57 protein-coding genes (1 of these 57 running past the window's edge) are annotated in these 57,671 nt (G+C 46.4%); 54 read left to right on the top strand and 3 right to left on the bottom strand.

Translation table 11 applies throughout. The features are described 5' to 3' along the window. The 34 genes from G598_RS0108790 to G598_RS0108625 form a co-directional block, all read left to right on the top strand. Window positions 1–316, top strand: the 3' portion of a protein-coding gene (locus G598_RS0108790) for a D-glycero-alpha-D-manno-heptose-1,7-bisphosphate 7-phosphatase (protein WP_051180126.1). 212 nt of this gene lie to the left of the window's left edge; only the last 316 of its 528 coding nucleotides appear in the window; its start codon lies off the left edge, out of view; it ends in the stop codon at window positions 314–316. Window positions 317–372: 56 nt separating this feature from the next. Then, window positions 373–1,911, top strand: a complete 1,539-nt coding sequence (locus G598_RS0108785; protein WP_026766652.1) for an L-lactate permease — start codon at window positions 373–375, stop codon at window positions 1,909–1,911. A 153-nt stretch (window positions 1,912–2,064) separates the two neighbouring features. Beyond that, window positions 2,065–2,970 (top strand): VirK/YbjX family protein, encoded by a 906-nt coding sequence (locus G598_RS0108780; RefSeq protein ID WP_026766651.1) that lies wholly within the window; start codon window positions 2,065–2,067, stop codon window positions 2,968–2,970. Window positions 2,971–2,982: 12 nt separating this feature from the next. Then, window positions 2,983–3,885: a glycosyltransferase family 17 protein gene (locus G598_RS0108775; RefSeq protein ID WP_026766650.1), complete on the top strand. Its 903-nt coding sequence runs from the start codon at window positions 2,983–2,985 to the stop codon at window positions 3,883–3,885. Window positions 3,886–3,930: 45 nt separating this feature from the next. Beyond that, complete coding sequence (locus tag G598_RS0108770) at window positions 3,931–5,073, top strand: glycosyltransferase (RefSeq protein WP_245582782.1); 1,143 nt, start codon at window positions 3,931–3,933, stop codon at window positions 5,071–5,073. Further along, the gene (locus G598_RS0108765) at window positions 5,067–6,074 is read left to right on the top strand and encodes a glycosyltransferase family 9 protein (RefSeq protein ID WP_026766648.1); all 1,008 of its coding nucleotides are present in this window, start codon (window positions 5,067–5,069) and stop codon (window positions 6,072–6,074) included. The genes G598_RS0108770 and G598_RS0108765 overlap by 7 nt, the downstream gene beginning before the upstream one ends. 18 nt (window positions 6,075–6,092) lie before the next feature. Then, window positions 6,093–6,365, top strand: a complete 273-nt coding sequence (locus G598_RS20435) for an AAA family ATPase (protein WP_080656995.1) — start codon at window positions 6,093–6,095, stop codon at window positions 6,363–6,365. Then, on the top strand, window positions 6,304–6,591 hold the full coding sequence (locus G598_RS19950) for a hypothetical protein (protein WP_211221540.1): 288 nt from the start codon (window positions 6,304–6,306) through the stop codon (window positions 6,589–6,591). The genes G598_RS20435 and G598_RS19950 overlap by 62 nt, the downstream gene beginning before the upstream one ends. A 72-nt stretch (window positions 6,592–6,663) precedes the next feature. Continuing rightward, complete coding sequence (locus G598_RS19330) at window positions 6,664–6,969, top strand: hypothetical protein (RefSeq protein WP_211221538.1); 306 nt, start codon at window positions 6,664–6,666, stop codon at window positions 6,967–6,969. A 2-nt stretch (window positions 6,970–6,971) separates the two neighbouring features. After that, window positions 6,972–7,376 carry an AAA family ATPase gene (locus G598_RS19325; RefSeq protein ID WP_026766645.1) on the top strand — a complete coding sequence of 135 codons (405 nt, stop codon included), beginning with the start codon at window positions 6,972–6,974 and terminating at the stop codon, window positions 7,374–7,376. Window positions 7,377–7,534: 158 nt separating this feature from the next. Next, window positions 7,535–8,020: a hypothetical protein gene (locus G598_RS19740; protein ID WP_157833307.1), complete on the top strand. Its 486-nt coding sequence runs from the start codon at window positions 7,535–7,537 to the stop codon at window positions 8,018–8,020. 58 nt (window positions 8,021–8,078) lie between these two features. Continuing rightward, a complete protein-coding gene (locus tag G598_RS0108740; RefSeq protein WP_026766644.1) occupies window positions 8,079–8,948 on the top strand; it encodes a glycosyltransferase family 2 protein in 870 nt (289 codons plus the stop codon). Window positions 8,949–9,460: 512 nt separating this feature from the next. After that, complete coding sequence (locus G598_RS0108730) at window positions 9,461–10,324, top strand: glycosyltransferase family 2 protein (protein WP_026766642.1); 864 nt, start codon at window positions 9,461–9,463, stop codon at window positions 10,322–10,324. Between the two features lie 23 nt (window positions 10,325–10,347). After that, entirely contained in the window at window positions 10,348–11,130 is a 783-nt protein-coding gene (rfbF, locus tag G598_RS0108725) for a glucose-1-phosphate cytidylyltransferase (RefSeq protein WP_026766641.1), read from the top strand. Beyond that, a complete protein-coding gene (rfbG, locus tag G598_RS0108720) occupies window positions 11,127–12,191 on the top strand; it encodes a CDP-glucose 4,6-dehydratase (protein WP_026766640.1) in 1,065 nt (354 codons plus the stop codon). The genes rfbF and rfbG overlap by 4 nt, the downstream gene beginning before the upstream one ends. Further along, a complete protein-coding gene (gene rfbH, locus G598_RS0108715; protein WP_026766639.1) occupies window positions 12,191–13,519 on the top strand; it encodes a lipopolysaccharide biosynthesis protein RfbH in 1,329 nt (442 codons plus the stop codon). Before rfbG ends, rfbH begins: the two co-directional genes overlap by 1 nt. After that, a complete protein-coding gene (locus G598_RS0108710) occupies window positions 13,512–14,381 on the top strand; it encodes an NAD-dependent epimerase/dehydratase family protein (protein WP_037363707.1) in 870 nt (289 codons plus the stop codon). The genes rfbH and G598_RS0108710 overlap by 8 nt, the downstream gene beginning before the upstream one ends. Further along, window positions 14,378–15,406 carry an NAD-dependent epimerase/dehydratase family protein gene (locus tag G598_RS0108705; RefSeq protein ID WP_037363705.1) on the top strand — a complete coding sequence of 343 codons (1,029 nt, stop codon included), beginning with the start codon at window positions 14,378–14,380 and terminating at the stop codon, window positions 15,404–15,406. Before G598_RS0108710 ends, G598_RS0108705 begins: the two co-directional genes overlap by 4 nt. Beyond that, complete coding sequence (locus G598_RS17525; protein WP_157833306.1) at window positions 15,403–16,395, top strand: glycosyltransferase family 2 protein; 993 nt, start codon at window positions 15,403–15,405, stop codon at window positions 16,393–16,395. Before G598_RS0108705 ends, G598_RS17525 begins: the two co-directional genes overlap by 4 nt. 118 nt (window positions 16,396–16,513) lie before the next feature. Further along, the gene (locus G598_RS17520) at window positions 16,514–17,320 is read left to right on the top strand and encodes a glycosyltransferase family 2 protein (RefSeq protein ID WP_051180115.1); all 807 of its coding nucleotides are present in this window, start codon (window positions 16,514–16,516) and stop codon (window positions 17,318–17,320) included. A gap of 9 nt (window positions 17,321–17,329) precedes the next feature. Then, window positions 17,330–18,382 carry a glycosyltransferase family 9 protein gene (locus tag G598_RS0108690; RefSeq protein ID WP_026766636.1) on the top strand — a complete coding sequence of 351 codons (1,053 nt, stop codon included), beginning with the start codon at window positions 17,330–17,332 and terminating at the stop codon, window positions 18,380–18,382. A gap of 41 nt (window positions 18,383–18,423) precedes the next feature. Continuing rightward, entirely contained in the window at window positions 18,424–19,407 is a 984-nt protein-coding gene (locus G598_RS0108685; RefSeq protein ID WP_026766635.1) for a glycosyltransferase family 2 protein, read from the top strand. A gap of 12 nt (window positions 19,408–19,419) precedes the next feature. Beyond that, window positions 19,420–20,358, top strand: coding sequence for a glycosyltransferase family 10 domain-containing protein (locus G598_RS17515; RefSeq protein WP_157833305.1), 939 nt, complete (start codon window positions 19,420–19,422; stop codon window positions 20,356–20,358). Window positions 20,359–20,375: 17 nt separating this feature from the next. Further along, on the top strand, window positions 20,376–21,458 hold the full coding sequence (gene gmd, locus G598_RS17510; RefSeq protein ID WP_051180111.1) for a GDP-mannose 4,6-dehydratase: 1,083 nt from the start codon (window positions 20,376–20,378) through the stop codon (window positions 21,456–21,458). After that, window positions 21,455–22,774, top strand: coding sequence for a sugar phosphate nucleotidyltransferase (locus tag G598_RS0108670; protein WP_080656994.1), 1,320 nt, complete (start codon window positions 21,455–21,457; stop codon window positions 22,772–22,774). Before gmd ends, G598_RS0108670 begins: the two co-directional genes overlap by 4 nt. 16 nt (window positions 22,775–22,790) lie before the next feature. After that, the gene (locus G598_RS0108665) at window positions 22,791–23,735 is read left to right on the top strand and encodes a GDP-L-fucose synthase family protein (RefSeq protein ID WP_026766633.1); all 945 of its coding nucleotides are present in this window, start codon (window positions 22,791–22,793) and stop codon (window positions 23,733–23,735) included. A gap of 14 nt (window positions 23,736–23,749) precedes the next feature. After that, complete coding sequence (locus G598_RS0108660) at window positions 23,750–25,105, top strand: phosphohexomutase domain-containing protein (RefSeq protein ID WP_026766632.1); 1,356 nt, start codon at window positions 23,750–23,752, stop codon at window positions 25,103–25,105. 129 nt (window positions 25,106–25,234) lie between these two features. After that, window positions 25,235–26,056, top strand: a complete 822-nt coding sequence (locus G598_RS0108655) for an HAD-IIB family hydrolase (protein WP_026766631.1) — start codon at window positions 25,235–25,237, stop codon at window positions 26,054–26,056. 144 nt (window positions 26,057–26,200) lie between these two features. Continuing rightward, the gene (gene mobB, locus G598_RS0108650) at window positions 26,201–27,283 is read left to right on the top strand and encodes a molybdopterin-guanine dinucleotide biosynthesis protein B (protein WP_026766630.1); all 1,083 of its coding nucleotides are present in this window, start codon (window positions 26,201–26,203) and stop codon (window positions 27,281–27,283) included. A gap of 77 nt (window positions 27,284–27,360) precedes the next feature. Then, window positions 27,361–28,026, top strand: coding sequence for a 3'-5' exonuclease (locus tag G598_RS0108645; protein ID WP_026766629.1), 666 nt, complete (start codon window positions 27,361–27,363; stop codon window positions 28,024–28,026). A 360-nt stretch (window positions 28,027–28,386) separates the two neighbouring features. After that, a complete protein-coding gene (gene pheA / locus G598_RS0108640; RefSeq protein ID WP_026766628.1) occupies window positions 28,387–29,223 on the top strand; it encodes a prephenate dehydratase in 837 nt (278 codons plus the stop codon). A 26-nt stretch (window positions 29,224–29,249) separates the two neighbouring features. Beyond that, window positions 29,250–30,281 carry a 3-deoxy-7-phosphoheptulonate synthase gene (gene aroF, locus G598_RS0108635; protein ID WP_026766627.1) on the top strand — a complete coding sequence of 344 codons (1,032 nt, stop codon included), beginning with the start codon at window positions 29,250–29,252 and terminating at the stop codon, window positions 30,279–30,281. A gap of 105 nt (window positions 30,282–30,386) precedes the next feature. Then, entirely contained in the window at window positions 30,387–30,605 is a 219-nt protein-coding gene (locus tag G598_RS0108630; RefSeq protein ID WP_026766626.1) for a hypothetical protein, read from the top strand. A 141-nt stretch (window positions 30,606–30,746) separates the two neighbouring features. Then, window positions 30,747–31,907, top strand: coding sequence for an MFS transporter (locus G598_RS0108625; protein WP_026766625.1), 1,161 nt, complete (start codon window positions 30,747–30,749; stop codon window positions 31,905–31,907). Window positions 31,908–31,914: 7 nt separating this feature from the next. Here G598_RS0108625 and clpX read toward each other — a convergent pair whose 3' ends face one another. After that, window positions 31,915–33,192 carry an ATP-dependent Clp protease ATP-binding subunit ClpX gene (gene clpX, locus G598_RS0108620; protein ID WP_026766624.1) on the bottom strand — a complete coding sequence of 426 codons (1,278 nt, stop codon included), beginning with the start codon at window positions 33,190–33,192 and terminating at the stop codon, window positions 31,915–31,917. A gap of 278 nt (window positions 33,193–33,470) precedes the next feature. Here clpX and rpmE point away from each other — a divergent pair, with 278 nt between their 5' ends. The 7 genes from rpmE (at window position 33,471) to rbr (ending at window position 40,991) form a co-directional block, all read left to right on the top strand. Further along, the gene (gene rpmE / locus G598_RS0108615) at window positions 33,471–33,671 is read left to right on the top strand and encodes a 50S ribosomal protein L31 (protein WP_014423491.1); all 201 of its coding nucleotides are present in this window, start codon (window positions 33,471–33,473) and stop codon (window positions 33,669–33,671) included. Window positions 33,672–33,868: 197 nt separating this feature from the next. Next, window positions 33,869–34,825 carry a DUF1385 domain-containing protein gene (locus G598_RS0108610; RefSeq protein ID WP_026766623.1) on the top strand — a complete coding sequence of 319 codons (957 nt, stop codon included), beginning with the start codon at window positions 33,869–33,871 and terminating at the stop codon, window positions 34,823–34,825. Between the two features lie 16 nt (window positions 34,826–34,841). Next, window positions 34,842–35,909: a peptide chain release factor 1 gene (gene prfA / locus G598_RS0108605; RefSeq protein WP_026766622.1), complete on the top strand. Its 1,068-nt coding sequence runs from the start codon at window positions 34,842–34,844 to the stop codon at window positions 35,907–35,909. Further along, window positions 35,909–36,787 (top strand): peptide chain release factor N(5)-glutamine methyltransferase, encoded by an 879-nt coding sequence (prmC, locus tag G598_RS0108600; protein ID WP_026766621.1) that lies wholly within the window; start codon window positions 35,909–35,911, stop codon window positions 36,785–36,787. Before prfA ends, prmC begins: the two co-directional genes overlap by 1 nt. Window positions 36,788–36,795: 8 nt before the next feature. Then, on the top strand, window positions 36,796–37,857 hold the full coding sequence (locus G598_RS0108595; protein ID WP_026766620.1) for an L-threonylcarbamoyladenylate synthase: 1,062 nt from the start codon (window positions 36,796–36,798) through the stop codon (window positions 37,855–37,857). A gap of 697 nt (window positions 37,858–38,554) precedes the next feature. Further along, a complete protein-coding gene (locus G598_RS17505; RefSeq protein WP_051180108.1) occupies window positions 38,555–40,348 on the top strand; it encodes a methyl-accepting chemotaxis protein in 1,794 nt (597 codons plus the stop codon). A gap of 100 nt (window positions 40,349–40,448) precedes the next feature. Beyond that, the gene (rbr, locus tag G598_RS0108585) at window positions 40,449–40,991 is read left to right on the top strand and encodes a rubrerythrin (protein ID WP_026766619.1); all 543 of its coding nucleotides are present in this window, start codon (window positions 40,449–40,451) and stop codon (window positions 40,989–40,991) included. Between the two features lie 382 nt (window positions 40,992–41,373). On the opposite strand, the gene G598_RS0108580 is transcribed toward rbr, so the two are convergent. After that, window positions 41,374–42,438 carry a tartrate dehydrogenase gene (locus tag G598_RS0108580; protein WP_026766618.1) on the bottom strand — a complete coding sequence of 355 codons (1,065 nt, stop codon included), beginning with the start codon at window positions 42,436–42,438 and terminating at the stop codon, window positions 41,374–41,376. A 632-nt stretch (window positions 42,439–43,070) separates the two neighbouring features. Between G598_RS0108580 and G598_RS0108570 the strand changes: the two genes are divergently transcribed. From G598_RS0108570 to G598_RS0108525, 10 genes are all read left to right on the top strand, one after another. Next, window positions 43,071–43,511, top strand: a complete 441-nt coding sequence (locus tag G598_RS0108570; protein WP_026766617.1) for a PaaI family thioesterase — start codon at window positions 43,071–43,073, stop codon at window positions 43,509–43,511. Beyond that, on the top strand, window positions 43,508–44,788 hold the full coding sequence (locus tag G598_RS0108565; RefSeq protein WP_026766616.1) for a M18 family aminopeptidase: 1,281 nt from the start codon (window positions 43,508–43,510) through the stop codon (window positions 44,786–44,788). The genes G598_RS0108570 and G598_RS0108565 overlap by 4 nt, the downstream gene beginning before the upstream one ends. 141 nt (window positions 44,789–44,929) lie before the next feature. Beyond that, the gene (locus G598_RS17500; RefSeq protein WP_051180105.1) at window positions 44,930–45,589 is read left to right on the top strand and encodes a hypothetical protein; all 660 of its coding nucleotides are present in this window, start codon (window positions 44,930–44,932) and stop codon (window positions 45,587–45,589) included. Between the two features lie 155 nt (window positions 45,590–45,744). Continuing rightward, window positions 45,745–46,731 (top strand): diaminopimelate dehydrogenase, encoded by a 987-nt coding sequence (locus G598_RS0108555; RefSeq protein ID WP_026766615.1) that lies wholly within the window; start codon window positions 45,745–45,747, stop codon window positions 46,729–46,731. A 686-nt stretch (window positions 46,732–47,417) separates the two neighbouring features. After that, the gene (locus G598_RS0108550; protein WP_026766614.1) at window positions 47,418–48,338 is read left to right on the top strand and encodes a hypothetical protein; all 921 of its coding nucleotides are present in this window, start codon (window positions 47,418–47,420) and stop codon (window positions 48,336–48,338) included. Continuing rightward, the gene (locus G598_RS0108545; protein ID WP_026766613.1) at window positions 48,335–48,520 is read left to right on the top strand and encodes a ferredoxin; all 186 of its coding nucleotides are present in this window, start codon (window positions 48,335–48,337) and stop codon (window positions 48,518–48,520) included. The genes G598_RS0108550 and G598_RS0108545 overlap by 4 nt, the downstream gene beginning before the upstream one ends. A gap of 119 nt (window positions 48,521–48,639) precedes the next feature. Continuing rightward, window positions 48,640–48,879 (top strand): hypothetical protein, encoded by a 240-nt coding sequence (locus G598_RS0108540; protein ID WP_026759913.1) that lies wholly within the window; start codon window positions 48,640–48,642, stop codon window positions 48,877–48,879. Window positions 48,880–49,015: 136 nt separating this feature from the next. Beyond that, complete coding sequence (locus G598_RS17495; RefSeq protein WP_051180103.1) at window positions 49,016–49,945, top strand: metallophosphoesterase; 930 nt, start codon at window positions 49,016–49,018, stop codon at window positions 49,943–49,945. 20 nt (window positions 49,946–49,965) lie between these two features. Next, window positions 49,966–51,414 (top strand): O-linked N-acetylglucosamine transferase, SPINDLY family protein, encoded by a 1,449-nt coding sequence (locus G598_RS17490; protein WP_037363700.1) that lies wholly within the window; start codon window positions 49,966–49,968, stop codon window positions 51,412–51,414. Continuing rightward, window positions 51,411–52,220 (top strand): class I SAM-dependent methyltransferase, encoded by an 810-nt coding sequence (locus tag G598_RS0108525; protein WP_026766612.1) that lies wholly within the window; start codon window positions 51,411–51,413, stop codon window positions 52,218–52,220. Before G598_RS17490 ends, G598_RS0108525 begins: the two co-directional genes overlap by 4 nt. A 684-nt stretch (window positions 52,221–52,904) precedes the next feature. On the opposite strand, the gene G598_RS0108520 is transcribed toward G598_RS0108525, so the two are convergent. Beyond that, window positions 52,905–53,696, bottom strand: coding sequence for a sulfite exporter TauE/SafE family protein (locus G598_RS0108520; protein ID WP_026766611.1), 792 nt, complete (start codon window positions 53,694–53,696; stop codon window positions 52,905–52,907). A gap of 184 nt (window positions 53,697–53,880) precedes the next feature. Here G598_RS0108520 and G598_RS0108515 point away from each other — a divergent pair, with 184 nt between their 5' ends. Genes G598_RS0108515 through G598_RS0108505 form a run of 3 tightly spaced genes read left to right on the top strand, consistent with a single transcriptional unit; the run spans window position 53,881 to window position 57,218 of the window. Beyond that, entirely contained in the window at window positions 53,881–55,302 is a 1,422-nt protein-coding gene (locus G598_RS0108515) for a carbon starvation CstA family protein (protein ID WP_026766610.1), read from the top strand. 28 nt (window positions 55,303–55,330) lie between these two features. Continuing rightward, complete coding sequence (gene uxaC / locus G598_RS0108510) at window positions 55,331–56,743, top strand: glucuronate isomerase (RefSeq protein ID WP_026766609.1); 1,413 nt, start codon at window positions 55,331–55,333, stop codon at window positions 56,741–56,743. Window positions 56,744–56,756: 13 nt separating this feature from the next. Then, window positions 56,757–57,218 carry a YbjN domain-containing protein gene (locus G598_RS0108505; RefSeq protein WP_026766608.1) on the top strand — a complete coding sequence of 154 codons (462 nt, stop codon included), beginning with the start codon at window positions 56,757–56,759 and terminating at the stop codon, window positions 57,216–57,218. The last annotated feature ends 453 nt before the right edge of the window (window positions 57,219–57,671 follow it).

The raw sequence follows: 57,671 nt of genomic DNA, 5'->3' as shown, positions 1-57,671 counted from the left end.
TCCTGAAGAAGATATAAAAGAAGTCTACGATTGGATGAACAAAGAACTGGCTAAAATCGGAGCGCATTTGGATGCGCTCTTTTACTGCCCGCATCATCCAACAGGTAAAATCCCTGCCTATACCAAGATATGCAGTTGTCGTAAGCCGGATACGGGCATGGTGGATGAAGCCTGCCTGCGGTTTAATATCGACCGCTCAAAGTCCTATCTAGTGGGAGATAGCGGCCGGGATTTGGAATGTGCGCAAAAAGCAGGCGTGCAGGGGATAAAATATGTTTCGGGCAGTTTGTTGTCCTGCATAAAGGATTTTATTTAACGCATGTCGAATCATCCCATAAACAAACTATTCAGAAAAAAAGGAGGTGGTTCCTCGTGTCGCTGTTATTCATTGCTGTCCTTCCTATTCTCTGGTTGATTGTAGCTCTTTCCGGGCTGAAAATGGCGGCTTGGAAAGCCTGTCCTGTGGCACTTTTGCTGTCCTTGCTGGCTAGCGTGCTGTATTTCGGTATGCCTGCTGACTATATGGCCAGCGCGGTGTTGGAAGGGACTGCACTGGCCTGTTGGCCGATATTGTTGATTATTACGGCTACGATTTATACCTACCATCTGTCGGTTCATACTGGTGGAATGGAGATTATCAAAGCCATGCTGACCTCCGTCAGCAGCGATTATCGGGTGCTCATCCTTCTGATTGCTTTCGGCTTTGGCGGCTTTTTGGAAGGCATGGCAGGCTTTGGGACTGCTGTGGCCATACCGGCCAGTATGCTGGCAGGGATGGGCATCAATCCCGTCAGTGCGGTGGCGGTATGTCTTGTGGCAAACTTCGTGCCTTCGGCGTATGGTTCTATCGGCATTCCGCTTGTCACCTTATCGGGCATTATGGGCACGGATTCTGCCCAGCTGGCTACCTATGTGGCTTTGCAAATCAGTATTTTGGGGCTGTTTTGCCCATTCCTGATGGTGGCCATTGCGGGCAGCGGCTGGCTGGCAGTCAAGGACATGGTGCCGGTGTGTATGGCTGCAGGACTTAGCTATGTACTGGCGCAGTTGGGGGTATCGTATTTCCTGGGCCCTGAGCTTGCCGGCGTGGCCGGAGCACTTTGTACGATGGGGGCGATTATCGGTGCGGTGAAGTATTTTCCGCCGCAGAATTCCGCCTATGTACTGCAGAAGGAGAATGCTCCGCAAGTGACACAGCACCAGGCTTTTATGGCTTGGCTGCCATTTGTGCTGATTTTTATTTTATTGCTGATGACTAGCAAACTGGTGCCGACGATTTACGATTCGATTTCGCAGATTCGTACGTCGATATTGATTTATAAAGGTGAGGGGGGCGCGCCTTATACCTTCCATTGGATAGCGACACCTGGCATGGTGATTTTCTTTGCCACCTTTGTCAGCGGTTTTATCAAAAGAACGCCTTTGGGGGATATGCTGACGGTATTGCGTAAGACACTGGCCAGTCTGCGGCCGACGTTTATCACCATTATCAGCATCATTGCTACGGCAAAAGTCATGGGCTACAGCGGCATGACCACGACCATCGCCGACAATACTGTAGCCGCTACAGGATTGATGTATCCGGCTATTGCCGCCTTTATTGGTTCGGTGGGCGGCTTTATCACGGGGTCCGCGACCAGTACCTGCATTTTGCTGGGCAAGCTGCAGATGGATGCGGCTATTGCTATCGGTGCGCCGCTCAATACACAGATTTGGATTGCTGCGGCTAATGCTACTGGTGCCTGTGCAGGTAAGCTGATTGCTCCCCAAAGCATCGCCATTGGCGTTGCGGCTATCGGTGTGGCTGGCAGGGGAAGTGAAAGCCAACTGCTTGGGCTGACGATGAAGATATATTTGCCATTCATTATTTTGCTTGGCTTGTTGGTTTATTTTGGGACAAGTGTGCTATAAGCAAATAAAATACCTAATCCGCACGGAAAGTGCGGATTTTTTTTTGAGTATGTAGTATAATTAAATGTTAGTAGGCATGGGGAGCTAAAATGATAGCCAGTATGCAATGTATTAGATGTGATTAATTTTAGTGAAAAAGGTGTACTATATATAATGATAAATTTTATAGATATCGGTAAATCTATATATGATTTAAGCAATTGGCGGGAACAACGTCGTATGGTAGTGTTTGTGTTAAGAGCATATATTCATTATGCGTCGATGAAACCGCTTTACGATTTTTTTATGCATAATCAGACAAATAGACGGTTTATAAGTAATAATAAATATCCATTAGAGCAGGTTACAAGAGCATTTTTTTACAACAAATCTACCATGCAGGAACGCATAACGATTGTAAAAGAGCATGTATCCTTTATAATGGAAAAATTTAAGGAAGAATGTGCCTTGAAGATGGCGGCACATGAATTCTTCCTTTTATGGGAGGATTTGCGTGGAGAGGAACCGCTGAGGCTCTATATGGCTTTTGAGTCTGGGCAGCGCAAGGAGGGGATGCTCTCGCTTATCTTTCGCTGGGGGCATAACTACGCTAACCTTTATCAGATGATATTTTGGATAGCACGCGATAAAAATGCTGAGTGGTCTTTGTGGATTGGGGCAATGCAAGGTCCTAATATGGAAAATGCTAAAGATGTTGTCAAGAAGGTAACTAAACAGTGTCATGCATATCGCACCAAAAATTTAACACTTTATGTGACACGGATTTTTGCAGAGGTATTAGGGCTGAAGCATATTTATGCGGTATCGAATTATGGATATTATGCGAATAACCATGTGCGGAGTGACCGCAAACTAAAAACTAATTTCGGCGATTTTTGGGAAGAATCCGGTGGACATGTGACGGAAGATGCCCGCTTTTATGAATTGCCATTGCAAGAGGAGCGTAAAAGCGAAGATGAAATTCCTACCCGTAAGCGGTCTGTGTATCGCAAGCGTTTTGCCCTAATGGATGAAATAAAAATGACCATGACACAGAACTTAGCAAAATTGCTAAAGTAAGGGAGTTATAATATGGCAATTTATGATTGCTTTACCTTCTATAATGAAATAGAGTTGCTAGAATGGCGTTTGCATATGTTGGCTGATGTAGTGGATTGTTTTGTCATTGTCGAGGCGAACCGCACCTTCCAAAATAAGGAAAAGCCGTTTAATCTGGAAAAGTACAGAGACAGATTGTCTCCATACTGGGATAAGATTCGATACTTGAAGATAACAGACGGACTTCCCTACACAGATGATTGGTCAATTGAGATATATCAGCGCAATTATATCGCTAACGGCTTGGGGGATTGCCAACCGGATGATGTAATCATCATAGGCGATGTGGATGAATTTCCAGACCCGCGGATTTTGGAGCAAATGCAGCAAGGGCGGGTTCCTGTGCATATTTTCCGCAGCTTTGGTTATGTAGGTGAGCGAAGCGGACTTAGGGGGCTTTCCCGCAACAGTCGGTGTTTTTTGCGGGCTTTGCCTTATATGTATGTTAAGCATAATTTAGATAAATTTCTGGAAAAAAGTGCCGTGGTTTTTGAGCAGCGCATGTATGAGTTCTTTGTCAATTATGAATGCCCTTTTCATTGGTGCGGTACAATTTTGTGTCGATATAAAAACTTAACGACGCCACAGGATTTACGAAATCAACGCAATCGCTTGCCTATGGTCAATGGAGGATGGCATTTTTCATCATTAGGAGGCGTGCAGGCCATAAAACGCAAGCTTAATGCAACGTCTGACGGAATGAAGAATCCTGTATTGCGTTTGCCGGATAATGAACAGGATGCATTTATCGCTGCAGAATTGGAACGTGGGCGTATTTGGTGGACGAATAAGAATTTAATCAAGCATGGTAAAGATGATTCGGATATACCGGAATACGAATGGTTTGTCAATAAGTATCCTGCTATGCAACGTTGAATAGGAATAATACAGATGAAAATATTACTAGCTAATTTTACGAAAATGATAAACGATACCGGCGGCGTAGCCAAAGTGCTGACTGCTTTTGCTAATGAAATGACGAATCGCGGTCATCAAGTTGCGGTGGCATACAGTGATGATCGACAAGGCGATTTTTTTTATCCTATCAGTGATAAAGTGAAATCGTATAATTTGCGTCATTATAATGGCAAGGATGTGTTGTTTCCCCTGTCCATGAAGATAAAGCGTGAACTCTTGAAGGCTGTGGATATTCGCAAGGGGAGAAGTGTCAATGACGAATTTCATACGAAATATCTATTAGGGGCAGTGCAGGATATACTGCAGAAATTTTCTCCAGATATCATTGTCGCGTTTCATCCTACAGCCAGTAAAATTCTTATCTGTGATATGAAAACAAAAATTCCTGTGATAACCATGTCTCATGGCAGTCCTGAGGATTATTTCCATACCTATCCTGTAGATGAATTGCCGGCTATCGAGCACAGCACAGCACATCAAGTACTGGTTCCTTCCTTTATAAAGCCTCTTATCAATCGTTATCCTCATTTACGGGTGAAAGTGATTGGCAATGTAGTGCCACAGTATGAAACTCCTGTGGATTTATCGGTATTGAAAGAGCGATATAAAATTATATTTATCGGACGCATGGTGAAAAATCATAAGCGCCCGCATTTGTTAATTGATGCGTTTATTGAACTGGCTGCAGAATTTCCTCAATGGGATGTAGAATTATGGGGAGGCGGCGGAAAAAAATCGTATATGAAAACGATGCAGGCGAAGATAGATAAAGCGAACCTGCATGACCGGATAAGATTTATGGGAACAACGCATGATGTAGAATCGGTATTGCGTACAGGTGATATATTTGTTTTCCCCAGTGCTTATGAAGGGTGGGGAATGTCACTTACCGAAGCGATGAGTATGGGACTGCCTGTTATGGGCTATAAGAATTGTGTAGCGGTTAATGAGCTGATACGGGATAATGTTACAGGCATCCTTTGTGAGGATGGGGATAAGCCTTTAGCAGATGCGCTGCGTAAGCTTATGCAAAATAAGGCGCTGCGTGTGCAGTATGGCAAGGCTGCTCGTGAATCAATGAAAGCTTATGATGCAAATAGTATTTGGAATCAGTGGGAAAACTTGTTGAGGGAGACAATATGCTGAATGGAAAATATATATTGATTGAAAACTGCCCAGGGATGGGCGACCTGATTATGTGCACGCCGGCCTTTAAGCGTTTGAAGGAACTTTATCCAGATTGCGTATTGAGCGTGGTTTCGTATGCACATAATTTGGATATTATTGCTGGTTTGCCCTATATTGACCATGTTTATGGTATTGCCAAAGGCAAGTTCCTTGGTCACTTTCGTCCTGCTTTGCATTTTCGCAAGCAGGATTATGTGATTTTTACATCCTGGCAGCCACAATTAGCCAGAATGGCGCAGCTCCTGCGCGTGCCGCATCGGGCTGGTGTATGTAAAGAAAAATATCGAGGAACAGGCTTGTTCCATCAGGAACTGCCTATGCACGATTTTCGGGATACAAAGTATCGTGCTGACTTTATTACGGAACAGATTTCACTGGCTTTAGGAGTAGATTTAAGTAATGATGGTGTCTGTGAAGTAGCTCAGCCTGATGAAGAAAGCAGGAGAAATATAGAACAGTTGTTATCTGTAAAAGGGGTAGACTTAGGAAAAAAATATATAGTTATTGCTCCTTTTGGGAAAACTGAAAAAAATATTCCGTTATCGTTGATAAAGGAAGCGGTAGAATTTTTAGAAGACAAATGTGATATTTATTTTACAGATTCCAAAATAGAAGAGTGTTTACAGATATTTAATAGGTATAGTAATATACATAATTTATGTGGTCGAACTAGCTTAAGTGAGATGATGGTGCTTTTTCAGAATGCGCAATTCGTTATAACAACTAATAGTGCTCCACTGCATATAGCGTGTGCGTTGAAGAAAGAAACAGTTTGTTTATTTACTAGAGGCAGTTATTATACATGGGCGCCTAAGAAATATTGCCGAGTAGTAACGCTAGCTAAGGAATGTGCACCTTGTGATTCGGATACGGAAAAGAAATGTTTACATCAAGAGTGCGTTAATGGTATTACATTTGATATGTTGAAACAGCATATAGAAAAAATCATGCATAACTAAAGGAGGTATGTAGAAAATGTGGCTAAAATCCCTACAATTAAAAAATTTCGTTGCTTTGAAAATGTTTTAATAAATTTTGAGCCCAATTATACAGTATTGATAGGGGTAAATGGTGCAGGTAAATCGTCAATACTGGATGCAATTTCTATAGCGTTGGGAAGTTTTTTGGCGGGGATGGATGGTATAAGGTCAAATGCAATACATACAGATGATGTCCGATATCGTATGTTTGAAGAAGGTACAATCACAATATCCTGCAAGTGTTATAGCAACAGCAGAAACCGCTCGTGATAATGCATTGACATGGCAAAGGAACTTAAATAGTGAAAACGGGCGGACAACGATTAAAGAATCAAAAATGATAATAGATTATGCGAAGAATATACAAAATAAGGTACGACGCGGAGAACGCGATGTGATTTTGCCATTGCTTGCCTATTATGGAACAGGTAGATTATGGGCAAGAAAACAAAATAGATTGATGCGGAGACAAGGAAATTCTAATGCGCTAGGTTAAAGGCTGCGTGGGTATCGGGATTGCTTAGATATCAATACGAATGAAAAAATGATGTTACAGTGGTTTTCCAAGATGACTTATGTTCGTTTACAAGATGGTCTGCAGATACCAGAGTTAGAAGCTGTAGAACAGGCTGTGGCGGATTGTTATCTAGGATTAGATAATAGAGCTCAAACAGTACAGTTTCGTTTTAGTGTGAAAAAAGACGAGTTGGAATTAAAAATACATTATTATGATGGTTATATAAAATATCTGCCTGTAAGATTGTTGAGTGATGGTATAAAAACGGTTATCAATATGGTGGCTGATATAGCTTATAGAATGGCGATATTAAATCCACATTTATTAGGAGATGTCGTAAAAAAACAGATGGCATAGTCATGATTGATGAAGTGGATATGCATTTACATCCTTCATGGCAAAAAAGAATCATTCAAGACTTAACACGTATTTTCCCAAATGTACAATTTATCGTTACGACCAATGCACCAAGTGTGTTAGTCAATGTGTATAAGGAAAATATACGATTGATAAAGAATAATACTGTTGATGTGCCGCAAAATTACTCCTATGGAAGAAATATAACAGCAGTGATTCATGAACTTATGGAAACTGAAATTCGTCCACAAGATATATTGAATAAACTAAAAGAATTTAATAATGTGTTGGATGAAGGAAATGTCTCCAAGGCTAAGGAGATTGTAACAGAAATAGAAAAACAACTGGGAAGTAATGACCAAGATGTAGTTGATGCCAAAATCGCTATTGCCTTAGAGTCGGTGTAGGTGCAGATATGATTTTGATAAAAAAGCAACACCAGCCAGAAAAATTCATGGAATATGTAAATTCCGATAAAGCACACTTTGACGATATGCCAACCGATATAAAGAGCTTGTTGAGAAAAGCATTGCTTCAAGAGTAAGGATTTTTATGTGCTTATTGCATGACGAAAATTTCAGATTTGCAAAATGTAAAGATAGAGCATTACGTTCCACGAAATACCGAAAATGAATTAGATTATAACAATTTGTTAGCTGTATGTAAGGGCGGGGAAGGACGGCCTTATAGTAGACAAACTTGTGATTCTCATAAGAAAGATACATTAATAAAAGTAAATCCTCAGAGTGCAAGTGATATTGAAACGATATCATATACTAGAAATGGACATATAAAATCGTCAATACCAGCCTATCAAAGAGATTTAGATGAAACACTTAATTTAAATGATGAAAGAGAATATTTAATAGATAATAGACGTGAGGCATTAAAAAGCTTTCAGCGGCAGCTTTATCATAAATTAGGCAAAACGAATGCAAGCAGGGAACTTCTTATTAAATGCTTGAGGCAATGTAGCTCATTGGATAAAAATGGTGAATATATACCTTATGTAGGGATTATAATTTATTACTTGCAAAGAAGGATAGGTTGAGACGGCACTTTTTGATGTATAATTTTATGATTTAATAAAAAGAAGGAGATAAGAAAAGATGAAAATAACAGTAATAACTGCTACATATAATTCAGCATCTACGTTGGAACAAACAATATCGAGCGTAGTTAACCAATCGTATACTGATATAGAATATATCCTTGTGGATGGTGCATCTACTGATAATACGATAGATATAATAAAAAAATACAAAGCATTGTATAATGATACAATTCGTTATATAAGTGAACCAGATAATGGAATTTATGATGCTTTCAACAAAGGGATATCTATGGCGACAGGAGACTATATATACTTTTTAGGTTCAGATGATAGTCTATATGATTATACCGTAATTTCCCGTGTGGTGGATATTTTATCGCATGAAGATATAGATCTGTTATGTGCAGGAGTATGGTGCGTTGATGAAAACAAAAAAACAGAAGGATATTTCGGACCTATGGGCGCTGCGGCTGATAATTTTGATGGAAGAAATTTAATTCATCATCAAGGAGAGTTCGCAAAACGTGATATAATCGCAACTCGTTTATTTGATACTTCGTTTAAGGTGGCAGCAGACTATAATTTTTTCCTCAGTTGTTATTATGATGAAAATATAAAGGTACGATTCAAGGATATTCCAATTGCTTTCTTTAGTACACAGGGGGCTAGCAATGATGAAGAGTTGCGCTGGCAAGAGCAAAATCGTGTTTGGGAGAGGTATGGATTGAATGAGGTCATTCTTCGAGAGAATAAAAAAAGAAATAAATTTCACAATCGATTTAAGCGGTTTCTGAGAAGGCACGGTCTTTACGATATTTTTAATTTTCATTTGCATCATGGAAAGAGAGAAGTTGATAGAAAACATACTTGTAGCAATAAAGTATGCCGATGGTGCGGAAGAAATGAAGGAGTGATGTCTATATGAAACCTGTATTAAGTATTTGTATTCCAACATATAACCTCAAAATAGGCTGTTATAATTACTGAAAATAATAAAAATTAAACTGTGGTAATATCTGTATATTAGTGATTAATAATATTTATAAGATAATGCGATGGAGAAATGAAAAGCTTTCTAGAAAGGTGGTGTTCGAATAAGCGAGTAATCACAATTTAAGTAGAAATCGATGATTGATATTGTTGGTAGGCCGATTCTTTGGTACATCATGAAGGAATATCTGCACTATGGATTTGACGATTTTATCATTTGTGCCAGTTACAATTGGGAATACATTGCCGTATGCTTGAATGGTGTGGGAATTTTTCAGTTGCAAATGTATTTGAGTATTGCTTTTCTACTAACCGTTTTTTCGTTGGTTTAGTGCCTGAGGTCTATACTTGATGTGTCTGATATGCTTTTTTCTATGGTGATTTGCATGTTAGTAGGAATTGTTCTGTTGGGCTGGCAGATATGACGAAATTTTGCAGGGAGGAAATATGAAGAAACTGACAATTTTTGTGCCTACTTATAAAAGAGCTCGAGGATTGGATAAGTTATTATTCAGTATATTTGAGAATAATAGTGAAGAGGCTAGTAACGTTGAGGTTGTGATATCTTCCAATTCGCCAGAAGATGTGGAAAGTAGAATTGTGGTAGAGCGATGGAGAAATAAGTATGATAATATACATTGCTTCTATAATGAAAGCGACATTGGTATAGATAGAAATCATGATTTAGTTTATCAATATTGCACAACACCATATGCTTTGTTATTAGCAGATGATGATTATTTACAAGCAGATAGTTTAGGTACAATAATTAATGGATGTGTAGATGATTTCGACTTTGGAATAATTAATGCTTTCCCTGCTCCTTCACGAGAGGATATTCAAACAATTATTAGGTACAAAATAAAAAAATATATAAGGAAAATAAAACCGGTATATTTTATTGATGAAGGAATTATAAATGCTGACGAGTGTTTCAAATTATTTTCTGATGAAAGTAAAACTATAGGAATATTGCCATTGTTGCTATATTACAGTGGTATATTAGTAAATATGACAAGAGTGAAGAATTCAATTTCTTTTTCATCAAGAAATGATTTTTGTGGAACAATGCATCAATATATAGGTACTTTATGGAATGAAATTTTTGAAAATGATGGTCATGTAAAATTATTTGCAAAGCCAATGATTTATATTTCATTTGCAGAGCATAAGACTTGGACAAATACGATGCATGAACTTATTACAAGAGGATTGCCACAATTTTATTATGCGCTATCATTACCGGAAAATATTCGATATGATTTGTTATTAAATATGGAGAAGAGAACTAGTAAGTGGAAGGAAAATTAAGTTCTAAGGGGAATTCGATAAATATGAAAGTAGTGTTGTTAGCCGGCGGGTTTGGTACAAGAATAAGCGAGGAATCACAGTTTAAGCCGAAACCAATGATTGATATTGGTGGCAAGCCAATTCTTTGGCATATTATGAAGGAATATCTGCACTATGGTTTTGATGATTTTATTATCTGTGCAGGATATAAACAGGAATATATCAAAAATTATTTTGCGCATTACTTCCTGCAGGCCAGCAATATATCGTTTGATTTTCGTGTGGATGGCAAGAGGGAGCATCGGGGGATTATTTCTACGGATTTTGAGCCGTGGAAAGTGACAGTAGTGGATACAGGACTGGATTCTTTGACTGGATGGCGTATTAAGCAAATTCAGGATTATATTGGTGATGAAACTTTCCTGATGACCTATGGTGATGGTGTCTGTGATGTGGATTTGAAAGCTTTGGTAGAGTTCCACAAATCCCATGGCAAGGCCTGCACATTGACGGCGGTGAAACCGGAAGGACGTTTTGGCATCTTGGATTTGAATGGGAATAATGTCCGGTCATTTCGGGAAAAGAGCCGGGACGATGTGGGCTATATCAATGGCGGGTATATGGTACTAGAGCCAAAGATTTTCGATTATATTAAGTCTAACGTGATGTTTGAGCGTGACCCCATGGAGCACCTCGCTGATGATGGTGAAATCATGGCTTATAAACACAAAGGTTTCTGGCAGTGTATGGACACTCTGCGGGATAAGCAAAAGTTGGAAGAAATGTGGCTGGCAGGCAAGGCGCCTTGGAAAGTGTGGGATAAATGAAATTAAATCCAAATTTTTATCAAGGGAAAAAGGTACTGGTTACCGGACATACAGGTTTCAAGGGAATGTGGCTGTGCAAGATGCTGACCATGTTTGGTGCGCAGGTTACTGGTTATGCACTGGAGTCCCCTACAGCAGAAGGCGGAAAAGTATTTGTCGAATCCGGAGTGGAAGCAGGTATTCACTCCAGAATCGGCGATATCCGTGATCAGGAAAAATTGTTGCAGGTATTTCGGGATGTTCAGCCGGAAATTGTGTTGCATTTAGCCGCACAGCCGCTGGTTATTGAAAGCTATAAAGAGCCAGTATTGACTTACGAAACCAATGTAATGGGAACAGTTAATATCTTGGAGTGTGTGCGTCAGACGCAAAGTGTTAAATCTTTCCTTAATGTTACGACAGATAAAGTCTATGAGAATAAGGAATGGTCTTGGGGCTACCGGGAAAATGAACCTTTGGATGGCTACGATCCGTATTCCAATAGCAAGAGTTGTTCAGAGCTCGTAACCCATAGTTACAAGAAGAGTTTCTTTGCTAATGGACGCTGTGCAATTTCTACGGCTAGAGCAGGTAATGTGATTGGTGGCGGTGATTTTTCCGTGAACCGCATTGTGCCGGATTGCATACGGGCAGCTTTTGCCGGACAGGATATTGAAGTGCGTAATCCTTATTCCACTCGTCCATACCAACATGTACTGGAACCGCTTTATGCGTATCTGTTAATTACACAGGCACAGTATGAAGATAGCAAGTATGCAGATTGGTATAATGTAGGCCCGGATGAGTGTGACTGCGTAACTACTGGTAAACTGGTGGATATCTTCTGCCACCAGTGGGGGGATGATATCAGCTGGAAAAACGTCAGCGTGGAAGGCCCGCATGAGGCCAATTTCCTCAAGCTGGATTGTTCCAATATAAAGAGCCGCCTGCAGTGGCAGCCGCGCTGGCACATCGAAGATGCCTTGCGGGAAACGGTTGTGTGGGCAAAAGCATATCAGAAAGGCGAGAATATCGCTAAAGTGATGGAAGAGCAAATTCGTGAGTTTTTAAGGAGAGCGTAATGAATAAACAGGAAATGCATAACAAGATTTTAGAGATGGTGCGGGAGTATTGTGATACCTACCACAATCAGGACGAAACGTACAAGGAAGGTGACCGCATTCCGTATGCATCTCGTGTTTATGACCATGAGGAAATGGAACTGTTGGTGGATAGTGCTTTGGAGTTTTGGCTGACTTCCGGACGCTATGTGAAGGAATTTGAAAAAGGGTTGGCGGAATATCTAGGTACGAAGTTTGTGTCCGTGGTTAACTCTGGTTCTTCGGCAAACCTCCTGGCCTTTATGACGCTGACCTCTCCGCTACTGAAAGATCGTCGTATTCGCCGTGGGGATGAAGTAATCACGGTAGCCGCAGGTTTTCCAACCACGGTTTCACCGATTATCAACTATGGTGCAGTACCGGTGTTTGTGGATGTGACGATTCCCCAGTACAACATTGATGTGACGAAATTGGAGGCAGCACTTTCTGAAAAGACCAAGGCAGTTATGATTGCGCACACTCTTGGCAATCCTTTTGACCTAAAAGCCGTTAAGGACTTCTGCGATAAGCACAATCTGTGGCTGGTTGAAGATAACTGCGATGCTTTAGGTTCCATCTATACCATTGATGGCGAGGAAAAATTCACGGGCAGTATCGGCGATATCGGTACGTCTAGTTTCTATCCGCCACATCACATGACAATGGGGCAGGGCGGTGCTGTTTATACGAAAAATCCGTTGCTCCACAAAATTATCCGTTCTATGCGCGACTGGGGACGCGATTGCGTTTGCGCATCCGGACAGGATAACTTCTGCGGTCATCGCTTTGACGGCCAGTACGGTGAACTGCCGAAGGGGTATGACCATAAATATGTTTACAGCCATTTCGGCCTGAACCTCAACATTACGGATATGCAGGCTGCTGTAGGTGTAGCTCAGCTGAAGAAGTTCCCTAAATTTGTGGAGCGCCGCCGTTACAACTTTGACCGCCTGTATAAAGGCCTGCAGGAAGTCAGCGATAGACTCATCCTGCCGGAACCGGTAGCAAACAGCAAGCCAAGCTGGTTCGGATTTATGATGACTTGCAATGGTGTAGACCGCAAAAAGGTTGTACCCTACATCGAAAGCAAAGGTGTACAGACGAGAATGCTCTTTGCCGGCAACCTCATCAAGCATCCCTGTTTTGACGAAATGCGGGCCAGCGGCGAAGGCTACCGTGTGGTAGGCAGTCTTGAAAACACTGACCGTATTATGAATGATACATTCTGGGTTGGCGTATATCCGGGGATGAGCGATGAAAAGCTGGATTATATGATTAAGGTCATTAAAGAAGCGGTGCATAATGGCTAAGAAGCGGATTTTAATCAGCGGGGCTACGGGATTTTTGGGCAGTTACTTGGTTCATGCATTTATTGCTCGTGGTGATGAAGTAACCATATTAAAGCGTAGCACATCAAATATTAACCGCATTGCAGATATATTGGATATGGTACATTGTGTTGATATTGATGTGCAGTCGATAGAAACTGCTTTTGCTGATTGTACAGCCTATGATGTTGTCATCAATACAGTAGGAATCTATGGGCGTAAGGGAGAATCTGCAGCTGATATATTGGCGAGTAATTTATGTTTTGCTGTGGAGCTTTTACAACTATGTTCCCGCTATAAGGCAAAGAAATTTATTAATACTAATACCAGTGCTGATTCTATGTTGAATGCTTACGCTTTGGCTAAGCGTCAGTTTTCAGATTGGGGGCGCTTATACGCCCGCCAATCTGAAATAGCTGTTTATGATATCTTATTGGAACATATGTATGGCCCTGGTGATGATACGAAAAAATTTATCGAATTTGTTATAGAAAAGTGTCGGAGCAATATAGATTCTTTGCCCCTGACTAAGGGGGAACAAAAAAGGGACTTTGTTTACATCGATGAAGTAGTAAGTGCCTATTTGTTACTGGCTGATGCAGAAATGACGGGCTATCAGCAGATTGGTCTGGGCAGTGGTACGAATATAAGCATTCGGGAAGTAGTAGAGATTATCCATCGACTGACTAAATCCAAAACAAAATTAGCGTTTGGAGCACTGCCGTACAGAGGTCGCGAGGTTATGGAGTCAAAACCTGATTTGACCATATTAAATCTGCTGGGGTGGAAGACGCAGATGGATATGGAAACAGGTATTAAAAAGATATTGGGGGCAGAAAAATGAAATTGAAGAAACTATTGATAAATGGTGGATGTGGATTTTTAGGCAGTAATTTAGCACAACATGCTTTGCAGTCGGGAATAGAATTGGTCGTGTTTGATAATCTGAGCCGTTTGGGCGCTGCAGATAATCTCAAATGGCTGCAGGCGCAGGGAGATTTCAATTTTATCAATGGTGATGTACGTAATGCTAATGATGTAGAAACGCTGATTCGCAATGAAAAACCGGATGCAGTTTTTCATGTAGCTGGACAGGTGGCAATGACTACATCTATTGCCAATCCGCGTAAAGATTTTGAAATCAATGCGCTGGGTACCTTCAATGTGTTGGATAGCATCCGAAAATATTCACCGGATACCTGCATGCTGTTTTCCTCTACGAATAAGGTTTATGGCGATTTGGAACAGTATCATTATACGGAAACGGAAACTCGTTATACCTGTGATGAGTTCCCAAATGGTTATGACGAAAGTGTGCCGTTAGAATTTCATTCCCCCTATGGGTGTTCAAAAGGCACAGCAGATCAGTATATGCAGGATTTTGCCCGTATTTTCGGCCTGAAAACACTGGTCTTCCGTCATTCATCTATGTATGGTGGTCGTCAGTTTGCGACTTATGATCAGGGATGGATTGGCTGGTTTTGTCAAAAAGCCATTGAAACCAAACGTGGTGAATTGAAAGAACCGTTTACCATCTCTGGTGATGGTAAGCAGGTACGTGACGTACTTCATGCAGAAGATATGGTACGTCTGTATTTTGCTGGTGTGGAACATATGGAAGAAGCTGCTGGTAAAGTTTGTAACATTGGTGGTGGAATGGATAATAGCCTTTCGTTGTTGGAACTCTTTGCTATGTTGGAAAAGGAGTTGGATGTGAAACTCATCTATAAGAAACTTCCTTGGCGGGAAAGTGACCAAAAAGTTTTTGTGGCAGATACTACTAGGGCGCAGTCGTTACTAGATTGGAAAACTCAGGTGTCCAAGGAAGAGGGCATTCGTAAAATGCTGGCATGGGTGAAAACGTTATGAGTGACAAGCAACCGCTGGTAAGCATATTGATTCCTGTTTACAATAGGGAAGCTTTATTAAGGCCGTGTATAGAATCAGCGTTGGCACAAACCTATGAAAATACGGAAATAATTGTAGTAGACAATCAAAGTACAGATGGGACATGGGATTTATGCAAGGAATATGCGGCTAAATATCCAAAGGTTAAAGTTTATCGAAATGAGAAAAATCTTGGCCCAGTAGGGAATTGGCTAAGTTGCATGAATCATGCCAACGGTGAATTGGGAAAGATTCTGTTTTCTGATGATCTTATGTATGAGACGTATTTGGAAAAAACAGTTCCATGTTTGAAAGAGAAGGTGGGGCTTGTTTTTTCTAGCGTGGAAATCGGAACGGAACCTGGAAGAGGAATGGTCAATTATCGATATAAAGAAGAAACAAATTTATATAAAAGTGAATGCTTTATAAAAGAATTGCTCCTTGGAAATTTTGGACTGGTATCACCAGGGGCGGCATTGTTTAGATTGCGAGACATGAAAATCAATTTATGTTATGGGACGGAAATAATTCCATCCCCAAGTATTCATGATTTTGATAAGCATGGTGCAGGACCAGATTTATGGTTGTATCTATCAATAGCAGGGAAATATCCTCAAATAGCGTATTTTGATGAGCCACTATGTTTTTTTAGAGTACATGACGGTTCCATTACAATGACAGATTCTAAGACTAGATATTTAGATAAATGCTATTTTCAAACAAGAATTGCTTATTGTGAATCTTGTTTCGATAAAATTAGAGGACAAATGTTAGCAGAGTGGATGTTAAAAAATGAATGGCGAAAATATCTACGAGAATCGCACAGATGGATGGGTTTTTACGAATTTGCTTCGCAATATACGCTTGATATACACAGATATAATATTTCGTATTTTTATGTTAAAGGAAGGAGAATAAGTTATTTGTATAGGAGAATAAAAGAATATATGTTTGCTGATAAAAGAAAATAATTTCGAATGCTTACGGTTTTTAGATAAAATTTTAGATAAGTAGTTTGTAAAAAGTCGATAATTTGAGGTTGATTTGGCATATGAATTTTTGCAAGTTATAGAAAGCAAGGGGGAGAATATGATTGAACCGAAAATATCAATAATAACAGTGGTTTATAATTCGGTAAATACAATTGAGCAGACAATATTGAGTGTATTGAATCAAAGTTATAGTAATATAGAGTATGTTATTATAGATGGTGGTTCTACTGATGGGACTATAGACGTAATAAAAAAATATGAAGATAAGCTTTCGTATTGGGAGACTGATAAAGATAATGGAATGTATGATGCTTTGGTAAAAGGCTTTACGCATATTACTGGTGAGATATGTGCATATATTAACGCAGATGATTTCTATCAGCAGGGCGCTTTTGAAACTGTAAAAGAAATCTTTGCAGATAAATCAATAAAGTGGTTGACAGGGATTAGTACTCATTATAATGATCGTGGACAAATTGTTTGGGCTGCGACACCTTATTTATATAGACGGGAACTTATTCGGCGTGGGGTGTATGGGAAAAAACTTCCTTTTATTCAGCAGGAATCTACCTTTTGGAGGTCAGATTTACTAAAATATGTTGATATGAATAAATTGAGACAATATAAACTTGCTGGTGACTTTTATTTGTGGTATTGTTTTAGTAAATATGCAGATTTGAACATTGTAAGTTGTATATTAGCTGGTTTTCGTCTTAGAGTTGGACAGTTATCATCAAATTTGACCGATTATTATAAAGAGATGGACGAAATTTGTATGTGCAAACTTGGAATTATGGATAGGATAAAAATAAGGATAGATAAAAAACGTTGGGTGAGACCATATAGATTTAATGAAAATATTATAAAGTATGATAAAGAAAGCAACTCGTGGAAGATGGGGTGATGTGGAAGTTTGCTCGACAAAAATGATAATTTGTTGGAAGGAAAATTATTTATGAAATTCAATAAAATACTGGTCATTCAGTATAATATGTTAGGTGATGTAGTTTTATCTACCGGTATTGTCAGAGCATTGCGTGCACAGTTTCCCCATAGTAAGATAGCCTTTTTAGTTTCGCCAGAAACAGCAGATTTAGTGCGGCTGCCTTTTGTGGATGAAGTGATTGCATATGATAAAGGGATGCCTATGTTGCCGGTGATTCGCAAAGTTTGGCGTTATGATGTGGCGTTGTTGCTGGATTTTAAGTATAGAAGTGCGGTAATTCCCTTTTTGGCATGTATTCCTGTTAGAGCAGGCTTAGCGCATAAACGAAAATTATTTATGACGCATGCTATTCCTTTGCCCAAATACGATAATGAAATGTATATCACTGAATATATGCGTAACATTATCAAAGATTCTATAGGCTTAAATATTACACATGATGTTACCCAGCTTTGCGTGGCAGAGGCAACGCAAAACGATAAGCGGGCTGTGGATAATCTGCTGATGGATAAGTGGAACTTGGATTCGACAACTGTAAAAATAGCAATAGCACCATTCTCATCTACGCATGTAAAGGATTGGCCAGTAGATTATTATAGTCGATTTATACAGAGACTAAAGGAAAAAATGAAATGTTCTTTTGTCATTTTAGGCGGTCCGTCAGATGTGGAAAAAACCTTTTGTCCAATGGAAGATAATATGCTGGATTTGCGTGGTAAGACATCTTTGACGGAGACTGCTGAGGTATTGAGACGTGCAGATTATTTCATTGGCGGATGTAGTGCAAATGTACATATTTCTTATGCGGTAGGAACGCCTACTATGGTGTTTTATGGCCCATCTTTGCCGGTGAAATGGGCTCCGCCTAAACGTTGCGTAGCTTTGCGTCATGAGCATCCATGTATGCCTTGCGATAAAGCTTATGGTTATGCTTGTGGTGGGGATAATATCTGTATGAAATCCATAACTGTTGAAGAGGCGTTGGCTGCTTTTGAAAAACTAATGGAAAGCGATGTATAAAAATACGTTATATTTAAGATAGGTAAGGAGAATCTATAATAATGCGATTGCTGTCAGTAATTATTCCTGTTTATAATTCGATACAATATCTTTCCCAATGTATAGAATCTTTGCAAGCGCAGACATATACGAATATGGAAATCATGCTTGTGGATGATGGCTCTACTGATGGCAGTGGAGAGCTTTGTGATAAGTATGCAAAAAAAGATAAGCGTATATGGGTAATACATCAGCAGAACGGTGGGCCAGGTCTGGCTCGTAATGTTGCATTAGATATGTGTCATGGTGATTATATTACGATGGTGGATGCAGATGATTGTGTTCTGCCGGAAACTTTTGCAACAAGTATTGAAATTTTGGAAAAGCACAATCTCGATACAGTTCATTTTAATTTTTTTCAGTCTGGTGCTGGTGGCGAGGGTACTGGTGAAGTAACGCTTAGCTTGGAAGCTGAACATGACAAAAGATTAGCGGAGTATTTTATCCATGAGGTTGCGATTGTAGGATGCGGATTTGTTTTCCGCCGTGCGGTTTGGGATGGAATACGTTTTCCTGTTGGTCGTGCTTATGAAGATGTGGCGGTTGCCTATTTGTTAATCGACCGTATTTATAGATTTGGGCATATTGATAAGGCGTTTTATTATTATCGTGAAGTACCACAAAGCCGGAGTAAAACTTCTCCGAAGGATTTGCAGTCGCGTTATGATTTTATTCTTGCTAGTGCAGAGCGCTTATCATTTGCCCAAGAGAGAAATTTTTATGTGCCGGAATGCAGGTCGCTGCTTCTAAAGGCGATATTGTCCTATCTGACACTATTCTATGGAATCGGTGCAGAGTGTGATGAACAATATATGCATGCTTGTGAGTTGTTGCGTATAAATAGGGAATTGGATTATGTGCCATCGCTAATGAATGGAAAATATCGTACATTCCTATGGTGTTTTGATCGCTTTGATTTTGTGCATCGCGTCAGTGGCAGAATATCTGTTTATAGTAAAAAGATTAAGAGTTTATATCATAAATGAGGTGTATTGCACGTGTTTCTAGAAAAGATTTGGCCAAAGCTGCCCTATATAATAGGTGAAGTTCCTCGTGACCATAGTGTAACCGATGATGGGATGATTTCCTGGTATAACTGTGGTTCGATAGAATATGATTGGTTTCATCAGTTTTTCAAAGATAACATAAAAAATCCGAAGCAATATAATTTCTTTTCGGTGTTTGGCAGTAAGATGTTTTGTTTGCGTCATCGTTTTCCGCATAGTATTTTCTTTTCTGGAGAGACGGTTCATACGCATAAAATTTTGGAATACCGGGATTTATTGCTTGACCGTGTAGATTTGTCTATGTCCTTTGATAAGATAGATGCACCGAATTATCTGCGTTTTCCCAACTGGATGCCTAATATGTTTAAGCCGATAGTGGATAAGGATTATATCAAGAGGCGTATTGATGAAATTAATGCAGCACGTAATAAACGAACTTATGAGGCTGTGCTTATTGCCAGTCATGATAAGCACAAAACACGCACGACCATATACAATGGCGTTAAAGATGTTTTAGATATTAAATGTGCGGGTAGATGGAATAATAACACCACGGATCTCTGGGATAAATATAATAATGACAAGAGCGCCTATGTAAATGAATTTAAGTTCAATATCTGCCCGGAAAATCGTAATGTAGAAGACTATGTAACAGAAAAGATATTTGATGCATTTTCAGCAGGTTCGATACCAATTTATTATGGGAGTAATAATAATCCTGAACCCGGAATTATTAATCAAAATGCTGTTTTATTTTGGGATGTAAAGCATAAAGGAAATAATGGCGAGGTTAAAGAACGTATTCGAGAGTTGAATGCGAATGAAAAAATGTATACGAATTTTATCGAGCAGGAAAAACTGACTGATTATGCTGTAGATTATGTTTACGATACATTTGTAACTTTTGCGAAAAAGCTGAATGAAATTTAACTTGAGGAGAAAGATTTATGAAAAAAGCGTTGATTACCGGTATTACCGGCCAGGATGGTTCGTATTTGGCAGAGTTCTTACTGGAAAAAGGCTATGATGTGCACGGCATTATCCGCCGTTCATCCGTAGATTATCGCGAACGTATTGCACATTTGGAAGGAAAGCCGAATTTCCATTTACATTATGGTGATATGGGCGATTCCATGGGGCTGATGGCAGTTATTAACACAGTACGTCCAGATGAAATTTATAACTTGGCAGCACAGAGTCATGTACAGGTTTCTTTTGATGCACCGGAATTTACAGCAGATGTGGATGCCACGGGCGTATTGCGTATTTTAGAAGCGGTTCGTCTTAGCGGACTTAAGGATACCTGCCGTATTTATCAGGCATCTACGTCGGAGCTTTATGGCAAGGTGGAGGAAGTTCCGCAGAATGAAAACACGCCGTTTCATCCGTATTCTCCGTATGCTGTTGCCAAGCAGTATGGTTTTTGGATTACGAAGGAATATCGTGAAGCTTATAATATGTTCGCCTGCTCGGGGATTCTCTTTAACCATGAGTCGGAACGCCGTGGAGAGACTTTCGTAACGCGTAAGATTACGCTGGCTGCTGCCCGCATTGCGCAGGGAAAGCAAGAAAAATTGTATCTAGGCAATTTGGACAGCCTGCGTGATTGGGGTTATGCCAAGGATTATGTTGAGTGCATGTGGCTGATTCTGCAGCACGACAAACCGGAGGATTTTGTCATTGCAACAGGCGTGCAGCATTCCGTGCGTGAATTCTGCCAGTTGGCCTTTCATCATGCTGGGATTGAACTGGAATTTAATGGCGAAGGCATGGAGGAAAAAGGGCTTGACAAAGCTACGGGTAAGGTCGTAGTTGAAGTCAGTCCGGATTTCTATCGTCCGACGGATGTGGTAAATTTGTGGGGGGATCCGACAAAAGCCAAGAAGGAGCTTGGGTGGAATCCGACAAAAACTACATTTGAGCAGCTTGTGGAAATTATGGTCAAGCATGACATGGAAAAGGTAGCGGCTGAGCGCTTGAAGGAACACGTTAATCTGGCGGAGTTTTTGGAAAAGGGCATTATTAAATGATGGAAACTTTGCATATTGTACTATTATCCGGCGGTTCCGGTAAGCGTCTGTGGCCACTGTCGAACGATATTCGTTCCAAACAATTTATCCCGCTGTTTCCGCAGGTGGATGGGGAATATATCTCGATGGCTCAGCGCGTGTTCCGACAGATTCGCAAGGTGAATCAAAGGGCCGATATTACGGTAGCTACGTCAAAATCGCAAGTATCTACGCTGAAAAATCAGTTGGGAGATAATGTGGATATTTCTGTAGAGCCCTGCCGCCGGGATACATTCCCGGCCATTGTGCTTGTAAGTGCATATTTGCATGATGTAAAAGGCGTGGGGCTGGATGAAGCCGTAGCAGTCTGTCCTGTTGACCCCTATGTGTCCGCAGATTATTACAAGGCTGTTGAGCGTTTGACGGAACTTGCGGCGAAGGGAACGGCGGATTTGATGCTTATGGGCATTGAACCTACTTATCCCAGTGAAAAATACGGTTATATCATGCCGACGTCCAAGGATGAAATCAGCAAGGTAGCATCATTTAAGGAGAAGCCGACAGCAGATAAGGCGGCAGAGTATATCGAAAAGGGTGCTCTCTGGAATAGTGGCGTCTTTGCTTATCGGTTGGGCTATGTGCTGGAAAAGGCCCATGAACTTTTGGATTTCAAGGGCTATGAAGATTTATACGCAAATTACAGCAATCTAACCAAAATCAGCTTTGACTATGCTGTGGTGGAAAAGGAACAGAGTATTGGTGTTTTGCGTTATGCCGGAGAATGGAAAGATTTGGGCACATGGAATACGCTGACGGAAATCATGCATACGCCGTCCATTGGTGATGTGACTATGGATGATAACTGTGTCGACACGCATGTGGTCAATGAAATGGATGTACCCATTCTCGTGATGGGCGCGAAAAACTTGGTGGTGGCTGCTAGTCCCGAAGGAATTTTGGTGGCCGATAAAGACGCTTCCAGCCACATCAAGCCCTATGTAGAGAATCTTACACAGCCGATACGCTTTGCAGAAAAATCCTGGGGCAGCTTTCAGATTATTGATGTGGAAGACAGCAGCCTCACGATTAAGGTGACGTTGAATGCGGGACATGGCATGAATTATCATAGCCATACATACCGCAGGGAAATATGGAATGTTGTCAGCGGAGAAGGCAAAGTTTTGCTGGATGATAAAGAGCATACTGTTAAGCCGGGCGATATTATCGAGCTGCCTGTAGGCTGCAAGCATAAAATCATGGCGAAGACGCGCATGACGATTATTGAAGTGCAGATGGGTGAATCTATATCCAAACAAGATAAAATCAAATGGGAGTAAAAGAGGCGTATCACTAATGATGGATAAAAATGCAAAAATATATGTGGCTGGGCATAGAGGTATGGTGGGCTCAGCTATTGTGCGGGAATTGCAGCGTCAAGGCTATACAAATATCATTACTCGCACGCATAAGGAACTGGATTTAATTGATCAGGTGGCGGTAAATGAATTTTTTGCTGCTGAAAAGCCGGAATATGTTTTCCTGGCAGCGGCTAAGGTCGGCGGTATTGTAGCCAATAGTGAAGCACTGGCTGATTTTATGTATGATAACATGATGCTTGAGATGAATGTGATTCATGCGGCTTGGCAGAATGGCTGCAAGAAGCTGGAATTCTTAGGTTCCAGCTGTATCTATCCGCGCATGGCGCCACAGCCGATGAAGGAATCGTGTCTGCTGACTTCGGAACTGGAAAAGACGAATGAAGCTTATGCATTGGCGAAAATTTCAGGCTTGAAATACTGTGAGTTTCTCAATAAGCAGTATGGTACGGATTATATTTCGGTAATGCCTACAAACCTTTATGGCCCTAATGATAACTACCATCCAACGCATAGTCATGTGCTGCCTGCGCTTATTCGCCGTTTTCATGAAGCCAAAGAGCAGGGTCTTACGAAGGTGGTTTGCTGGGGCGATGGCTCACCGTTAAGAGAGTTCCTCTATGTGGATGATTTGGCCAATCTCTGCGTGTTCCTGATGAACAATTATAGCGGTGATGAAACGGTTAATGCAGGGACTGGCAAGGAACTTACGATTAAGGAACTTACGGAATTGGTTGCTGAAGTTATCGGATATGAAGGGGCTATTGAGTGGGATACCAGCAAACCAAATGGCACGCCTCGTAAACTGCTGGATGTATCCAAGGCAAAAAAGCTCGGCTGGTCCTATAAGACTGAGTTGAAGGACGGCATTAAATTGGCCTATGAAGATTTCTTGAACAATCCCATGCGGGCAGAGCGGTAAAAGGAAGTTGATTGATGAGCTATTGTACGAAATCTTTTGGGGCTTATGATATTCGCGGGATTTATCCTGAAACGATAAATGAAGAGCTGGCCTATCGTATTGGCAGATTCTTTCCGGAGTTATTTGCGGCAAAGAAAGTGGTTGTTGGCAATGATATTCGTTTGTCTGGACCGGCAATCAAAAAAGCTTTACTGAATGGTTTGGTGGAATCTGGCTGTGATGTTATCGATATAGGCCAGTGTGGTACAGAGATGATTTATTTCGCGACTGCCCATTTACATCTGGATGGCGGTGTGATGATTACGGCCAGCCACAATCCCAGAGAATATAACGGCATGAAGTTTGTACGGCAGGGGGCAAGGCCTATATCTGGGGATGCAGGTTTACGGAATCTGGAAAAGTATGTTGCAGATGGTGATTTGCCTGTTTCTGCAGATATTCCTGGCAATGTTGAACTGTTGGATATTACCGAGGACTATGTAAAGCATATTCTGTCTTATATAGATGTAGCGGCGCTGAAACCACTAAAAGTAGTTGTTAATGCAGGTAATGGTGCTGCTGGCCCTATCCTTGATGTGATGGAAAAATATCTGCCTTTTGAATTGGTGAAAGTACATCATCAGCCAGATGGTAATTTTCCCCATGGAGTGCCGAATCCGCTGTTACCGGATAATCGTGAAGATACGGCAAAAGCTGTGCGTGAGTCTGGGGCGGATGCAGGCGTGGCATGGGATGGCGATTTTGACCGTTGTTTTATGTTTGATGAGCAGGGACATTTTATCGAAGGCTATTATATGGTTGGTTTCCTAGCGAAGGCCTTTCTAAGTAAGAAGACAGGAGAGAAGATCATTTATGACCCGCGGCTTACTTGGAATACGGAAGAAATTGTCCGTGAAAATGGCGGTGTGCCGATAATGAGTAAAAGCGGGCATGCCTTTATCAAGCAAAAAATGCGTGAGGAAAATGCTGTTTATGGTGGGGAAATGAGTGCGCATCATTATTTTCGAGATTTTTTCTATTGTGATAGCGGTATGATTCCTTGGCTCTTGGTGCTGGAATTACTATCTCAAAGCAAAAAGAAAACATTATCGGGCTTAATGAAAGAACGAATACAACATTATCCTTGTTCTGGAGAGATAAACAGTAAGGTTAAAGATGCAGATGAAGTCTTGGCGCGTATTGAGAAAGAATACAGTGCTGAAGGAAAGGTCACGAAAATAGATGGATTGTCAGTGGAATTTCCTGATTGGCGGTTTAATCTGCGTAAATCAAACACAGAACCGATGTTGCGCTTGAATGTAGAGTCTCGATATAATGAGAAATTAATGCGTGAGAAGACTGTTGAATTATTAGGGAAGATTAGGGTTTGACATAGTTTGGAAATATCGAAACGAATTGGTTATGATGTTGTAAACATGGATTTACCAAAACATGTATATGATGGTATAACTTTGTATGAGGCCGGGTGATATGGGAATATGGATATTGGAGGATTTTGCATGGGAAAATATACAGGCAAGATGATTATTTCCGATTTGGACGGTACGTTGATTCCGCGTGGTGGCGTGATTTCAGCTGAAAATCGGCAGGCGATTGCTGATTTTGCAGCTGAGGGCGGAATGTTTGCCATTGCTACGGGCCGCACTCCCGAAGCAGCGGCAGGTTATGTGGAAGGTTTGCCAATTAATGCACCGTCGGTGTTCTTTAATGGCGCTATGCTCTATGATTGGGGGGCGAAGAAGGTACTGAAAACCATGCCGCTTACGGCGGGCGATACAGATAATCTTTGGCCTGCATTTGCCAAGCGTGCGTTGGCAGAATTTCCCCATGCCTGTATCGAGGTTTATACGGCCGATAACTGCCATATCATCACGCCGGAGGTGAATGATGACCCGCGCCTGCCGCATGAGTATTACCGTTATGTCCATACGGAACTTGCCAAACTTACGGATACGGTAAAAACGCCGTGGCTTAAATTCTTTGCCTGTGACAAGCATGAGCATTTGGAAAAATATGTGGCTTTAGCGGAAGAAATGGGCACAGCGCCTTTGGCTAATGGTTTTTACTCCGAGGATAATTATTATGAGTTCGTAGCAAAAGATGTGTCCAAGGGGGCGATGGTTGCGGCTATCCGTGAACAGCTGCCGGGGGTGGAGATTATTGCCTGCGGGGATTATCTCAACGATAATGAAATGCTGGCGGAGGCTGATATTGGAGTGGCGGTAGCTAATGCGCATCCGGAAACGCAAAAACTGGCTAAATATGTGGGATGTGCGGTGGAGGAACATTTGCTGGCATGGGTTGTTAAGGAAGTTTTATAATTCGGGGTTACATCGAGGTGCTAAGGTCGCCCGTTGGCAGGTAATATTTTTCTTCGCTTAGACAAGCTTGTCAAACACTGCGAAAAACATTACCTGCCAACGGGCTGTTTTGCGATAAGAAGTATGAACGGAGGCGGTTGTCGGGTGGATTTTCAAGATATTGGTGTACTGGTTATTGCTGGGGGACGGAGTTCGCGGATGGGGCAGGATAAGCGGTTCTTGGAGATGGCTGGGTGTTCCATGCTCGAACAATTGTTGAAAAAAACGGCGGTGATTCCTTTTCGGGAGCGGTATTTATGTGGTGCAGACGTCTCGGAGAAGCTATCTGCGCTATGTTCTGCGTATGGTTTTGCTTTTGTGGCAGATTCGCGTTCTGCGGCTGGGCCATTGGAGGGGATTCGTTCCGGGCTGGCGCGTCTGCAGGCAGATTATGCGTTGGCTGTGTCCTGTGATATGCCCTTGTTTGCTTATGAACATTTGCAGCCCTTGTTAGCTGCTGTTGATGGGGAACTGGCGATTATTCCTGTGGTGGGGGGGCGCAGGCAGCCGCTTGCTGGGCTTTATCATCGGCAGATTCTGCCGGTGGTGGAAAGGGCGCTTGAACAAGGGGAGAATAAAATCGGCCTGGTCATTGAGCAGGTAGCACATAAGTTTGTGGAACTTCCAGATTGTGATGATTTTTTTAATGTCAATACGCCGTCGGATTTTCGGTTGGTACAGGGGAGACTGCGCAATGCGCAGCGGTCTGTACCCTTGATAACGGTATCCGCACCGCAGTCCAATACGGGCAAGACCACGTTTATTGAAAAACTGATTCCCTGCCTGAAGGCACAGGGATTACGGGTCGGTGTGGTCAAGGGGGACTGCCATGGCTATGATGTGGATGAAGAAGGCAAGGACAGCTGGCGGTTCCGGCAGGCGGGGGCTGATGGGGTAGCAGTGGTATCGCCCAAGGGCTATTTTATCCAGCAGCGGACCGAAGAAAGAGCGAGTCTGTTGGAGATTGCACAGCGGTTTACGGATGTGGATGTGGTTTTGCTTGAGAGCCGCAGTCATGGTACGGCGCCAAAAATCTCGTTATGGCGCGGGCTGGGACAGCTTGTGGTAGATGACGATACGGCAGCGGTCTTTAGCTCTGGTGAGCATGGGGATTTGTCTGTGCGTCAGTATGACTTGGACGATATTGCGGGGGCTGTACGGTTAGTGCAATTTTTATGTGCCCGCTGAGTAAAATGTATTGAAGGAAACGGCGCTTTTCAGTAGAATATTAATAGTAAAGTATAAGGAAAGCGCAGGGATATCGAATGAAGTATGTTGTTATAGATTTGGAAATGAATCCCGTTGACCGGGAGTTTCGTGAAGTCAAGAAACAGATGAAGGAAGAGGTTATCGAATTCGGGGCAGTGCGTCTGGATGAGAGTTTCCAGCAGGAAGCGGAGTTCCAGTGTTATGTGGAGCCGGAGTATGGCAAAATCAAGAAGCATATCACGAACCTTACCGGCATCAAGCAGGAAATGGTGGATGGACATGGTCACTATGCTGAGGCTTTTCAGCGGTTTGTGGAATGGATTGGCGAGGAGGAAACGCAGATTTACTCCTGGAGTATGTCGGATATCAAACAGCTCAAAAAGGAATGTCGTTTCAAATTGCCGGACTTTGATGTAAATTGGCTGGACAGCCGCTGGGTGGATTTACAGCAGGTATTTGATGATCGTTTGGGTCTCCATAACAGTTTGGCGCTGAAACATGCTTTGGGCGCTATGGACCATAAGTTTGAGGGTACGCAGCATACGGCGCTTGCAGATGCCATCAATACCAGTGCGATATTGGTGCTTATGCAGGATGATGAAAAATTCCGCAAGACGATGCAGCCGGTGCTCGATATTTTGCAGCCGAAGGATGATTTGGCCAGCTCCATTGGGGATTTGTGCCCGGATTTACTAAAGTTAAAGAACGATTTGGAAGAATAATTCGGTTCGAGGTGCTTGGCGGAGGCTGGCGGCTGTTGCGGCACTGCTTCGCTCTGCGGCTGAAATGATTTTTTCCTTTTAGGCAGCTAAAAAGTCAAAACTCGCTGTGCTCAGACAGTTGACTTTTTTAGCTGCTTTTTTGGTGAGGAAAAAATCATTTCTTTACACTGCGTCGCTAACGCATTGTCGCAACAGCCGCCAGCCCCCTCAAAGCTATATGCTTATCATCAATGATGTTGATATATTTAGTATGGGTGTTTGCTTGCAATGTACTCGTTGTAACTTTTTATGGAAAAGCTTGTTAATTTATAACTGTTATGCTATGATATTGTCAATTGTTGAGATTCTGGGGGAGTGTTTATGGCGATGACTTTGGGCGTGCTGGGGCCGGCGGGAACCCATAGTGAGGCGGCGGCGGTGTATTTGAAGCGCCAGACAGGTGAGGATTATAAATTGGTGCTGTTTGCCGATATTTTTGACTGTTTGCAGGCGGTCGAAAATGTTGAGGTGGATTCGGCGTTGGTGCCGGTGGAAAATTCGCTGGAGGGGGCCATCAATATCACTTTGGACACACTAGCTCGTAGTGAGGGGCTGACGGTCTGGCGGGAGCTTATCTGGCCTGTCCATAATCAGCTGTTAGCGCGGCGTAAGGGTGAGATTAAGCGGATTTATTCTCATGCACAGCCGATTTCTCAGTGCCGGGCGTTTTTACAGGAACATTATCCGCAGGCAGAACTCATCAAGGTAGCCAGTACCGCGCGGGCGGCGGAGATTGTGGCCGAAGCACCGGCCGATTCCGGCAGTGCGGCTATTGCCACGGCCAGAGCCGGAGAGCTTTTAGGGCTTGTGCCGATTGCCACAGAGATTCAGGATAGTGCCGCCAACTGCACCCGGTTTTTTCAGGTGGGACGGCAGGCTTTGGAATTTTTGCCCAAGGATAAATTATTGGTCATTTGTCAGATTGACGGGCAGAGGGCCGGTGCACTCTTTGAAGTCTTAAAGGAGTTTGCCCAGCGGGGCATCAACATGACGCGTATTGAGTCGCGGCCTGCGCGGACAGAGCTCGGCGCGTATATTTTCTTTTTTGATTTGGAGTACAGCGATTCACCGCAGCTGGTGGAAGCGTTGTCTGCTGTGAAGAAGAAAAGCATCTGGCTGCGGAATTTGGGGACGTTTCCCGTACTTACGGTTAATTAAGCATTTATATAGAAGGGGATGGAATTATGGTTATTATCATGAATGTGGATGCTACGGCGGAAAACATTAAAGAAGTCATTGCCGTTATCGAGGGCGCGGGCCTGCAGGCCAAGGTGATGGAGGGCAGTCAGCAGAAGATTGTCGGCGTTATCGGCGATAAGACGCGGCTGGCTTCGGTGCCTATTGATGCTCTGGATGGTGTGGAAAAGAGCGTGGAGATTTCCAAGAGCTACAAGCTGGCCAGCCGGGAATTTCATCCCGCAAACAGCGTAATTGATGTGGCAGGCGTAAAAATCGGTGATGGTACGCCGGTGGTCATGGCAGGGCCTTGTGCGGTAGAGTCCAAAGAACAGTTGTTTGAGGCGGCGGAAATCGTGAAAAAGGCCGGTGCCCAGTTCCTGCGCGGCGGCGCCTACAAGCCGCGTACTTCTCCGTATGCGTTCCAAGGGTTGGAAGTCGAAGGCTTGAAATACTTAGCCGAAGCCCGCGAGCGTACAGGCTTGCGCGTGGTGACGGAAGTTACCACGGTTGAAGCCATTGAGCGGGTCGTGGAGTATGCGGATATGCTGCAGATTGGCGCCCGCAATATGCAGAACTTTGGCCTTTTGAAGGAAGTGGGCAAATGCGGCAAGCCGGTGCTCTTGAAACGTGGTCTGGCGGCAACCATTGACGAATGGTTAAATGCTGCTGAATACATTATGAATGCAGGCAATCCCAATGTGGTGCTCTGTGAGCGTGGTATTCGCACTTACGAAACTTATACGCGCAATACGCTCGATTTAAGTGCGGTGGCGGCTGTAAAGCACCTGTCCCATCTGCCGATTATCGTTGACCCAAGCCATGGAACGGGTAAGTGGAGAATGGTGAAACCCATGGCCTTTGCCGCTATTGCTGCCGGTGCTGACGGCTTGATGATGGAAGTTCACCCCAATCCGGCCAAGGCCCTTTCCGATGGCCCGCAGTCTTTGACTCCAGAGAACTACAACGAGGTTATGCGGGGCGTACAAAAAATTTCTGCTTTTATGAAAGCAGAGAAAATCAGTTCCATGGAAATTTGATGCAAATGTGGTTTAAAAAGTCACATTAACGTCACAATTGACTGGTAAAATAAAATTGTTAATCGACTGTTAACAGGAAGATGTACATGTACAGGAGGTTTTACCATGAAGAAAATTGTTGCAGCCTTCGCTGCCGGTCTGATGCTGGCCAGCGCAGTTCCGGCATTGGCAGCGGATACGAAAGTAGATGCTCGTCCGGGGTATTGCTGGCAGGATACAGCTAATCAGGCTGATGATGGCTGGTACTGCGGCGGTCGTGGCCGTGGTCATGGCCATGGACACAGAGGCTATTGCTGGGATGATGGTAACACAAACAATCGTTGATTGACGTAAAAAGCAGGCAGCTGGTCATTTTTTGACCGGCTGGCCTGCCTTTTTCTTTGGTGATATTCAATTGTGAGGTAAATTGCTCGTAATGGAAAAATTTGTTACAATAGGAATAAATTTTTTAAGGAGCTTGACGTGATGAATAAAAAGTATCTTTATATGCTTTCGGCAGGGCATTTAAGTGTGGATATCAACAGTGGTTCCTTGCCCGCATTGCTGCCGTTTTTCGTCAGTGAATACGGCATGGATTATACCTCGATTGCGGGGCTGATGTTTGCCTCGTCCTTTTTGTCTTCGGTTATTCAGCCGCTCTTTGGCTGGCTGGCCGATAAAGGCTCCCGCCAGTGGTTTATGGTGCTCGGCGTGCTTATGGCGGGGCTGTCGCTGGCGGCCACGGGCTTTGTGACCAATTATTGGGGGATTTTTGCGGCGGTCACGCTGATGGGGATTGGCAGTTCCATCTTTCACCCGGAAGCGGCCCGCAATGTAAATGCGATTGCCGGGACGAAAAAAGGGCAGGGCATGAGCATTTTCAGCGTGGGCGGCAATGGCGGCTTTGGCCTGGGGCCGCTATTGGCGGTCTTTCTCGTTACGACGTTTGGCATGCAGGGAACGGCCTTTTACGGCATTGCGTCTCTGTTTACGGCCGGCATGATTTTCCTCGCAGCACCGGCCATTGCGCGGGAAAGCAAAAAGCAGCTGCAACAGGCTCAAAATAAGTCTGCGGCAGCTGCTGTGGTGCGGGAAAATGACTGGCGTGCCTTTTCCCGGCTGTTTTTGGTGATTGTCTTTCGTTCCACGCTTTTTACGGCCATCAGCAGTTTCCTGCCGCTGTTCTGCATTCAGGCGTTGGGCGCAACGCCTGCTGTGGGCAGCGCCACGCTGTCGATTATTTCGATAACCGGCGTATTGGCAACCCTGGTGGGCGGCAGGCTGGCCGACCGCAAAGGCTATGTCAAGACCCTGCGTTATGGCTGCTGTCTCTTGGTGCCGTGTCTGGCTGTAGCGATTTTCACGCACAGCATTTGGGCGGTCTATGCCATGCTGATTCCCATGAGCTTTGCCATGCAGGGGCCGTATGCGGCGTTTGTGGTGCTTGGACAAAGCTATCTGGCCAAGAGTCTGGGCTTTGCCTCCGGCGTAACGCTGGGGCTGTCCTTTAGCATAGGTGGAATTATCGTGCCGTCACTGGGCTGGTATGCCGACAGCTTTGGTATTGCCGCCGTGATGGTGGTGATTTTTGTCATTTCCATCTGCTGTGCGGCGGCAACTTTCCTGCTGCCGGAACCAAAGAAGTAAGCTTGAGTTACTTCTTCACCACTTCAGGCTGGGCACCTTCTTCGATACAGGCCTTGGTGATGATGACTTTGCGTGGCTCGTTGGATTTGGGGATATCGAACATGACGTCGAGCATCAAATCTTCGATAATACCCTTCAAGGAACGGGCGCCAGTCTTGCGCTCGATGGCCTTGCGGGCGACGGCACGCAGGGCATCTTCCTGGAATTCCAGTTCGACATTATCCATGGCCAAAAGTTTTTCATACTGTTTGACCGGAGCGTTCTTGGGTTCGGTGAGGATGCGCAGGAGAGCATCTTCATCCAGAGTTTCGAGCGTGCAGATAACGGGCAGACGGCCGATGATTTCAGGGATGATGCCGTACTGCATGAGGTCTTCGGGGCGAACCTTATGGATGAGTTCGTCAAATTTGGGCTTGTCTTCCTTGCCCTGAATTTCGGCGCCGAAACCAATCGTGCTGGTTTTTGACAGGCGTTTGGCAATCACATCGTCAATGCCGACAAAGGCACCGCCTACGATAAAGAGGATATTTTTCGTATCCACTTTGATGGTGGGCGCTTCGGGATGTTTGCGCTGGCCGCGGGAGGTGAATTCCACCACGCTGCCTTCAAGCATTTTGAGGAGTGCCTGCTGTACGCCTTCGTGACCGGGGTCAGCGGTGATGGAGTTGTTGGCGCCGGACTTGCGGGCAATCTTGTCAAACTCATCGAGATAGATGATGCCGTGTTCAGCTTTTTCCACGTCCTTATCGGCAGCGTAGTAGAGGTTGCGGACGGCAACTTCTACGTCAGCGCCGACGAAGCCGGCTTCTGTCAGGCTGGAAGCGTCGGTTACGGCAAAGGGAATGTCCAAGAGTTTCGAGAGGTGGGATAAAAGCGCCGTCTTGCCGCAGCCGGAGGGGCCGAGCATGATGACGTTGGATTTTTCGATTTCGGTGCCGTCACTCTGCTGATAGCCATATTTCATGCGCTTGTAGTGGTTGTAGACTGCCACCGAAAGAATCTTCTTGGCTCTGTCCTGATTGATAATGTATTCATCGAGGTACTGTTTGATGATATGGGGCTTGTTCTTGGCGAGAATATCGTCCAGTTCGCCGGCAAAGACCTGCTTTTCATCCTGCACCTGTGCGGCATCGTGTTCTTCCAGGAAGTGGTTGACCTCCTTGATGCAGTTGCGGCAGATGGCAAAGCCGGTGTTGGGGTCGTAGATGGGCAGGTCGTACTGGTCGCGGACGTTGATAATCCGCTTGCAGAAGCTGCACTGATGTTGCATGGTTTGTTTAGCCATAATAATTTCCTTTCTGTATGTGAAGTTCGCGTAGTATCTTGATATACACTACCATTATCATATAGGAAGGAAAAATTTTCAAGCAAATTTTCAAGGATTCCTTGCATAGTGACTTTGCTCGTGCTATAATATTCGGGTACTGGACGTACTGACGTCTGGTTCCAAGTCAAAACTTGACTGGCTTTGCCCCAAAAGGTAGGCTAGGTCTAAACCAAGCTCGCGCATAGCTTGCTTGTATCAATTCCCAGTTTCGTTGGGGTGAAAGCGAGGTGTAAATCATGAAACAGGGTATTCATCCGGAATATTTCGAAGCTACGGTAACTTGCGGTTGCGGTAACACGTTCACCACGGGTTCCACGCAGAAAGAACTGCGCGTCGATGTTTGCTCCAAATGCCATCCGTTCTTCACGGGTCGTCAGCGTGACGTACAGGCAGGCGGTCGTATCGAAAAGTTCAACAAGCGTTACGCCAAGAAGTAAGATACGTTATGGTAAAGCAGAGCATATTGCTCTGCTTTATTTACTATGAACACTTAGTGAGTGCAAGCCGAATAGGCGCAGCAGGAGCTTAGTGTTCGTGTAAGGACGAGTGGACACCATTAGGTGTCCATTAAGTTTAGTATCAGCATAAATATTGAATATTCGGTGTTTCCAAGTGTAAGTTAGGAGGAAAGACCATGAGTGATAAGAAATTAATGGTAGGCGGTCAGGCTGTTATTGAAGGCGTGATGATGCGGGGGCCGAAACTTACAGCGACAGCTGTGCGCGATCCGCAAGGCAAAATTCAGGTCGAGACCAAGCCGGTAAATTCCATTGGTGATAGATTTCCACTTTTGAAAAAGCCCTTTTTGCGCGGGACGGTGTCGCTGATTGAGTCGCTCGTTATCGGCATGAAGTCGCTGTCCTATTCGGCGAAGATGGCCGGCGAGGAGGACGAGCAGCTATCCGATAAGGAAATGGCGGGAACGATTGTCTTTGCCCTGGTACTGGCCAGTGTTCTCTTTATTGCCATTCCCACAGGGGCGGCGAAACTGATTCATGGAGCCACGGAAGACCCAGTGGTATTGAATCTTTTGGAAGGCTGTCTGCGGTTGGTGATTTTTCTCCTGTATATCTGGGGAATTTCCCGCATGAAGGACATTCGCCGCGTGTTCCAGTATCATGGAGCAGAGCATAAGACGATTTTCTGCTATGAGGCAGGTCTGCCATTGACGGTGGAAAATGTGCAGAAGTTCCCGCGTCTGCATCCACGCTGTGGCACGAACTTTTTGCTGATTGTCATGCTCGTGTCCATCTTTGTGTTTGCGTTCCTGGGCTGGCCTTCCTTGTGGGAGCGTATTGCCAGCCGCATCCTGTTGCTGCCGGTGGTGGCAGGGATTTCCTATGAGATTATCCGACTTGCCGGGCGCAGTCAGAACAGCCTGATTCAGACGGCTATTCGTCCGGGACTTTGGTTGCAATATCTGACCACCCGCCCGCCTGATGATGAAATGGTGGAAGTGGCGATTGAATCGCTGAAGGCTGTTCTGCCCGAGGAAGAGATTTTAGAAGGTACGCCGGATTATATCCATAAGGCAGAGGCTGAAAATGAAGTGGAGGATAGCGCGCCTGTGGCCGCTGCTGTTACAGAATGAGTTTGAGGTGAAATAAGTGCTGGAAAAACTCCAAGCCGTTGAAGATAAATTTTTGGAACTGGAATCGCTGATTAGCGACCCGGATGTGATTGCCGATATGAGCCGCTGGCAGAAGTACAGCAAGGAACATGCCAGTCTTGCGCCCATCGTGGAAAAGTTCCGCGAATACAAGGAAGTGGTCAAGGGCATTGACGAAGCCAAGGCCATGTTTGATGAATCCTTGGATGATGAAATGCGCAAGTTTGTTGAAGAAGAACTGGCTGAACTAAAGGCGCAAAAGGAAGTTCTCGATAACGAGCTGCCCATTTTACTGTTGCCCAAAGACCCCAATGACGATAAAAATGTCATCGTGGAAATCCGCGGCGGTGTCGGCGGTGAGGAAGCGGCGCTCTTTGCCGGTGACCTGTTCCGCATGTATGGCCGCTATGTGGAAAAGCAGGGCTGGAAAATGGAAATCATTGACGCGAACCCTACAGAACTGGGCGGCTATAAGGAAATTTCCTTTATGGTCACGGGCTTTGGTGCCTATAGCAAGCTCAAATACGAAAGCGGCACCCATCGCGTACAGCGCGTGCCGGCAACCGAATCTGGCGGGCGCATTCATACTTCGGCGGTGACGGTGGCGGTACTGCCCGAAGCCGAAGATGTGGACGTGGATATCAATCCCAACGATTTGCATATCGACCTGTACTGTGCGTCCGGTGCGGGCGGTCAGCACGTCAACCGTACGGAAAGTGCCATCCGCATCACGCATATTCCCACGGGCATCGTGGTGCAGTGTCAGGACGAGCGTTCCCAGCTCAAGAACAAGGACAAGGCCATGAAGGTACTGCGGGCAAGGCTGCTCGACAAGGCACAGCAGGAACAGATGGACAGCATTTCGGCTGACCGCAAAAATCAGGTGGGCAGCGGTGATAGAAGTGAGCGCATCCGCACCTATAACTTCCCGCAGGGGCGGGTTACCGACCATCGCATCGGCCTGACGTTGCATCGCATTGATGCAGTGCTTGCCGGTGACCTCGACGAAATCTTAAATGCCCTGATTACTGCCGACCAGGCAGAACGGCTGAAACAGGTGAAATAATGGCAGGAAATGAAATATGGACAATCGGCCGTATCCTCAAATGGACGGAGGATTACTTTGCCCAAAAGGGCATAGAAAATCCCCGCTTGGACGCAGAAGTTTTGCTCGGCCATGTCCTGCACAAACAGCGGATTTACCTCTATGTGCATTTTGACGAACCCTTGCAGGCGGCTGAACTTACGGCTTTCCGCGAGATGATCAAGCAGCGCATCAATCATGTGCCGGTGGCTTATATCTTAGGCGAAAAAGAATTTATGGGCCTGACCTTTAAGGTCACGGAAGCGACCTTGGTGCCGCGCCCTGATACGGAAATCCTCGTGCAGGGGGCTGTGGAAAGGCTGCGTCAGTCAGGGCAGGAAAAGCCACAGATTGCCGATATCGGTACCGGTACAGGCGCGGTGGGATTAAGTGTCCTGCATTTTGTAAAAGATGCCCAGCTCGATACCGTGGATATTTCGCCTAAGGCAAGAGAAGTGGCTGAGGAAAATGCAGCTAATTTGGAACTTGCGGACAGGGCGCATTTCTTTACGGGGGATTTGCTGGCTCCTTTGCAGGGAAAGATGTATACGGCAATTCTATCCAATCCGCCCTATATCCCTGCGAAAGATATTGCGGGCTTAGCGACAGATGTGCGAGTAAGTGAGCCGCATACGGCATTGGACGGCGGTGAGGACGGGCTGGACTTTTACCGCCGGCTTTGCGCCGAAGCTCCTGCTATGCTGAATAAGGACGGCTTTATGGCCTTTGAAGTGGGTATTGAGCAGGCACAGGCGGTAGCGGCTCTGGCCAAGGAAAATCCGCTGATTGACCGGACGGAAATCTTAAAGGACTATGCGGGCATTGACCGGGTAGTTGTGGCATGGAAAAAAGAGGCATGACAAGATAAATGGAAACCAAGCTGATTCAGATAGATAATGTAAAAGCACAAAAAGAAGCGCTCCACGCCGCCGGCGAGCTTATCCGTCAGGGAGAGGTCGTGGCCTTTCCGACGGAAACGGTGTATGGATTAGGCGCCAATGGTCTTGATGCCGACGCCTGTGCCAAGATTTATCAGGCTAAGGGTCGTCCATCGGACAATCCCTTGATTCTCCATGTGGCCAACCGCTCCATGATTGACCAGATTGCGGCAACGATTCCTGAAAAGGCCGAAAAGCTCATTGCCGCTTTTTGTCCCGGCCCGATTACCTTGATCCTGCCCCGCAAGAGCATCGTGCCGGATAGGATTACTGGCGGGCTGGCGACGGTTGGTGTGCGCATGCCGGAACACGACGTGGCTCGCGCCCTGATTGCCGCAGCCGGCGTGCCCATCGCTGCCCCCTCGGCCAACATATCCGGCCGCCCAAGTCCCACCACGGCTGAGTCGGTCTTGGTGGATATGGAGGGAAAAATCCCCATGATACTCGATGGCGGCGCCTGCGACTTCGGTGTGGAATCCACCATTGTGGATGCGTCGGGGGATAAGGCCGTTATCCTGCGCCCGGGCGCGATTACGAAAGAAATGCTCGAAGAAGTGTTGGGGGCGGGCAGCGTCATTATCGACCCTGCTTTGGTGGGCGCAGATTCTGTGCCCAAGGCACCGGGCATGAAATACACCCATTATGCGCCCAAGGCTCCCCTGACCATGATTGAGGGCATGCCGACCCGCATGACACGCGCATTTCGGCGGGAAATTGAGCGCTTGCAGAACGAAGGCCATAAGGTCGGTGTGATTGCGAGCCATGAGGTATTGCAGGAACTCCGTGATATTGTTCCGGCAGAGCTGATGGCAGATTATGGCCATCAAGGGCAGCTGCCCGCTATTGCGGCCAATATCTATGAGGCCTTGCGCAGCTTTGATGAAAAAGAAGCCGATATTCTGTTGGGGGAGGGAACGACCTCGGAAGGATTGGGGCTGGCGATTATGAATAGGCTGCATAAGGCTAGTGGGTTTCGGACGATAAACGCATGATGTTTTTTAGGATAGGATGTGCTGGCGCAGGTGCTTGATTTTTGGCCTTCGCCCTGAATCCAGGCAGGCACAAGTGCTTACTTTTGGGCTTCCGCGCAAATGGCTCCTTCGGCAATGCCGTTTTTTTAGTCGACTGCTCCGGTTACCACGTCGCGGCTTTCAGCTTGGTGTTCAGAATTTTTCTTTTGGGAGCCAGCCTGCGGCAGTGCGCTCCACCCCAAAAGCAAGCACTTGCGCCAAGCTCATTGGGATGTTACAGCCTTTTCGCGCTTGCTGTTACGATTTATATGAAACTGAAAGTTCCTTGCAGGATGATGCAGGGAACTTTTTCGTATACGCAAATGCGTAGATAAAAGGAAAAGCAATGCGACAGCGAGCGGCGGGCGGGGGATGTCTGGCTGAAGCGTAAGGTATGGAGCGTTAAGAAATATTTTTTGCCATACCGCTGTTTTAGCTGGGAAAGTCTACTGTTTGAGCGGAGCGAGTTTTGACTTTCCCGGCTAATGAATTAAGGGCAAAAAATATTTTAGCTCTAGGCATTAGCGGAAGACAGATATCCCCCGCCCGCCGCGTCTTATGCCTCGAACTTGACCTCGAACTGAAAGAAAACTTTACTTACAGGCAGGAAACTGCCTTTTAGAATAGAATTATTCCTATAAAACGCAATATTCGAAAAGAATCTAAGGAGGGAGACTTTATGTTTTTTATGAAGTCGGTAAAAGGCAAATTGACAGCCCTGTTCGTGGCAGTCAGTGTCTTTGCTACGATGGCGGTGGGGGGGTATTTTCTGTACGTCACCATCACAGATAACGATAAGTTAGTGGAAGAATATCGCAAGGAATTGGCAGACCATTACGATAGGGAATTGCGCTTGCAGACAGAGGGCGTGGTTTCCTCGCTGAATGGCATCTATGCGCGCCAGCAGTCTGGGGAATTAACCGAAGCGCAGGCAAAGGCAATGTGCTTGGATGTCCTGCGTGCCGTGCGTTATGATGAGGGCAAGGGTTATTTCTTTGCTGATGAAAAGAACACGGGTATCTGCGTGGCTCATGCCGGCAACCGCAGTGCTGAAGGCAAAATGCGCCGGGGCGAAAAAGACCCCAATGGTGTTCCCTATATGGAAAATATGTTAAAAGAAGGCCAGAAGGATGGCGGCGGTTTCGTTAACTTTTCCTACCCGAAACCGGGCGAAAGCCAGCCTCTGCCCAAACGCAACTACGTTATGGAATTCAAGCCCTATGGCTGGATTGTCGGTACTGGTTCCTGGATTGACTACATTGATGCGGAAGCTGCTAAATACATGAAGGAAAATCAGGAAGCGCTCTATAAGAAAATCATGATTTCGTCTATTATCATTGTGATTGTATCGGCAATCATGGCTGCTTTGGGGGTAAAGATTGCCCAAAGTTTCGGTGATCCAATCAGCTTTGTGACGGGCAGGTTGCAGAAATTTGCGCATGGAGATTATCGGGCAGAACCCGTTAAACCGGAATATACGGCACGTGAAGACGAAATCGGCGAGATGGTGGAAATCCTCAAGGTCTTGGGCGGCAATATGCGTCAGCTCATGGGCTCTATCAAAGAATCTGCTGACCAGGTGGCCAGTGACGCTGCACAGCTCAATGAAATGACCACGCAGTCGGCGGCTGCCAGTCAGCAGGTGGCCGAATCCATCACCGATGTGGCAGGAGCAACCAACAAACAGCTCTCCGCTATCGACGATGCTTCGCAGTCAATGGATACCCTGATGGAACGCATTGGCGGCATGGCACACAATGCCCGCCGGGCTGCAGTGGAAACCCAGCAGGCGACAGAAAAAGCGCAGAACGGCAATCAGGTAGTTACCCGTACCGTCAAAGATATGGCAAGACTTTCCAAAGTCGTGGGCGAATCTGCTCGCGTGGTCAACAGTCTGGGCGAACGTTCCGATACCATCGGGCGTATTACCGATACCATTTCCGGCATTGCGGAACAGACGAACCTCCTGGCTCTTAATGCCGCTATCGAAGCTGCACGCGCTGGTGATGCAGGCCGCGGCTTTGCCGTAGTTGCTGACGAAATCCGTAAACTGGCTGCCCAGTCCGAAGAAGCGGCCAGCCAGATTGCCGGTCTTATCGGGCAGATTCAGAATGAAACCCAGCAGGCGGTCAGCAGCATGAACGAAGGTACGGAAAATCTGGCTACGGCGAAAGACAGCGTTGAGGAAACCGGTCGGGAATTCTCCGCTATTGTGGAACTGGTCGAAAAGATTTCCAACCGTTCCCAGCAGATTGCTTCTGCCTCCAAGGAAGCAACGGACAATGCGGAATCCTGTCAGTCGGCTATTCGCGATATTGAGGAAATGAGCCGCAGTGTGGTGTCCAATTCCGAAACCGTATCGGCGGCGACCGAGGAGCAGTCGGCATCTGTTCATGAAATGAATACCAACAGTGAGCAGCTGGCGAAGATGGCCGGTATGCTGCAGGATGAAGTGCAGAAGTTCAAAGTGTAATTAAGTTCATAAATCGGAATAGCCGCCCCGTTTACGAGGGCGGTTATTCTATGGTAAGATATTCATGTGTAAACAATTCGATTTTAGGAGGTAGTAACGTATGAGCAAATATGCTGGAACTCAGACTGAGAAGAATCTGGAAGCCGCCTTTGCTGGGGAAAGCCAGGCGCGCAACAAGTACACTTATTATGCTTCAAGAGCCAAGAAAGATGGCTTTGAGCAGATTGCTGCCCTGTTTTTGAAAACTGCCGACAACGAAAAAGAACATGCCAAGATGTGGTTCAAGGAACTCCATGATGGTGCGGTACCCGATACGGCGACGAATCTTAAAGATGCCGCTGAGGGAGAGAACTACGAATGGACGGATATGTACGCTGGCTTTGCCAAGACTGCCGAAGAAGAAGGCTTCAAGGAATTGGCCGCTAAATTCCGTCTGGTGGCCGAAATTGAAAAGCACCATGAGGAACGCTATCGTGCCCTGCTGAAAAATGTGGAGACGCAGGAAGTTTTCCAAAAGAGCGAAGTAAAAGTTTGGGAATGCCGTAACTGCGGACATATTGTGGTGGGCACCAAGGCACCGCAGATTTGCCCGGCGTGTGCACATCCGCAGAGTTACTTCGAGGTTCATGCGGAGAATTACTAAGTTCTCTGCCAGACAAGCGTGCCCGGCGTGGCCGTGATGCTTTGCCAGTCTGCGCTTAGACCGTAAGCTAAAACAAATTTTGACCTTTTAATAAAATAGCTCTAAAAGCCATAAACTCGCTGTGCTCAGACAAATGGCTTTTAGAGCTATTTTTGGTATGGTCAAAATTAGTTTCTTAACGCTTACGGTCAAACGCTCCGCTTTGGCAAAGCATCACGACCACGCCGGGACGGTCAGGTGGGGGGAATTGTGTATATGTTATATAGATATGATAAGGCGCCCGCGGGGCAGGTAATATTTTTCCTTCGCCATAGACAGGCTTGTCAAAAGCTACGGAAAAACATCACCAGCCCCGCGGGCTTAGTCTTGCTTGATTATGTTTTTATCGGCGAAGGATGGCAAGAATTGCTTCGCCGATTTCGTCGGTTTTGGCGGTGCCGCCTAAATCCGGGGTGAGGGTCTTTTTTTCCTGTAATAGGGTTTCTATGGCGTCGATGACTTTCCTGCCCCATTCTTCCTGACCGAAGAAGTCGAGCATCTGACTGACGCTCCAAATGGCGGCGAGGGGGTTGGCAAGACCTTTGCCGGCGATATCCGGGGCGCTCCCGTGGATGGGTTCAAACATGCTGGGGAATTTGCGTTCCGGGTTGAGGTTGGCACCGGCAGCCAGGCCCATGCCGCCGGCGATGGCGGCGCCCAAATCCGTCAGGATATCGCCGAAGAGGTTGCTGGTCACGACAATCTGGAAGCGGGCGGGATTTTTGACGAAGAACATACTGGCGGCATCGACCATGAGACTGGAGGTTTCGACTTCGGGATATTCCTTGCCGATTTCGGCAAAGATTTCATTCCAAAAGACCATGGAGTAGCCAAGGGCGTTAGCTTTGCTGACATTGGTCAAGGTCTTGCCTTCTTTTTTGGCCAGCTCGTAGGCGTAGCGGATAACGCGCTCGCAGCCTTTGCGCGAGAAAACGCCAGTCTGCAGGGCGATTTCCTGCTCTGTGCCAGGATAGAGGCGGCTGCCCACATTGGCGTATTCGCCCTCGCTGTTTTCCCGCACGACAATCATGTCGATATCTTCTTCCTTGACATCTTTAAGGGGGCAGGGTGCTCCCTTTAGGAGTTTTACCGGGCGCAGGTTGATGTACTCATCAAAGCCTTTGCGGATTTTTAAGAGCAGGCCTTGCAGGGAAATATCATCGGGCACGCCGGGATAGCCGACAGCACCTAAGTAAATGGCGTCGAAATTTTTGAGAATCGAGAGGCCATCATCGGGCATCATTTTGCCTTCTTTGAGGTAATATTCACAGCCCCAGGGAAAATCGGTAAATTCCACCTGGAAACTGCCGTCCATTTGGGCAATGCCCGTGAGGACTTTTTTGCCCTCGTTGATGACGTCCGGGCCAATGCCGTCGCCGGCAATTACGGCAATTTTATACGTTTGCATCGTAAAACCTTCTTTCTATAAAACAACACATATTTATATTCGTCATGAAGATGGGAAAAACCTTGTCAGAATTTGCATTATGTTAAAAATCGTTGAAAAGGCGCCCGCGGCTGCTGGTAATATTTTCCTTCGCCATAGACAAATTTGTCAAAAGCTGCGGAAAACATCACCAGCCTCCGTGGGCTTAGTTCATTGCAATCCAATCAGTAAAAATGCCGTTGAAAAACATCTGATATGCTTGCGATGAATAATATACTGTGCTATACTAAAATCATAGCTAGACACCTTGGCGAGAGGTGTTCAATCTATATCGCGGATGTGCTCAAAGCACAAAAAGGAAGCCCCCGACGGAGCTGCTAAACTAACCGTCGGGGGCTTCTTGCATAATTAACGGCTATGCCAGACCGAGCCTAGTTGCCCAAAATTAACGTGATAAGCAGGTCCAGGCACTTGGTAACGTAATTGGCGAGTACGCTACCCATAACCGCTATCACAAAATCACGGAAACTCAAAACACAACCCTCCTTCCCGTTGTGGGAGATCCCTAGAGGGGGCAGAGCAACAAAAACATTATAGCATATAATGTTGATTTAGTATCGAAAATTCAGCTATAAAAATGGATGAGGTGCTTTATGAGTCAGGAACTTACGGAACTACAGCAGCAGATTGTGCGCTTTTATCATCATAATCCCTTTGTGGAATATCTTCATATTCAGGTACAGCCTTTGCCCACGGGAGAAGTGCGGCTCGAACTGCCTATTGACGAGGTGCATACCAATTTGTACGGCATTGCCCATGGCGGCGTGCTTATGACGATGGCCGACACGGCTATGGGCGCGGCGTGCTTAGCCTGCAATAAGAAGGTGGTCACCATCAGCCTGACCACGGATTTTTTGCATGCGGTGCCGTTGACGGCCAAGGTCGTGACCACAGCGAAGGTTTTGCATGACGGGCGGCATACCATGACCTGTGAAAGTGAACTCAAAAGCGAGGATGGCAAGATTTTTGCCAAGGCGCATGGGAATTTTTATGTGCTGGGCAAATTTGTTGAGGAAGGGAATGAGGATGCATGAAGAAAGATATCAAGGAGTTGCTGAATTTTATCAAGGAGGCGCCGACACCGTATCATACGGTGATGGCGTCGGCTAAACGGCTGTTGAAAGCTGGTTTTACAGAATTGAAACTCAGTGAAGTATGGCAGCTGCAGCCTGGCGGGCGGTACTTTGTCAAGGCTTTTGATTCCACCTTGTTGGCTTTTGCCTTGGGGACGGAAAGTGGCCCGTTGCGAATCGCGGCAGCGCATACGGATTTTCCGTGTTTCCGTTTGAAACCGCAGCCGGAAATCACGCGGGAAGGCTATGGCGTGCTCAATGTGGAAAAATACGGCGGCATGATGCTGCGTACCTGGCTGGACAGGCCTTTGGCACTGGCGGGCAAGGTGGCTTTACGCAGTGCTGACCCCTTTGTGCCGCAGGTAAAATTGGTGGATTTTGCCCGTCCTTTGTTTACGATTCCTTCATTGGCTATTCACATGGATAGGGAAGTCAATGACGAGGGGAAGCTTAACGCGCAGAAAGATATGCTGCCGCTGGCAGCCGTTGGTGGGGAAGAACTTACGGCAGATTTTTTCCATGCATGGCTGGCCGAGCAGTTACATGTTGAACCGGCAGATATTCTCTCCTATGAGCTGTCGGCTTACCCCTATGAGGAAGGGAGCCTTTGCGGGTTAAATGAGGAGTTGGTTTCCTCGCCACGACTGGATAACCTGACATCGGTACTGGCCTGTTTGCAGGGGATTATGGCCGTAGACATGGCGAAAATGACCGGCCTGCGGATGGCAGTGCTCTTTGACAATGAGGAAGTGGGCAGTCAGACCAAGCAGGGCGCAGGTTCGGCGGTATTGCTGCAGGTGTTGGAGCGGATTTATCTCGCTTTGGGCAAGTCCCGTGAAGAAATGCTGGCCGCTATTGCCGCAGGTTTTATGCTCTCCGTGGATGTGGCCCATGCCCTGCATCCAAACTTCATGGATAAGTGCGACCCCAGTCATAAACCAGTGTTGGGCGGTGGTGTCGTGTTAAAGCAGGCGGCAAGTCAGTCTTATGCCGGCGATACGGAAGCGGTGGCTATTGTGCGGGGCGTGTGCGAAGCCTGCGATATTCCCTGGCAGCATTTTGTCAACCGCAGCGACAGCCGGGGCGGCTCGACCTTAGGCTCCATTGCTTCAGCGCTTGTCCCTCTGCGCACGATGGATATTGGCTTGCCACTGCTTGCCATGCACTCTGCGCGGGAGCTTATGCATGGCAATGACCAGCGTGCGTTGGTAAAACTCATTAAACAGGTTCTAGCCTAAATGCACATAAAATATAATCTGGAAACAATCAAAATCGTCAAAAAATTGCTTGCTTTTTTCGGGGGGTTAGCCCATAATGTAATTAGGAGAAATATCTGTTTGGACTGTTTAGCAGTTCGGAGATAAAGGAGGAAGATGAACATGGATGTCAATATGATTTCTTCTTTGTCGCAGACTTCGGCCGCAGTGAAGGCGAACTATACGAAGAGCACCACTACGACGACCGATGAAACGACGAAGGAAACCACAACGACCAGTACCGAGGCTTTTTCGGTGGATATTTCCGCTGAAGCCAAGAAAGCATCCACGGCACTGGGCAAACTCACCAGTGAGCAGGTAGATGCCCTGCAGGATGGCATTGACAAGAGCTATCAGCTGATGATTAAGACCCTCACGGAGCAGAATGCGAAGCTGCAAGGTTATCTCGATGAAGGCATTGGCCAGCTGAATTTTGACGGGATTCTGTTCGGCACGGACAAATTTGCTTTGCCGCCAGTCGGAACCACGCCGGAAGAAGCGGCTGAAGCTGTGGGTGAAGGCGGAGCGTATTCCGTTGACAGCGTAGCTACCCGCATCATGGACATGGCAACGGCTATCGCAGGCGGTGACCCGGAAAAACTCCAGCAGATGCAGTCAGCTGTCGAAGAAGGGTTTAAGCAGGCAGGTCTGGTTTGGAAGGATGCTATGGGACAGGACGAAATGCCCCAGATTACCAAAGACACGCAGGCTGAGATTACGAACCGTTTCAACAAGCTTTATGAAGAAATGGGCGTTAAGCAGACAGCCAAGATGGAAGAATAAGAATTTACAGCGGCCGCTACGGGGAAATAGCGGCCGCTTTTTATGCGCTTTTTGTGGGAAAATATTTACGAAAATCGTTTTCAATTATGCGTATGTGTGGTATAGTAAGGGAAGTTACTATTACTTTTCTGTTATAGATAGAAAGAAGGCAGCTTATGAGTATCCGTATCGGTATTTTAGGTTATGGTAATTTGGGCCGCGGCGTGGAATGCGCTGTAAAGGCCAATGATGATTTGGAATTGGTGGCGGTATTTACCCGCCGTGACCCGGCTCTGCTGACCATCAAGACACCCGGTGTTCCCGTGGTCAATGTCAGCGATGTGGAAGAATGGGAAGATAAAATCGATGTTATGATTCTCTGCGGCGGCAGTGCTACTGACCTGCCAGTGCAGACGCCGCACTATGCGAAACTCTTCAACGTGGTGGATAGCTTCGACACCCATGCACGGATTCCGGAGCATTTTGAAAATGTAGATAAGGCTGCCAAGGAAAACGGTCATGTAGGCATTATTTCCGTAGGCTGGGACCCAGGACTGTTCTCGCTGGCCCGTGTATACAGCAACGCCATCCTGCCGAACGGCAAGGATTACACCTTCTGGGGCCGTGGCGTATCGCAGGGACATTCTGATGCCATCCGCCGCATTGAAGGCGTAGCTGATGCCCGCCAGTACACGGTGCCGGTGGAAAAGGCGCTGGCTGCTGTCCGTGCCGGTGAAAATCCGGAACTCACCACGCGGGAAAAACATACCCGTGAGTGCTATGTGGTGCTCGAAGAAGGCGCTGATGCCGCTAAGGTTGAGCAGGAAATCAAGACCATGCCCAACTACTTTGATGAATACGACACGACGGTGCATTTCATCAGTCAGGAAGAACTGGACAAAAATCACAAGGGCCTGCCCCACGGCGGCAGCGTAATCCGTTCCGGTATTACGGGACATGATGGGGAAAACAAGCATGTGATTGAGTTCAAGCTCGACCTCGATTCCAATCCGGAATTTACGACCAGCGTGCTCGTTTGCTATGCACGCGCTGCATACCGTCTGGCCAAAGAAGGCGTGACGGGGTGCAAGACGGTGCTCGATATTGCACCGAGCTATCTGTCGGCTAAGTCCGGTGAGGAACTGCGGGCACACCTTTTGTAATTACCACCATGGGTTCGTGGCGCAAGGCGGTGCGGTCAGAGCACTGTTCACGCGCTGCTTAGACCTCTGGCTAAAAAGACTTTATTTGCTTATAGGCGACTGAAAATCTAAACTCGCTTCGCTCAGACAGTAGATTTTCAGCCGCCGCAAATAAAGTCTTTTTTTTACGCCAGCGGTCAAACGCATCGCTTAGAACAGTGCTCTGCCCGCACCTCGCATCTGTGGCAATCTGGACGGTTGGTGCTCTGTGGTGCGCAGGATAGTGCTGTTTACGCCTCGCTTCGCATTGGCGCATGTACACGTCTGTGGAACTGGTGGAGGGGTGGAATGGCTAGTGGTAGGAAAGTGTATGCGTGAGGGGGGAATCGTTGAGGGAGGAAAAGAGCATGAACGAGGGTGGCGGGGACAGGGGATTGCTAAGGGAAGCGTGATGCCGTAGGGCGTTAAGAAAGAATTTTTGCCTACCGCTGTTTTATCGCTACCAGTCTACTGTTTGAGCGCAGCGAGTTTTGACTGGTAGTGATACTGAATTAAAAGGCAAAAATTCTTTCAGCCCAAAGGCATAGCTGACCGTGCAATACCCTGTCCCCGCCACCAAATCGTACTTACAATGAAAATATCGATGTAAACCCACGGTGAAATAAGCTATAATAGAGACAGTAACTAATCGAAGGGAGGGATGACCAATGGCGATAAAGGCTCCGACTGCCCCCACACCCCCTACGCCGCCCAGTGTACCGGGCGTAACCTTGAAGGATGGCGGCACCACGCAGGAAACGAATGTCCCCCACGACAAGCAGCAGACCAGCGATGAGCAGGCAGAAGCGCAGGCACGGCAGGCAGTAGCCCGTGGGGACGGAGCTCTATCCAAAACAACCCAGGCTAAGCCGGAAACACCGGCAAAGCCTGATAAGCCAGTAGATGCCAGTGGTGGCGCGTCCCAGGAAAATCAGGCAAGTTCTGTACAGGTTATCCCTGCCCAGAATGGTCTGAATGAAGAAAATCCCCGCCAGCAGGCCATGGAAGATGCCAAGGCGCAGACTCAATCACAGACGCAGACCGAAAATCCGCATAATGGCTGGGAGCAATTTGCCTCCCATGGTGCTGCTTTTTGGGGGGCGGTACTCGTATTTATGAGTGTGGTGGTCTGGTTCGGCATTCGCAAAATCATGGCGCGTAAGGAGGGGAAAAAAGGTGTGCTAAGTTTTGCGGATATCGACGATGCAGCAGCACCCGTGCCGCTGCCGGAAAAAGGCATCAAAAACAGCAACAAAGCCTTACCGCGCAAATCCCCCCGCAATCGCGAACAGGTAGAAACTTTTGCCGAACTTCGCGGCCTGACGCCGGACGAAGTATTAGCCAAGCTGGCCCGTGATGAAGAAACAGCGCTGCGCCAGGAAATGCGGCAGGCACGCGCTGAAGCAAAAGAACGCTTGCAAAAGGCAGGGCGTATACCGGTAAACGTCAGCCCGCCGCCCCATGCGGCAAGACAGTACCGCGAACAGTTGACCGCTCAGATTCCGGAGAAAAAGGCAAAGCCTAAGCCACCGGTAAAGCCCCGCCCTGCTCCGAAAGAAGACGAACAGCGTTTTGAGGTGCGGATATGAGCATTTACGTGGATAAAGACAAGTGTGTGGCGTGTGGTATGTGTGTGGACGCCTGTCCGCTGGGATTTCACTTCGGCAGTGACGGTTTTGCCGAGGGAAATCTAGAGATACCACAAGATATTGTGGATGATGTTTGGCAGACAATCGAGGACTGCCCTGTAGGAGCAATTTGTCTGAAATAAAGCATATTTTCCAAAAAAGGAAAAATATATATACAAGTTTACAATATTATGCTATAATGAAGGTGTAGCGCAGAGAGCATGTAAATATACTTCATAGGGGATTATGGGGGGTTGTTTATATGGCTATCAAGAACATAGAGATGGACCGTCGTGACAGTGCGATTTTTCGCAAACAATTAAAACGAGGAGGTTTCCTTTCTGCAAGTTACTTGTCGGTCAATGGCTTTGATGTGACGAAACTGCGTAAACTGGCATTGGCTGGGGAGCTGGATGCTATTCGTTGCGCCATTGGCAAATCCATCCGCTGGTATTACAGGGAAAGACAAGCGGAAAACGCTCACCTGCGTGGTTTGGCATAATACATTATAATACGATTATCATTATGCTATTATCGGTTTGTAAGTTGGAATCGGCTGAGCCGGTTCTATTTTTTTTGCTGAAGATATAGGATATAATGGAGGGATAAGGAAATGTATAATGTAGGAGTTGGTTTTTTTGTTTTGGGCATCGGTTGTATTCTTTGCAGCTTTATTGTTTATTTTTTTGCCGGCGGTCATATCCTGCCTGATTTATCGGAGGATTCCGGTCGATAAAAATAAGCGGCGCTTTTTGCAGGGGCTGACCCTGTACCCAGCAGCTATGGTGGGGGGCAGCTGTTATGGCTATTATTACGAGCGCAAGCATCAGGTTAAGAATTATTATGAGGTGAAGATGCCACAGTCGGCAGATGCGTCAGGGGTGACCATTGCGCAAATCAGTGATGTGCATTTGGGCAAATTCTTTTCCCTGGAGGACTTGCGCCGGCTTTTGCAGCTGGTGGCAGAAGATGAACCGGATATATTGGCGGTGACTGGGGATTTGTTTGACGATGTGCAGATGAATCCGGAAGCGGTAAAGGTGCTGGATGAAGCCGTGGATTTATTTCCCAAGGGGATTTATTTCTGTATCGGTAATCATGAAACTTATCGCAACTGGGGGCGTACGGCTAAGCTTTTGCAAAATACCCGGGTGCATGTGATTGTGGGCCGGGCGGAAAAAGTAACGGGGACGAATCTTTGGCTGGCAGGTGCAGAGTATTCCTTTTCCCGGGACGATGAAAGTTTTGAACTGGAAAAAGCGGCACTTACGCAAAAGGCGGTGAAGGATATCCCGCAGGAAGAATTGCAAAATACGATTTTGCTGGCCCATCATCCGGAGTATATTGATAACGGTGCGGAGCTGGGGATTCCGCTGACGCTTACCGGGCATACCCATGGTGGTCAGTTGGGGATTTTTGGTTTTGCTGTTATTCCGGTTTATAAATACAATCGGGGCTGGGTAAAACAGGGGAAAAGCCTGGGCTATGTTCATTGCGGCAATGGCAGCTGGCTGCCTATGCGCATTGGCTGTCCGCCGGAGATCGCTTATTTCCGGCTGGTGGATTAAGTGAAAAGAGGTGAGGGCGCATGGAGGCGCAGTGGCAGGAAATAACCGCTCTTTTGCAGCGGGGAAAAACCCAGCTGGCCAGAGAAAAATTGGAGTCTCTAAGGGGGCAGATACCAGCGGAGGAAGAATGGCAGCTGCATGAGCTTTATGGAGCAGTGTTTCACGATTTGGCTGATCCGGAAGGGGCGGCAGCAGCTTATAGCAACGCCGCGCAATGTGATAAATATCTGCGCAGCCAGCGCGAGCATTATTCCAATTACCTCTTTGCCCTGCATTATTTGCCGGGACTCAGTGCTGAGGATTTAGCGCAGCAGCATAAATTCTATCAGGAGCTTTATCGGGAAGAAGAATGTCTGCCTGTTCGTAAGGCAGTGCCTCATAGCCGCCTGCGTATCGGCTTTATTGCCAGCGATTTCTGTGACAGCGCAGCTGCGCGGTTTTATGAGGCATTGGTGACGGGGCTGGACGTGCGCTATGCCAGTACGTATCTTTATGCGCTGGAGGACGAGGAAGATAGTTTTACGCATCGTCTGCAGGGGAGCGGCCTGATTTACCGCTGTCTGGCCGGAAAAAATCTGGTGGAGATGGCTGAGGCCATTCGTTGGGACGAAATTGATATACTGGTGGATTTATCCGGCCATACAGCAGGTGGCCTGACCCTTATGGTATTGGCGAAAAAGCCTGCTCCGGTGCAGCTTTCGGCAATTGGTTATTTTGACACTACAGGGCTCGAAGCGGTTGATGGTCTGTTGACAGATAATGTTCTTGACCCAGATGCGGCTGCTGCGGATTATTTTCGCGAGAAACTTATCAAATTGCCGCATGCCTTTTGCTTTATGCCTAATGAAGCCATGCAGAAAAGCAAAAGGCTCAGGCGGGGCAGCGATATGCCGCTGGTTTTTGGCGCGTTTCAAAATGCCATGAAAATCAATACAGAGGTTTTGATTTTGTGGCGGGAAATATTGGAACTTGCGCCCGGTGCCCGGCTGCTCGTACAGGATACCACGCGTCTGCCTGAACGGCGGCTGGCTGTGGAAAAACGGCTGGAAAAGGCCGGCCTACCCATGGAGCGGATAGAGGTGCGTTTAGGAACGGACAATTATTTGGCTAATTATCAGGAAGTGGACATCATGCTGGATACTTTCCCGTACAATGGCGGCGCAATGACGGCCACAGCACTTTATATGGGCGTGCCGGTGGTTACGCTGCGGGGAAATCATCATAGTGCCCGTTTTGGGGCAAGTCTGCTGACCGCAGCAGGTTATGAGGAATGGATTGCGGATACCCCCCGCGATTATGTGAAAATTACCCTGCAGCTTGCCGCTGACCGGCCGTTTTTACTTGCTACGCAGGAGAATCTGCGCGGCGAAATGGAAAATTCGCCTTTGTGTGACAGGCTGGCATATGGACAGGCTTTTTGGCGTGCCTGCATCGACTTATGGGCGGAAAGGGGAGATTTTGCCCTATGAAGCAGGATTTAACGTGTTTTCTTAGTGGCGGCCCTGCACCCATGCGCTGGCTGCTGCTGGAAAGCCTGGTGTATATCGAAAAAATCGTGGCCTTGTATCCGAACGCCCGGCTGGTGGTGGTAACGGAAATTGAGGAAGCGGCAGAGCTGCCGGCATTTGCCGGTTTGCATATCGAGTGGCATTTTATGGATTATCGCCGGGAGAAACTGCCCTTTGCGGAAAACAGCTTTGATGCTGTTTTGGCAGAAAACTTGCTGGTGCAGGCCTATGAACCCTATGACTTATTAATGGACATCAGCCGCAAGCTCACGGATGTGGGAGTACTTTATGGTGACTTTCTCAATGTGCGCTATACGGGCGTGCTCGCGGCACTAAAGCAGGGCGAATTTCCTGTGCGGGAAAAACATCTTTACGCCAAGAGCGAAATGGTGCGGCTGTTGGACGACACCTTGTTTAAGGAAATCGATTTCGTGCCAGGGGATAGTGACGAAAACAGCGAAGCGGAGGCGTTATGGGAGGCGGCAGGATACGCCAATATCAACCATGAACTTTCCGTCAGCCGTTACCTGTTCCGTGCTGCCTGCAGTACCGCTGCTGTGGCGAACCTCAAAGGATTATATAGTCCGGCGGTGCGCAAGGAACTGGCTCGTATTCTGCACCGTATTGAGTACGATGTGCAGCGGGCGGAAAATTTGGAACGCTTGCAGGCATTTTGTGCGCAGGAAGGGATATTTCCGGAATATTTGCAGGATTTTATTGTGGAAAGCTGCTGTCATCGGGAGCGGGTTTTGGCATTGCTAGAATAGGTTTGTTTACATCGATATGAAAAGGCGCCCGGTGGCTGATGATACTTTCCCTCTGCTTAGACAGGCTTGTCAAACGCGACGGGAAAGTATCATCAGCCACCGGGCTTAGTGCGTTGATATAGTATTGTCGTACATCGAGATACAAAGGCGCCTGCGGAGCTGGTAATATTTTCCTTCGTCATAGACAGGCTTGTCAAAAGCTGCGGAAAACATCACCAGCTTCGCGGGCTTACTGCGTATATTATGACATTGGATAACATCTATAAGATAAGACGCCCGGTGGCTGATAATACTTTCCCTCTGCTTAGACAGGCTTGTCAAACGCGACGGGAAAGCATCATCAGCCACCGGGCTTAGTGCGTTAATATAGTATTGTCGTACATCGAGATACAAAGACGCCCGCGGAGCAGGTAATATTTTCCTTCGCCATAGACAGGCTTGTCAAAAGCTGCGGAAAACATCACCAGCTCCGCGGGCTTACTGCGTATATCATGATAACGGATAACATCGATAAGACAAGGTTCCCGGTGGCTGATAATACGTTTTTTCTTGCTTAGGCTGGCAGTAAGGAGGGGCGGGCGGGGCGGCAGTGGCTTTCGGCAGCGTTTGACAAGCCTGTCTAAGCAGCCGAAAGTTATTGCCGTCCCGCCCCTCCGTCTTGTATAGCGAATAATGGCGAGGAAATTATTGTGCACTGCCCATGAGGATAAGTCTGCAGCCGAGTGCAAACATGGCCAAAGAGAGCAGGGCTAGAATAATTTTGGATTTTGTTTTTTGGGAAATCTTTGCCCCAAGCTGGGCGCCGATGGCGGCACCGATGGAAATGCAGATGGCGGGCATCCAGATGATGTGGTCGAGCATAAAGTGGGATACCACGCCGAAGGCAGAGGAGCAGGCCAGTACGAAGTGGGAGGTAGCGGTTGCCATATGCACGGGGAAGCCCAAGAGGTAAATCATCAGAGGCACATGGATAACGCCGCCACCGATGCCGAAGATGCTGGAGAGGAAACCTACCACGAAGCTGGAGGCGATGCCCCAGAACTGATTGAAGGTGAAGCCTTCCGGCAGTCCGTCCACGTCCACAGGTGGTTTGCGGCGGCTGTTCATATACATCATTGAAGCCATGAACAAGAGGAAAATGCCGAAGTAGAAGTTGAGCATGGGCATATTGAAATTGTCCACGATATAGGAGCCGAAGAAGGCACCGGGCAGGGTCGCGATGGCGAAGGGAACGGCTGCCTTGAAATAAACACGCTTTTGTTTGATATAGGCAAGCGTTCCCGACAGAGCATTAGCCATGACGATGACGAGGGAAGTGCCCGTAATCTGCGCGGCTGTTTCAAAGAAGGGATGTGCTGTCCCCTGCGACAGGAACAAAATAAAAATCGGCACGCATATCAGGCCACCGCCGATACCCACCAACGTGCCGAAAGTGCCGACACCAATACCCAAGAGCAGAAACAAAAGAATTTCCATGAATAAACTCCTTTCAACAATAAAATTATCAGAGAAAAACTTTTGGCAGGGGGCAGGAGTTCGCCCACTGAATTACGAATATTCATTATAGCATAAATGCCAATTCATGACAAAGGAGGGCTGGCAGGGCTTAACGGAAGTATTCGCAATTATTCTAAAAGTGGTAAAAATGAGGTGAACTTTCATGGTTACATTTTTGGTTGCTTTGTGTGCTTTGATTGGCGGTTATTTTGTCTATGGTAAAATCGTTGATAATGTGTTCGGTCCCACCGATGCCAAGACGCCGGCTTTGGTGCACAATGACGGGGTGGACTATATTCCCCTGCCTACTTGGAAGGTATTTTTGATTCAGCTGTTAAATATCGCTGGGCTAGGGCCTATCTTTGGTGCTCTTGGTGGTGCAATCTGGGGGCCCAGCGTATATCTTTGGATTGTCTTTGGTACGATTTTTGCCGGGGCTGTCCATGACTATCTGTCTGGAATGATTTCCTTGCGCGAGGACGGCAAGAGTATCTCCGAGGTAGTCGGGCATCATATGGGCGGTACCATGCTGATGATTATGCGCGTGTTCTCCGTAGTGCTGCTGGTACTCGTTGGTACGGTATTTATGACGGGGCCGGCAGGGCTTTTGGCCAAGCTTACGGGCGTAGCCGTAACAATTGTCCTGCCCTGTGTGCTGGCCTATTATTTTCTGGCAACACTGCTTCCTATTGATAAGCTGATTGCCCGTTTCTATCCGATTTTTGGTATCTGCCTGATTGTCATGGCTCTGGGAATTATGGGCGGTATGCTCTTTGGTGTTGGCGGGCACACGATGCCGGAACTGACATTGCAGAACCTGCATCCCGCTGGGCCGGAAAAGATGCCGATTTGGCCGTTGATGTTCATAACCGTGGCCTGCGGTGCTATCTCCGGTTTCCATTCCACGCAGTCGCCGATTATGGCCCGCTGCCTGAAGGACGAGCGCATGGGTCGTCCGGTTTTCTATGGTGCTATGGTTTCGGAAGGCATCATTGCCCTTATTTGGGCGGCTGCCGGTGTTACCTTCTATGATGGTACGGGCGGCCTGGCGGCGGCGATGAAAGCTGGCGGTGCTGGTACCGTGGTTTATGATATCTGCGTTGGCTTTATGGGTTCTGGCGTTGGTGCTGTTTTGGCTATGCTGGGCGTTATTGCCTGCCCAATCACCTCTGGTGATACGGCCTTCCGTTCTGCCCGTCTGACGCTGGCTGACTGGTTCGGCGTCAATCAGGACCAGGCTGCTAAGCGTCTGATGTTTGCTGTACCGCTGCTGGCTGTGGGCGGCGTTCTGTCTCAGATGGATTTCAACATCATTTGGCGTTATTTCTCCTGGACGAATCAGACGCTGGCCATGATTGTCCTTTGGACGGGCGCTGTATATCTTTATCGTACGAAGAAAGGCTCTGGCGCATGGAAGATTCCCTTTGTGCCGGCAACGTTTATGTCAGCTGTATCCTGCACGTATATTTTGCAGGCGCCGGAAGGCCTGCAGCTCTCCACCGCCATTTCCTATCCGGTGGGGATTGTCTTTGCGGTAGTATGTGTGGTATTGTACTATAAGACTACTTTGGGCAGTAAATCATAACTTGTAAGAATGATGGGAGGGGTTTTTTATGAAAAAATTTATGGATAAGGATTTTCTCCTGCAAACGGAAACTGCGCGCGTATTGTATCATGAGCATGCCGCTCCCATGCCGATTTATGACTATCATTGCCATATCAATCCACGGGAAATTGCGGAAAACCGTGAGTTTCGCAATATTGCGCAGGCATGGCTGGGCTCAGATACCTACAAGTGGCGGCTCCTCAGGAGCAATGCAGTATCTGAAGGCTGTGTAACGGGCAGTGAGGTTTCTTCCAGGGAAAAGTTCCAGTATTTTGCTGAGAGCTTGTCCCGGGCTATCGGCAGCCCGCTGTACCATTGGACGCATTTGGAATTGCAGCGATATTTTGACTGCGACTTGATTCTCAACGGGGAAAACGCAGAAAAAATCTGGGATATCTGCAATGCGCGGCTGCAGGCGGCAGATATGCGTGCCCAAGGGATTATCGAACGTTCCAATGTACAGGTTATCTGCACGACAGATGACCCTGCTTCGGATTTAAAATGGCATACGAAAATCAAGGAAGATGGGAAATGTCCGGCAGAAGTACTGCCAACTTTTCGGGCGGATAATATCCTGAACATCGAGGAAGATGGCTGGGACGCCTATATGCGTTACGAGCTGGGTGAGGCAGCCAATATGGACGATATATCCACGATGGCGGATATCCGGGAAGCGATTGTTAAACGGTTGGATTATTTTGCGGAAAAAGGCTGTCAGATTGCTGACCATGCCCTGCCGTATATGGTCTTTGCACCAGCAAAGGAATATGAGCTGGACGATGTGGTGGGCAAGGTGATTAACGGCAAGGGAGCACCGTCCAAGCTGGCAATGGAGCAGTATAAGACGGCCGTACTCCTGTTCCTGGGCGAAGAATATGCCCGCCGTGGCTGGACTATGCAGATACATTATTCAGCACTCCGCGATGTCAATTCGCTGCAGTATTCAATCCTGGGGAATGACAGCGGTTTTGATGCTGTGGATACCCATAACTGCGCACCTGCTTTGGCAAAATTCCTTGATGCCTTGAATAAAGATGGCCATTTGCCCAAGACCATTATTTCTTCATTGAATCCTGCGGATAATATCGTGATTGCTGCACTTTTGCCGGCGTTCTCTGGTACAGAGGCACTGGGGAAAATTCAGCAGGGGGCGGCCTGGTGGTTCAACAACAACAAGGAGGGCATCGAAGCGCAGCTGCGTATTTTGGCCAGCATATCGGTGTTGGGCAATACAATCGGCACGCCGACGGATTCCCGTTCACTGCTGTCCTATTCCCGTCATGAGTACTATCGCCGTATCTTGTGTAACTTTATTGGTAATCTGGTGGAAAATGGGGAATATCCGGCGGATATGAAGACCCTGGGCAAGTTGGTGGAAGATATCAGTTACAACAATGCCTGCCGTTATTTTGCATTTTGATGAAGGAGTAGTTATGCCAGGAAAAAAGAGTAAAAAAAGTGTAGAGAGTAATGAAAAGGCGGTTAAGTTTCAGGAATTCCTGATTGAGAACAATATCAATGTGTTTAGTACAGAGTCCATGGATGATGATTATGCTACGGTATTGTTCCGTTCCCGCATTGAAGCCCGCGGGCAGATTTTACCCATGGCCATCTTGATTGATACCAGTATTTTTACCGTTATCCGCACGCAGATTATAAGCGGTTTGCCGGAGGATAAAAAGCCGCGGATAAAGGAATATTTAAATGAGCTGAATGCCCGTTACAAGAGTTTCAAATACTATGTTCATCAGGATGGAAAGGTTTATTTGGATATCTGTCTGCCCTTTGTCGATGATACGTTTGACAGCAAGATGATACAGCTGATGCTGAGTGTTCTCGTGCAGCACTTGGAAGAGGTATATGATGAGTTTATGGGGCAGGTTTGGGGCAAATAAGTAACATATTTGCGCATAAAGGCGCGCCGGGGCCGGGTATATATTTTCTTCGCTTAGACAGGCTTGTCAAACGCTGCGAAAATATATACCCGGCCCCGGCGCTTAATACGTTGTTTATCGCCCCCGCCAAAAGACTCCTTCCTCTTAGGTGGGAGATGAATGGCGGTAGATTGAGCGGGTTCGATGCCCGCTCAATCTACAAAACAACGTAGATAGTCTTGCCAACTGTTTTCTTTTGCCATATAATATGTATATAGCAAGAAAAGGAGGTGTAACAAGATGTATCTAACTCAATCGAATGTAATCCGAAAACTCTCCAAGGAAGAGTATGCTATGCTCAGGGAGATGTGCCAGTACAGCAATAACCTGTACAATGTGGCTCTCTACAACATCAGGCAATACTATTTCAAGGAGAAGAAGTTCCTCAATTACGAGGAGAATTACCATGCCTGC

Source organism: Selenomonas ruminantium subsp. ruminantium ATCC 12561, assembly GCF_000424065.1.
Lineage (GTDB): Bacteria > Bacillota > Negativicutes > Selenomonadales > Selenomonadaceae > Selenomonas_A > Selenomonas_A ruminantium.
This window is presented reverse-complemented; position numbering and strand designations above follow the sequence as displayed.

Excerpts from the sequence above, each read along its gene's own strand:
- G598_RS0108625 (WP_026766625.1), top strand. The coding sequence starts at position 30,747 with ATGAATAAAAAGTATCTTTATATGCTTTCGGCAGGGCATTTAAGTGTG.
- G598_RS0108665 (WP_026766633.1), top strand. The coding sequence starts at position 22,791 with ATGATGGATAAAAATGCAAAAATATATGTGGCTGGGCATAGAGGTATG.
- G598_RS17525 (WP_157833306.1), top strand. The coding sequence starts at position 15,403 with ATGAGTGACAAGCAACCGCTGGTAAGCATATTGATTCCTGTTTACAAT.
- clpX (WP_026766624.1), bottom strand. The coding sequence starts at position 33,192 with ATGGCTAAACAAACCATGCAACATCAGTGCAGCTTCTGCAAGCGGATT.
- G598_RS0108730 (WP_026766642.1), top strand. The coding sequence starts at position 9,461 with ATGAAGAAACTGACAATTTTTGTGCCTACTTATAAAAGAGCTCGAGGA.
- G598_RS0108555 (WP_026766615.1), top strand. The coding sequence starts at position 45,745 with ATGAGTATCCGTATCGGTATTTTAGGTTATGGTAATTTGGGCCGCGGC.
- G598_RS0108780 (WP_026766651.1), top strand. The coding sequence starts at position 2,065 with ATGATAAATTTTATAGATATCGGTAAATCTATATATGATTTAAGCAAT.
- G598_RS0108670 (WP_080656994.1), top strand. The coding sequence starts at position 21,455 with ATGATGGAAACTTTGCATATTGTACTATTATCCGGCGGTTCCGGTAAG.
- G598_RS0108570 (WP_026766617.1), top strand. The coding sequence starts at position 43,071 with ATGAGTCAGGAACTTACGGAACTACAGCAGCAGATTGTGCGCTTTTAT.
- G598_RS0108610 (WP_026766623.1), top strand. The coding sequence starts at position 33,869 with ATGAGTGATAAGAAATTAATGGTAGGCGGTCAGGCTGTTATTGAAGGC.
- G598_RS0108545 (WP_026766613.1), top strand. The coding sequence starts at position 48,335 with ATGAGCATTTACGTGGATAAAGACAAGTGTGTGGCGTGTGGTATGTGT.
- G598_RS0108630 (WP_026766626.1), top strand. The coding sequence starts at position 30,387 with ATGAAGAAAATTGTTGCAGCCTTCGCTGCCGGTCTGATGCTGGCCAGC.
- G598_RS0108710 (WP_037363707.1), top strand. The coding sequence starts at position 13,512 with ATGGCTAAGAAGCGGATTTTAATCAGCGGGGCTACGGGATTTTTGGGC.
- rbr (WP_026766619.1), top strand. The coding sequence starts at position 40,449 with ATGAGCAAATATGCTGGAACTCAGACTGAGAAGAATCTGGAAGCCGCC.
- G598_RS0108740 (WP_026766644.1), top strand. The coding sequence starts at position 8,079 with ATGAAAATAACAGTAATAACTGCTACATATAATTCAGCATCTACGTTG.
- G598_RS0108565 (WP_026766616.1), top strand. The coding sequence starts at position 43,508 with ATGAAGAAAGATATCAAGGAGTTGCTGAATTTTATCAAGGAGGCGCCG.
- G598_RS0108550 (WP_026766614.1), top strand. The coding sequence starts at position 47,418 with ATGGCGATAAAGGCTCCGACTGCCCCCACACCCCCTACGCCGCCCAGT.
- uxaC (WP_026766609.1), top strand. The coding sequence starts at position 55,331 with ATGAAAAAATTTATGGATAAGGATTTTCTCCTGCAAACGGAAACTGCG.
- G598_RS0108505 (WP_026766608.1), top strand. The coding sequence starts at position 56,757 with ATGCCAGGAAAAAAGAGTAAAAAAAGTGTAGAGAGTAATGAAAAGGCG.
- G598_RS19740 (WP_157833307.1), top strand. The coding sequence starts at position 7,535 with ATGACGAAAATTTCAGATTTGCAAAATGTAAAGATAGAGCATTACGTT.
- aroF (WP_026766627.1), top strand. The coding sequence starts at position 29,250 with ATGGTTATTATCATGAATGTGGATGCTACGGCGGAAAACATTAAAGAA.
- gmd (WP_051180111.1), top strand. The coding sequence starts at position 20,376 with ATGAAAAAAGCGTTGATTACCGGTATTACCGGCCAGGATGGTTCGTAT.
- G598_RS0108775 (WP_026766650.1), top strand. The coding sequence starts at position 2,983 with ATGGCAATTTATGATTGCTTTACCTTCTATAATGAAATAGAGTTGCTA.
- G598_RS0108770 (WP_245582782.1), top strand. The coding sequence starts at position 3,931 with ATGATAAACGATACCGGCGGCGTAGCCAAAGTGCTGACTGCTTTTGCT.
- G598_RS0108520 (WP_026766611.1), bottom strand. The coding sequence starts at position 53,696 with ATGGAAATTCTTTTGTTTCTGCTCTTGGGTATTGGTGTCGGCACTTTC.
- rfbG (WP_026766640.1), top strand. The coding sequence starts at position 11,127 with ATGAAATTAAATCCAAATTTTTATCAAGGGAAAAAGGTACTGGTTACC.
- G598_RS0108685 (WP_026766635.1), top strand. The coding sequence starts at position 18,424 with ATGCGATTGCTGTCAGTAATTATTCCTGTTTATAATTCGATACAATAT.
- G598_RS0108655 (WP_026766631.1), top strand. The coding sequence starts at position 25,235 with ATGGGAAAATATACAGGCAAGATGATTATTTCCGATTTGGACGGTACG.
- G598_RS17490 (WP_037363700.1), top strand. The coding sequence starts at position 49,966 with ATGGAGGCGCAGTGGCAGGAAATAACCGCTCTTTTGCAGCGGGGAAAA.
- G598_RS17500 (WP_051180105.1), top strand. The coding sequence starts at position 44,930 with ATGGATGTCAATATGATTTCTTCTTTGTCGCAGACTTCGGCCGCAGTG.
- G598_RS17520 (WP_051180115.1), top strand. The coding sequence starts at position 16,514 with ATGATTGAACCGAAAATATCAATAATAACAGTGGTTTATAATTCGGTA.
- G598_RS19330 (WP_211221538.1), top strand. The coding sequence starts at position 6,664 with ATGACTTATGTTCGTTTACAAGATGGTCTGCAGATACCAGAGTTAGAA.
- G598_RS0108515 (WP_026766610.1), top strand. The coding sequence starts at position 53,881 with ATGGTTACATTTTTGGTTGCTTTGTGTGCTTTGATTGGCGGTTATTTT.
- G598_RS0108645 (WP_026766629.1), top strand. The coding sequence starts at position 27,361 with ATGAAGTATGTTGTTATAGATTTGGAAATGAATCCCGTTGACCGGGAG.
- G598_RS0108660 (WP_026766632.1), top strand. The coding sequence starts at position 23,750 with ATGAGCTATTGTACGAAATCTTTTGGGGCTTATGATATTCGCGGGATT.
- rfbH (WP_026766639.1), top strand. The coding sequence starts at position 12,191 with ATGAATAAACAGGAAATGCATAACAAGATTTTAGAGATGGTGCGGGAG.
- pheA (WP_026766628.1), top strand. The coding sequence starts at position 28,387 with ATGGCGATGACTTTGGGCGTGCTGGGGCCGGCGGGAACCCATAGTGAG.
- G598_RS0108525 (WP_026766612.1), top strand. The coding sequence starts at position 51,411 with ATGAAGCAGGATTTAACGTGTTTTCTTAGTGGCGGCCCTGCACCCATG.
- G598_RS0108705 (WP_037363705.1), top strand. The coding sequence starts at position 14,378 with ATGAAATTGAAGAAACTATTGATAAATGGTGGATGTGGATTTTTAGGC.
- G598_RS19325 (WP_026766645.1), top strand. The coding sequence starts at position 6,972 with ATGATTGATGAAGTGGATATGCATTTACATCCTTCATGGCAAAAAAGA.
- prmC (WP_026766621.1), top strand. The coding sequence starts at position 35,909 with ATGGCAGGAAATGAAATATGGACAATCGGCCGTATCCTCAAATGGACG.
- G598_RS17505 (WP_051180108.1), top strand. The coding sequence starts at position 38,555 with ATGTTTTTTATGAAGTCGGTAAAAGGCAAATTGACAGCCCTGTTCGTG.
- G598_RS0108540 (WP_026759913.1), top strand. The coding sequence starts at position 48,640 with ATGGCTATCAAGAACATAGAGATGGACCGTCGTGACAGTGCGATTTTT.
- G598_RS0108765 (WP_026766648.1), top strand. The coding sequence starts at position 5,067 with ATGCTGAATGGAAAATATATATTGATTGAAAACTGCCCAGGGATGGGC.
- rpmE (WP_014423491.1), top strand. The coding sequence starts at position 33,471 with ATGAAACAGGGTATTCATCCGGAATATTTCGAAGCTACGGTAACTTGC.
- rfbF (WP_026766641.1), top strand. The coding sequence starts at position 10,348 with ATGAAAGTAGTGTTGTTAGCCGGCGGGTTTGGTACAAGAATAAGCGAG.
- G598_RS0108580 (WP_026766618.1), bottom strand. The coding sequence starts at position 42,438 with ATGCAAACGTATAAAATTGCCGTAATTGCCGGCGACGGCATTGGCCCG.
- G598_RS0108595 (WP_026766620.1), top strand. The coding sequence starts at position 36,796 with ATGGAAACCAAGCTGATTCAGATAGATAATGTAAAAGCACAAAAAGAA.